Genomic DNA, 56,332 nt, shown 5'->3' on the forward strand with positions numbered 1-56,332 from the left:
ACGACTAAGATCCATATGGCCGTCCGCGGCTTGGGCTGTCCGGTCCGTTTCTTCCTGACGGCAGGCCAAGCCGGCGATGCCCCACAAGCCCAGCCCCTCGTCGAGGGTCTTGCAGCCGAGTTCGTCATGGCGGATGCGGCCTACGATTCCGACGCGTTCAGAACCGCCATCGCCGCAAAGGGCGCACAGGCCGTCATTCCAAATAATCCTTCGCGGACCAAGAAATATCCGCTCAACAAGCCCCTTTACGCCGAGCGTCACCTCGTCGAATGCTGTTTCTCAAAATTGAAGCAGTTCAGGCGTGTCGCCACGCGCTACGAAAAGACCGCGCGAAACTACTTCGCCGTTGTCACCATTGCCGCTACTCTGCTCTGGATAAGGTAACTGTCCACACGACCTAGCGCATGTCGACCACCATTTCTCGGGAATCCTGCCATGACCGACGCCATCCGGCCGCTGATCGCCGGCAATTGGAAAATGAACGGCCTGAAAGCCTCCATCGGCGAATTCGACGCCATGCTGGCGGGGGCCGGCGCGCTGGCCGGCAAGGCCGATCTCCTGGTCTGCCCGCCGGCGACCTTGATTGCCGCTTTCGCCGACAAGGCCCGTGGCTCGAAGGTCGTGGTCGGGGCCCAGGATTGCCATCCCAAGGCCTCCGGAGCCCATACCGGGGACATCTCGGCGGAAATGCTGGCGGATGCCGGCGCCAGCGCCATCATCGTCGGCCATTCCGAGCGCCGCGCCGACCATGGCGAGACCGATGCGCTGGTCCGCCAGAAGGCCGAAGCTGCCTGGCGCGCAGGCCTCACCGCGATCGTCTGCATCGGCGAGACCCGCGAGCAGCGCGATGCCGGGCGGGCGCTGGATGTCTGCGGCACCCAGCTCAAGGGCTCGCTGCCGGACGGTTCGACCGCGGCCAATTTGGTGGTCGCCTACGAGCCGGTCTGGGCGATCGGTACCGGGCTGACCCCGACGGTGCAGGATGTCGAGCAAGTTCATAAGTTTATCCGGGGGTTCTTGACGGAACGCTTCAAAGGAGAGGGCGTAAATGTCCGGATTCTCTATGGCGGCTCCGTAAAACCCTCGAATGCGGCCGAGCTATTGGGCGTTGCCAATGTCAACGGCGCGTTGGTCGGCGGTGCCAGCCTGAAGGCAGCCGATTTCCTTGCGACCGCGGCGGGCGCTCCCTAGCTAGATTGCGGCGGTTATTGGGGTGGCGTTGCCGGTCCCGATCGTGTAACACCGCGCAACTTCAGGAAAACCCGCTGATAGCCGTGTGAGCCGCCGGAACCCGGCGCTTCTAGGCTTGCGACGGAAGGTCACAATGCAGACTGTCGTCATCGTCATCCACCTCATGATCGTCGCCGTGATGATCGGGGCCGTGCTGCTGCAGAAATCCGAGGGCGGCGGCCTTGGCATGGGTGGGGGGGCGGGCTTCATGTCGAGCCGCGGCACCGCGAACCTGCTGACGCGGACCACCGCGGTCCTGGCGGTATTGTTCTTTGCGACCAGCCTGTTTCTGTCCTGGCATGCCGGCCTCAGCCGCCAGCCGACCTCTGTCCTCGGCACCGGCGCCCCGGCGCCGACGCAGCAGCCCGCGGGCGGCGCGCCGATCACGCCGCCGACCTCGGGCGGCATCCTGGATTCCCTGAAGAAGGCCGACGAACAGCAGGGCCAGCAGGCCCCCGCCGGCGGCCCGCAGGCGCCGCGCTCGCAATAATGCGGGGTGGCTATGCAGGGTGCAGGACTGGCATCCTCCGTCAGGAATCGCCATTAACGCTCTGACTAAGCAGTAAAATTCACGTCACTCACAGCCCGGCAACAAGTTTGCCGGGAGGACACGAATCATTTTGGCGAATCGCCCTCGTCGAGATAGAGGTTAGGCCCCATGGCGCGGTACATATTCATCACCGGCGGCGTGGTCTCCTCACTCGGCAAGGGTCTGGCTTCAGCGGCACTCGGTGCCCTGCTGCAGGCACGCGGGTACAAGGTCCGCCTCCGCAAGCTCGATCCTTATCTCAACCTCGATCCCGGAACGATGTCGCCGTACCAGCACGGCGAAGTGTTCGTGACCGACGACGGCGCCGAGACCGATCTCGATCTCGGCCATTACGAGCGCTTCACCGGACGGCCGGCGACCAAGGCCGACAACATCACCACCGGGCGCATCTACCAGGACATCATCTCGAAGGAACGGCGCGGCGATTATCTCGGCGCCACCATCCAGGTGGTCCCGCACGTGACCAACGCGATCAAGGAATTCGTGCTCGACGGCAACGACGCCTATGATTTCGTCCTGGTCGAGATCGGCGGCACGGTGGGCGACATTGAGGGGCTGCCGTTCTTCGAGGCGATCCGTCAGCTCAAGAATGAATTGCCGCGCGATCATGCGGTCTACATTCATCTGACGCTTTTGCCGTACATCCCAAGTGCGGGCGAGCTCAAGACAAAGCCGACCCAGCATTCGGTGAAGGAACTACGCTCGATCGGCATCCAGCCGGATATCCTGCTCTGCCGCACCGACCGCGAGATTCCGAAGGAGGAGCGGCGCAAGCTCGGGCTGTTCTGCAACGTGCGCGAAAGTGCCGTGATCGAGGCGCGCGACGTCGACAACATCTATGCCGTGCCCGAGGCCTATCACGCCGCCGGCCTCGACGACGAGGTGCTGGCCGCGTTCGGGATCGCGCCGAAGATTCCACCGGCGCTGCAGAGCTGGCACGTCATCAACGAGCGCGTCCGCAATCCCGAGGGCGCCGTGACGATCGCGATCGTCGGCAAATATACCGGGATGAAGGATGCCTATAAGTCGCTGATCGAGGCGCTCTCCCATGGCGGCATCGCCAACAAGGTGAAGGTCAATCTCGACTGGATCGAGAGTGAGGTGTTCGAGAACGAGGATCCCGCGCCGTTCCTCGAGCACGTCAACGGCATCCTGGTGCCCGGCGGCTTTGGCCAGCGCGGCGCGGAAGGGAAAATCCGGGCGGCGCAATTCGCCCGCGAGCGCGACGTGCCGTATTTCGGCATCTGCTTCGGCATGCAGATGGCGGTGATCGAGGCCGCGCGCAATCTGGTCGGCATCGAGCAGGCCAATTCCACCGAATTCGGCCCGACGCCTGAGCCCTTGGTTGGCCTGATGACGGAATGGCTGCGCGGCAACGAACTGGAGAGGCGGTCGCAGGCTGGCGATCTCGGCGGCACCATGCGGCTCGGCGCGTATCCGGCAGTCCTCAAGCGCGGCAGCCGCGTCTCCGAAGTCTATGGCGGCGCCACCGAAATCTCCGAGCGCCATCGCCACCGCTACGAGGTCAATACCGCCTACAAGGACCGGCTCGAGCAGCACGGCCTGCGCTTCTCGGGTCTGTCACCCGACGGCGTATTGCCGGAGATCGTCGAATACGAGGACCATCCCTGGTTCATCGGTGTGCAATTCCACCCCGAATTGAAGTCGCGCCCGTTCGAGCCGCATCCGCTCTTTGCCTCGTTCATCCAGGCGGCGATGGCGCAATCGCGGCTGGTCTAGGCCGTCATTCCGGGATGCGCCGAAGGCGCAGGCCCGGAATCTATCGGGCCGCAGATTACATGGACAAATGGATTCCGGGCTCGCGCAGCGCGCGCCCCCGAATGACAGGCGTAGGGTGGCATAGTTATGCGCGCGCCGCTGCGGGGCGTGCATGGCCCGATCAAGACAGTCTTCCTGGTAGCGGCTATAACTGCCACGCCAAGCACACAAGAATAGGGAGGACTGCCGAATGATCTATGAGACCCGCATCTATCGCTGCCTGCCGGGCCGGCTGCCGGCACTGCTCAAGCGCTTCGACACCATCACGCTCAAGCTGTGGGAGAAGCACGGTATCAAGCAGGTCGGTTTCTTCACAACGCTGGTCGGCGAATCCAATCAGGAGCTGACCTACATCCTGGCTTGGGAATCGCTTGCCGATCGCGAAAAGAAATGGACGGCGTTCCAGACCGATCCGGAGTGGATTTCGGCGCGGGCCAAGACCGAAGAGGACGGCCAGATCGTCGGCAATATCGTCAACCAGTTGCTGGTGCCGACCACATTCTCCGCGCTGAAGTGAGACTCAGTGCAACCCTGATATTCCCGGGGGCAATACGGGTTGATCCTGGTGTCGCGGATCGGCATGGTCCGCGCGAAACGGAAAGGACACACCCTTGAACGCCAAGATCTCGGCGGCTCCCATCGTCAATGTCGGCCCGGTCAAGTTCGGCAACGATCTGCCGATCTCAATCATCGCCGGGCCGTGCCAGCTCGAGAGCCGGGCGCATGCGCTGGAGGTAGCCAGCGCGCTGAAGGAGATCGCAGGTCGGCTGAACGTTGGGCTGGTCTACAAGACGTCTTTCGACAAGGCCAACCGCACCAGCGCATCCGCCGCGCGCGGCATCGGGCTGGCGCAGGCGCTGCCGATCTTTGCCGAGATCCGGTCCTCGCTCGGCCTGCCTGTCCTGACCGACGTGCACGAGCCCGCGCAATGCGCGGAGGTTGCGCCGGCGGTCGACGTGCTGCAGATTCCGGCCTTCCTCTGCCGGCAGACCGATCTGCTGCTTGCGGCCGCCGCAACCGGAAAGGTCGTCAACGTCAAGAAGGGCCAGTTCCTGGCGCCGTGGGACATGGCCAACGTGGTTGCAAAACTCACTAGCGCCGACAACCCGAACGTGCTGGTGACCGAGCGCGGCGCGTCCTTTGGCTACAACACGCTGGTCTCCGACATGCGCGCGCTGCCGATCCTCGCGCGCACCACCGGCGCGCCTGTTATCTTTGACGCCACCCATTCGGTGCAGCAACCGGGCGGGAAGGGGGCATCCTCGGGCGGCGAGCGCGAATTCGTCCCCGTGCTGGCGCGCGCGGCCGTTGCGGTCGGCGTTGCCGGCGTCTTCATCGAGACCCATCCCGATCCCGATCGCGCCCCATCCGACGGGCCGAACATGGTGCCGCTCCGCGAGTTCGAGGGGCTGGTCAGGACGCTGATGCAATTCGACGCGCTGGCCAAGAAGGCGGCGCGTTGAGCGGGCGGGTGCGAAACGCGTGACCGCAACTGGCCGCCTGCCGCCGGCGCTCAACATCATTGCGATCGCGACCTTTGCCGCGAGTCTTTCGGCGCGTGCGCTCGATCCGGTGCTTCCGCATGTCGCCGACGAGTTCAGCGTCAGCATCGCCACCGCCGCAAGTTTTGCCGCGGTGTTCGCCTTCACCTTCGCCATCGTCCAACCGCTGCTGGGCGCCGCCGCCGACCTGTTCGGCAAGGCGCGGCTGATGATCATCTGTCTCGTGCTGCTCGGGCTCGCCAACATTCTCGGCGCGCTGTCGACATCCTTCTCGATGCTGTTCGCCACTCGCATCCTCGCCGGCATCGGCTCCGGCGGCGTGTTTCCGATCGCGCTCGGCCTGACCAGCGATCTCGTGGCGCCCGACAAGCGGCAGGTCGCAATCGGGCGGACGCTTGCGGGCGCCATGACCGGCAACCTGCTGGGCGCTTCGGCCTCCGGCCTGATCGGCGATTTTCTCGGCTGGCGCGGCGTGCTCGCCGTGCTCGGCGCCCTCGTCGTTCTAGCTTCGCTTGCGGTGCTCGCCGGCTTCCGTGGCGCGAAGCTCGCGCATCCGCCCAAGACGAGCTTTTCCGCTTTGAAGCAGGGCTACCGCACCATCTTCACCAATCCAAACGCGCCCGTCTGCTATTCCGCAGTCTTCATCGAAGGCTGCTGCGTGCTCGGGCTGTTTCCATTCGTGGCGTCGTTCCTGTTCGATCTCGGTGAAACTTCGCTGTCGATCGCGGGCATCGTCATCGCGGGGTTCGCGGTGGGCGGGCTGTTCTACACCATGACCGTATCGCGCTTTCTGCCACGGCTCGGCGTCAAGGGCATGATGATCGCAGGCGCGACGCTGGTCGCCGTCCAGCTAGTGGCCGTCGCGTTCAGTCCCGGCTGGAAGGTGCAGGCGCTGAGCCTGCTGGCGATGGGCTGGGGCTTCTACATGATCCATGGCTGCCTGCAGGTATTCGCCAGCGAGCTGTCGGTGGAGGCGCGCGCGACCGCGATGTCCCTGCATTCGTTCTTTTTCTTCATGGGCCAGACCGTGGGCCCAATCGCCTATGGCTTCGGCCTCGCGCATGCCGGCAAGGTGCCGACCTTGCTCACATCAGCGGCAATCATGATCGCGCTGGGACTGGCCTGCGCCAAATTGCTGAAGCAGAGGATTCCGGCGGACGCCGCGGGGCGCCCTGACGTCGCGGCGTAGAGCATGATGAGATCAGGTCGAATTGCATCGGCGATGGATGCTGCGCTCCCTCTCCCGCAAGCGGCAGAGGGAGTCCGAGCTATTGCGCGGAGACAGTCCCGATTCAGCCCCGCCCGCGGTAGGGCGCGACGCCCTGGTCGGGCACCCACACGCCTTTGGGCAGACGGCCGGTCTGGAAGAATACGTCGATCGGAATGCCGCCGCGCGGATACCAGTAGCCGCCGATGCGGAGCCATTTCGGCTTGATCTCGCTTGCGATCCGCTTGCCGATCATCACCGTGCAGTCCTCGTGGAAGGCGCCGTGATTGCGGAAGCTCGCGGCGTAGAGCTTCAGCGATTTGGACTCGAGCAGCCAGCGGCCCGGCACGTAGTCGATCACCAGATGCGCGAAATCCGGCTGGCCCGTCACCGGGCAGATCGAGGTGAATTCCGGCACGGCGAACCGCACCAGGTAATCGGTGCCTACCTGCGGATTGGGCACGCGGTCGAGCACGGCCTTGTCCGGGGTGTCGGGCCATTTGACGGCACGGCCGAGCTGCAGGGATCTTTGCGCCATGAAATCTGTCCTTCGGGGAGCGCTGACATGGACGCAAGCGAGGTTGTTCGTCAACCGTCAAGGGGAGGGCGCAGGCGCGTCAGATCGCCGACGAGCACCGGCAGGTTTGCGTCCTATGCCGGCGCCGTCGTTTGAATCATGACGAGACGGTCGTTGCCGGATTCGCCGCCCCAGGTCTCGCCCGGCCGGCCGTCGAGCTGCCGCACATTCGCGCCGGGCTTGTCGCTCGGGAACGAGCGAAACGTCTCCGTCACCGGATCGAAGCGCACGATCGCGTTCGCCGAGAAATCGGTGAGCCAGACCTTGTCCTTGTCATCGACATAGACCGCATAGGTGCGCGGATTCTCGCCCGGCAGTTTCCAGGCCTTCCAGGAGCCCTCGGCGGGATCGTGCATCGACACCTGGCCGCTGTTCCATTCGCTGATCCACAGGCGGCTCCGTGAATCCGACCAGATCCGCCGCGCGCCTTGCTTGGGCGTCGGCGGCTCGACTACGCTCGCTCGCCCTGTCGCGAGATCGATCCGGGCGATGTGGCTCCCTGCGAGCGAGGCGTACCAGACATCGCCCTTCGGCGTGACCGTGATGCCGTAGGGGCCGACGCCTCTCGGCGCCTCGAATATCTTCATCTCACCGGATTTGGGATCGAGCCGGCCATAGTAGCCGGACTGACCGGTGAACCAGTAGATTCCGCTTTTATCGAACACGCCGGTATTGAGGTTGGCATAGGCGAATTTTTCGGGCAGCGGAAACAGCCTCACTTTGTGATCGTCGGGGTCGACACGGGCGATCGCATTCTGCCCACCTTCGGTGATCCATGGCGCGCCATCCGGGCCGAGGATGGCCCCGTGAGGTGCGGCGCCCTGTCCGAGATCGATCAGCTTGTAGGCGCCGTTCCGCGGATCGAGTCGGCCGAGCTTCCCATTGCGTTGTCCGCAGAACCAGATCGTGCCGTCAGGGGCGGGCGTGACGTCGCGCGAACCCATTCCGCGGGCTACCGGGAAATATTTCACCGGGAACGCGCCCGCCTGAGGCTCTTGGGCGCGGGCCCCGCGCAACACTGTGGGCGTGGCCAAGATTGCGGCGGCGCTCGAAGCGAGAAACTTGCGACGATTCATTGCGTTACCCCGGCTTTGTGAAACAATGGGTTGAAACGCGAAGATCAGCATAAACCTACCACATTGCCGCGTCAGATGCGTGCCAAAGCGTGAGCGTTCACATTTGCCTGCTTGCCGTGTATGACGCAGCGCATCCGACCAGAACCACACCTGAGGAAGTGCACATCATGACCGCTATCGTCGACATCATCGGCCGCGAAATTCTCGACAGCCGCGGCAATCCCACGGTCGAGGTCGATGTGGTGCTGGAAGACGGTGCGGTGGGCCGCGCCGCGGTGCCGTCGGGCGCCTCCACCGGGGCGCATGAGGCCGTCGAGCTGCGCGACGGCGACAAGGCGCGCTATCTCGGCAAGGGCGTGCAGAAGGCGATCGGCGCCGTCAACGGCGAGATATTCGAGGCGCTCAGCGACCACGCGGTCGAGGACCAGGTCCGGATCGACCAGATCATGATCGAGCTCGACGGCACGCCGAACAAGAGCCGGCTTGGTGCCAACGCCATCCTCGGCGTCTCGCTCGCCTGCGCCAAGGCGGCCGCCGAATCCTTCGACATGCCGCTCTATCGTTATGTCGGCGGCACCTCGGCGCGGACCTTGCCGGTGCCGATGATGAACATCATCAATGGCGGCGTGCATGCCGACAACCCGATCGACTTCCAGGAATTCATGATCCTGCCGGTCGGCGTGGAAACCTTCGCCGACGCGCTGCGCTGCGGCTCGGAAATCTTCCACACGCTGCGCGGCGAATTGAAGAAGGCCGGCCACAACACCAATGTCGGCGACGAGGGCGGCTTCGCGCCGAACCTGCCGACCGCGGACGCTGCGCTCGATTTCATCATGAACGCGATCGGCAAGGCCGGCTACAAGGCCGGCGATGACGTCATGCTCGGGCTCGACTGCGCCTCCACCGAATTCTTCAAGGACGGCAAGTACGTCTATGGCGGCGAGAACAAGACGCGCTCGCGCTCCGAGCAGGCGAAATATCTCGCCGATCTGGTTTCGCGCTATCCGATCGTCACCATCGAGGACGGCATGTCCGAAGACGACATGGAGGGCTGGAAGGAGCTGACCGATCTGATCGGCGGCAAGTGCCAGCTCGTCGGCGACGATCTCTTCGTCACCAATGTGACGCGGCTTGCCGACGGCATCAAGAATGGTCGCGCCAACTCGATCCTGATCAAGGTGAACCAGATCGGCACGCTCACGGAGACGCTTGCCGCGATCGAGATGGCGAACAAGGCCGCGTACACCTCGGTGATGTCGCACCGTTCCGGCGAGACGGAAGACTCCACCATCGCCGATCTCGCGGTCGCTACAAATTGCGGACAGATCAAGACCGGCTCGCTGGCGCGCTCCGACCGGACCGCGAAGTACAATCAGCTCTTGCGCATCGAGCAGCAGCTCGGCAAGCAGGCGAAGTACGCGGGCAGGGCGGCCTTCAAGGCGTTGGCATAACGCTGATCGCGAACGTCGACCTGGTCTCGTAGCCCGGGTGGAGCGGAGCGCAACCCGGGACCGCGGCCTCAACGTTCACCAGCGGCCCCCGGGTTACGCTTGCGCTCCACCCGGCGCAGCGTCGGCCCTTGTTTGTTGCGGCCGGCCCGCCTAACTGAAGGCGGCCGGACAACAGGCAAGGGAGGGGTACGATGGCATCCGACGGCAAGACTGGGCTTCAGCTTCGTTCGTTGATCAAGAAGAGCGGCGAGCTGGAAATTTCGCTTGTAGAGGTGCCAACCCCCGAACCCGGCCCGGACGAGATCGTGGTCCGCGTCGAGGCCACGCCGATCAATCCGTCCGACCTCGGGCTCCTGATCGGCCCTGCCGACCTCTCGACCGCCAAGACTTCCGGTACCAAGGAATTTCCGGTTATCTCCGCCAAAGTGCCGCAAGCGGCGCTTGGCGGGCTTGCGGCGCGGCTCGACCAGTCGATGCCGGTCGGCAACGAAGGCGCCGGCGTCGTCGTGAAGACCGGATCGTCTGACGCGGCGAAGGCGCTGCTCGGCAAGACGGTCGCGCTACTCGGCGGCGCGATGTATGCGCAATATCGGCTGGCGCGGGCGAAGGACGTGCTGGTGCTGCCCGAGGGCACCACGGCTGCGGAAGGCGCCTCCTGCTTCGTCAATCCGCTGACGGCGCTCGGCATGACCGAGACCATGCGGCGCGAGGGCCACAAGGCGCTGGTGCATACCGCGGCCGCCTCCAATCTCGGCCAGATGCTGAACAAGATCTGCCTCAAGGACGGCATTCCCCTGGTCAACATCGTGCGCAACAAGGCGCAGGCCGACATCCTGCACAAGATCGGCGCCAAGTACGTCGTCGATTCCTCCGCGCCGACATTTATCGACGATCTCACCAATGCGCTGGTCGAGACTGGCGCCACCATCGCGTTCGATGCGATCGGCGGCGGCAAGCTCGCCGGCCAGATCCTCAATGCGATGGAAATCGCGATCAGCAAGACCGCCAAGGAATACAGCCGCTACGGCTCGGCCGTGCACAAGCAGGTCTATGTCTATGGCAGCCTCGACACCGGACCGGTCGAATTGCCGCGCGGCTTCGGCATGGCGTGGGGTGTCGGTGGCTGGCTCCTGACCTATTTCCTGCAGAAGCTGCCGCCGGCGGATTTCGCAAGGTTGCGTCAGCGTGTGGTCGACGAACTCAAAACGACCTTTGCAAGCCACTACACGCAGGTGGTGTCGCTGCCGGAAGCGCTGTCGCTTTCCAACATCGCCATCTATGCCAAGCGCGCAACCGGCGAGAAATTCCTGATCAATCCGAATAAGTAGCGTCGTAGCCCGGGTGAAGCGCCAGCGTAACCCGGGACCGTCCTAGACGTTGATGCAGATGCCCCGGGTTGCGCGTTCCGCTCCACCCGGGCTACGGGCGCCACATTTCCGGCCAGGCTCATTTCCGCGAACGCTGTGTTTCCGCAATTGCATGTTCCATGCACTTGCATTCTTTTCGGCGTGGCGGCTTAAGTCCCCCGTCGAACTCCTCGATCAAAGGGAAACCAAATGGCCTACACCGTCGTCACCATCGCAGGCAGCCTGCGCAAGGAGAGCTTCTCGCTGAAGATCGCTCGCGCGCTTGCCAAGCTTGCGCCGTCCTCGCTGAAGCTCGACGTCATCACGCCAGCCGGCATTTCCTTCTTCAACCAAGACCTGGAGGCCAACCCTCCGGCCGACTGGCTGGCGTTCCGGGAGAAGCTGCAGCAGTCGAACGGCATCCTGTTCGTGACGCCGGAATACAATCGCTCGATCCCGGGCGTGCTGAAGAACGCCATTGATGTCGGCTCGCGCCCCTATGGCAAGAGCTCGTTCAACGGCAAGCCGGTCGGCATCGTCAGCAATTCGCCGGGGCCGCTCGGCGGCGTGTTGGCCGCCAAGCACCTGCAGAACATTCTTCCGGGGATTACGGGGGCGATCCTGCAGCAGCCGGAGATCTATCTGAATGCGATCGGCGACGCCTTCGACGCCAATGGCGAGGTCACCAAGGACGCGCTGCGGCAGGTGCTGCAGCAGTATATCGACGCGTTCGCGGCCCACGTTGAAAAGCACAACAAGTGATTTCGTTTTAGGAGTCCATTAACCGCGGCGTCCCAAGCTGCGGCATGGTCTCCCGCACGCGCCTCAAGTCGATCCTGACCGGGCTCGCCCTCTACACGATGGCGGCCCTGATGATCGGCTATTTCGGCGTCAATGCCTATACCGGCAAATACGGCCTGAACGCGCGGCAGGAGCTCGACCAGGAGATCATCGCGCTGACCTCCGAGTTGCAGCGGCTGAAGAAGGAGCGCGCTGAGGGCGAGAAGCGTGTCGCGTTGCTCCGGTCCGAGAGCCTCGACCCCGACATGCTGGATGAGCGCGCCCGCTACCAGCTCGATTACGCCAGCCCGCGCGACCTGGTGCGGATCGGCAGGCCGAACTAGAGCATTTTTCGGTTCTGATTGAATCAGAACCGAAGCTCTAGATTCTTGTTTTGACGCGTTTCTTTACGCGAACCGGCGTCCACCCTCGGATCGAGTCCGAGGGCATGCTTCGCTTGAAAACGCTCTAATTGTCGAGTCGTCCCAACTGCCGTAAGGTGGAAGCGTTTCGAGCGCAGTAGCCCCCGTTGGGGCAAAAAGAACGCATCAAACGCCGGCGAGCCCCGCGATGGCGGTCCAGCTCCTACCGTGACTGACTTTGACGAAGGTCAAGCAAGCCATGGTCCGCAGGCCCTATATTATTGGGTTAAGGGAGGAGTATCAGCGGGATGAAGGAGCTCAAGCTCGCTCATCATGCGGCCCGTGTCGAAGCCGCGATCGAATCCGGCCAGGCCGCGCGATCCGCGCTGGTGGCGTCATGGCGACGGTCTTCCCGATTGCATCAGCTTGATCCCGCCGGCACACGGCCGCCGCAACGGCTGACCGAGGCTGAGTTCCAACAGGCGCGGGAGCGCATCGCGCCGCTATTGCGCGCGGCGCAAGCCAGCATGGATCGGCTGTACCAGGCCGTGGGCGCCGCCGGCTGTTGCGTGCTGCTCGCCAATCACGATGGTATTCCGCTGGAACGGCGCGGGCATGCGGCTGATGATTCCACCTTCGAGGAGTGGGGCTTGTGGACGGGGGCGATCTGGAACGAGGAGCATGAGGGTACCAATGGGATCGGCACCTGCCTGATCGAGCAGCGCGTCCTGACCATTGACCGCGAACAGCATTTCTTCACCCGCAACACGCTGCTGAGCTGCACCGCGGCCCCGATCTATGACGAGCATGCAAGGCTCGTCGGCGTGCTCGATGTGTCCTCGTGCCGCGCCGACCGCACTGATGCCTTTGCCAGCCTGATTGCGCTCGCGGCGGGCGAAGCGGCGCGGCGGATCGAGGCCGAGCTGTTCCGCAACGCCTTTGCGAATGCCCGGATCGTGCTGACCCCGCCGACCGAGGCCAATGGCGGCGGCTTGCTCGCGATCGACAGCGACGACCTCGTGATCGGCGCCACGCGTTCGGCGCGGCTCGCCCTGGGTATCCCGCCCGACCGCGCACTCCGGCCGGTTCCGGCCGCCGACCTGCTCGATGGCCGGGCAGGGCGCTGCGAGCACCTCGGCGACGCGCAGCGTGCGGCCCTGCAGCGGGCGCTGGCGCGGGCACAGGGCAATGTCTCGGCCGCGGCGAAGGCGCTCGGCGTCAGCCGCGCCACCTTGCACCGCAAGCTGAAGCGCTTCGACCTCAAGAGGCATTAAGGCGGAACCGCGCGATTCGGCGCTGGCGGTGGACGCTGTGTGGAACACGGGATGATTGGCCCTGTGGCGCTCGACGGGCTGTGATCAGGTTGATAAGCCCCTCTCCGCAAGGAGAGTTTGAGTCGGGACATGACCGTTGCGATCGAGATGGGGCACACGACAGCCGGCGCCCCGGCTGTTCTGGATCTCGAGGAATTGCTGGCGACCCGCCTCTTGGTGCAGGGCAATTCAGGCTCCGGCAAATCCCATCTGCTGCGTCGGCTGCTCGAACAGAGTGCCGCCTGGGTGCAGCAGGCCATCATCGACCCCGAAGGCGACTTCGTGACGCTGGCCGATCGTTTCGGTCACCTCGTGATCGATGCCGAGGACCATACCGAGCGCGGCCTGCAGGTTGCCGGCGAGCGGGCGCGCATCCATCGCGTCTCCACGGTACTCAATCTGGAGGGACTGGACGCAGAGAACCAGATGCGCCGCGCCGCCGCCTTCCTCGGCGGACTGTTCGACGTCGAGCGCGACCATTGGTACCCGATGCTTGTGGTGGTGGATGAGGCGCAGCTCTTCGCGCCGGCGATCGCCGGGGAAGTGTCGGACGAAGCGCGCAAGCTCTCGCTCGGCGCCATGACCAACCTCATGTGCCGGGGCCGCAAACGTGGGCTTGCGGGGATCATCGCGACCCAGCGACTTGCCAAGCTCGCCAAGAACGTCGCGGCCGAGGCCTCCAATTTCCTCATGGGCCGGACTTTCCTTGATATCGACATGGCGCGTGCCGCCGATCTTCTCGGCATGGAGCGGCGGCAGGCGGAGGCCTTCCGGGACCTGGAGCGCGGACAATTCATGGCGCTGGGTCCGGCACTGTCCCGCCGTCCGCTGGGGCTGCGCATTGGCGCGACGGATACCCACGCGCGCAATGCGACGCCGCGCCTGCTGCCGCTGCCGGAAGCGACGCTGGAAGATGCGCGCGCCGTGATCCTGGCGGCGCCGCCGCCCGAGGCTGGCCGGCCGCAGCGCCGGCCGGCGCCGGATCTTCTCGAGCAACTCAGGGCGGCGAAGTCCGCGGTCCCGGATATCAGCCCCGAGGCGATCGAGCTGCGAATCAGCGACGAGGAGCTGGCCGAGCGGCGCGAGCAGGTGGACCGGATCCTGAGCGCGGTCCTGGCAGAGCCCGATGCGGGCTTCCGCGCCATCGGCGTGCTCTATCAGGAGTTCGTGGTCCGCTGCCGGATCGAGGGTCTCGGTTCGGCCGTGCCGGATCTGAATGACTTCCGCCGCATGCTGACGCGCGCCCGCGCCGGGCTCGGCTCCGATCTGGTCGAGGATGACGCATGGCAGGATGTCTCGCTTCGCGCCTCCATTTTGCCGGAGGATATGCAGGGCGTCTTCATGATGATCGCTCGCGCGGCGAAGGAGGGCTGGCCGTGCCCCAGCGATGCAGCGATCGCGCGCGCCTATGGCTCACACTCGCTCCGCCGCGCCCAGCGTCTGCTGACCTATATCGAGGATCAGGGCCTGATCGTCTGTCAGCTTGACGGTGCAGGTCGGCGGATCGTGACGCTCGTCGAACTGGCCTGGGCGACCGCCCCAGGCGACCCGAATGCCGAGGAGCTGCCGGCGGAGCAAAGCTGCAGCACTGCGTCGCTGTGATGCGACGGTCGGGCAGGGCTTTCTTGTCGGCCCCCTACCTGATAGTGTGAAGTTATGAGGCTCGATTGGCGACTGCCTTTGAAGGCGGGATACGCTGTTGATTGCGGTTGGGCCTAACCGTCGTACCCGGAATCGGCAGTATCGATTGAAACGGTGAAACTCGTTCGCTGCGAGTAACCTATGGGCAACGTCGGGTTTGCGACACGCGTACCGTTATCGCATGATTTCCACCATCCGGGCATGACCTGGATTCCAGGCGGCACATTCCGGATGGGGACAGACAATTGATGAATGGAAGCATCCTTACGCGCTCTCCTTACTGCCTGTCGAACGATGCAAGGTGTAGCGGATTTGATGCCAGTCATGCCTTCGGTCGACCAACTCGGTCGTATCATCGCCACTGTCGCAGCTCCGGCGTTCCTTCTTGGAGCCGTCGCCGCCTTTATCTCTGTGCTCGTTTCCCGGATCAACCGGATCATCGATCGCGCGCAGTTTATTCACGGCATTCCTGACGATGATTCCTCCAAATCATTCCTCAAGGCTGATTTGCCCCGCCTCAAACGGCGGGCCGCGCTTCTGAACAGGGCACTGTTCTGCGCTGTTGTCTCGGGAATTCTCACGGCGCTCATCATCATTGTCGCTTTCGTCAGCGCGATGTTCGATCTGGCGCACGAGTACGGGGTCGCGCTGTTGTTCATCGGCGCGCTCGTCCTGTTTTGCCTGTCTCTGATCGACTTGGCGCGCGAGACGCGAATTTCCCTTCATGACAACGATCTGCGCGGGTAGGCCAAAAGGCATCCTGTCAGCGTCGTTTGCGTAAGCGTAGGCTGCGCGCGTCATCGCGTCACTCAGAGACATATGGCCGCTGTTCCCTTTCGACGCGCAACTTGGCATGCAGTAAAATTGCTGCATGTTGATCTGGGTGGACGACGACCAACTCGACAATGTCTTCAAGGCGCTCGGCGATCCCGTGCGTCGCCGCATCCTTGATCGCTTGGCGAAGCGTCCCGGGCAGTCCTTGTTTGAGATCTGCGCTTCGTTGGTCGCAGAGGATGGCGGAAGCCTGTCGCGACAAACGATCTCGCAGCACCTCGACATGCTGGAGCGGGCTGGGCTGGTCCAGCCGCATTGGAGCGGGCGCACCAAGATGCATAGCTTCGACACTGCGCCTCTGCAGAAAGCAGCCGATGCCTGGCTCAACAAACATCCGAAAAAAGGGAGTGGAACATGAGGATCTATGTCATGAGCGTCTTCGTTGACGATCAGGCCAAAGCCCTGGATTTCTACACGGAGAAGCTGGGCTTCATCGTCAAGCACGACATCCCGCTCGGCGGCGATCATCGCTGGTTGACTGTTGTGTCGAAGGAGGCGCCGGAAGGAACCGAACTCCTGCTTGAGCCGAGTGAGCACCCTGCCGTTAGGCCATACAAATCTGCGCTCGTGAACGATGGGATTCCTGCAGCGTCGTTCAAGGTGGATGATCTCGAAAAGGAATTCGAGCGGTTGCGCCAGCTTGGTGTCGAATTCACGGTACAGCCGATGGATGCTGGCCCCGTCAGAATGGCTGTCTTCGATGATACATGTGGCAATCTCATTCAGCTCGTCGAAATGGTCGACGGAAGGTGAGGGCGGCAACGTCAACGGCGCGGCCTCACATATCGGCTACGGGTCGGAAGCGGCGAAGCCTAGCGCATGTCATACCCGATCTGTCGTCGGCGGCAGGTGTTCGAGCCGGTTCTGGCGACGTCGGGCTCCTTTGACGCGCGTGAAATGAAGGAACCTTCACTACAGCTCCAATGTTACACTCACCCGAGCGCGCGAGACGCATAGCATCAGCCGGTCCTGCCGCTTCGACGTCGGCAACACCTTGTCGCGATGCAGGACAATACCGTCGCGATAGCCACATTCGCAGGAGCCGCAGACGCCCATCTCGCAAGACGACGGCAGCGGGAAATCATGCTCGCGCAGCACATCGAGCAACGACTTGTCCGCAGGCACCAGAATCCGCTGCCCGGTGGACGCCACGGTGGCTTCGAACGGTTCGGGCTTGAAGTTCTCATCCACCGTCATCTGGAAATGTTCGCAGTGAATCTGCTCCTCGGACCATTCCGACAGCGACGACTGCACCGCATCAAGCAGCCGTTGCGGTCCACAGATGTAGACGTGGGTGCCGGGACTGGGCGGACCGATCACCGCCGGATCGAACCGTTCGCCGTGTTTAGAGAACCAGCACTGCAGGTGATTGCCGCAGACCTGCGCCAGTTCAGCGAGCAGCGGCGCCTCCGACGGCGACCTCGCACAATAGTGGAGCGTAAATGCCTTGCCCCACTGCTTCAGGCTGCGCGCCATCGCTAGCAACGGCGTGATGCCGATCCCGCCCGCGATCAGGACATAGCGTTCGCCGTCCGGCGTTAGAGGAAGATTGTTGCGCGGCGCGGAGATGTGGACCTCGCAGCCCTCTCTCAGTGTCTGGTGCGCCCACACCGAGCCGCCACGGCCGTTCGCCTCCCGTTTGATGGCGATCTCGTAGCGCGCGGTGTCGGCCGGATCGCCACACAGGGAGTATTGCCGCACGCGCCCGTCGGGCAGGCGCATATCCACATGGGCACCCGCGCTCCATTCAGGCAGAGCGGGCCGCAGGGGATGAACGAGCGTCAGATGAATAACGTCCGGTGTCGAGAAGCTCAGCTTCTCGACACGCAGCTTCATGATCAAACGTGCTGTCATGGGCTGAGCAACTCGATCTCGTCGCCTGGGCGGATGATGCCGCCGCGCTCGATGCCGCAGTTCAGTCCGGAGCGATTGTAGAGCGGGAGGAAGACCGGCAGACCCAAAAGCTCTTCCAGGTACTTGCACGGAAAGTTCAGCCGCCCGCCGCGCAGGATCACGTCGCCGACGCGAAAGCGCCGCCCGACGAGATGGTTCAGCGGCACGCCCTTCACTGTCAGATTGCGGCGGTGGTCGCGCGGCTCCAGCGCGATCGGCACCTGTTGCAAGGGAGGATCGTTGCGGGAGATAGCATCCAGCGCTTCCTGCTCGATCAGCGTGACCTCGCGCACATCGGGCTTCGGCGAATAGGTGCCGAGACCGCTATAGTAACGGTCGCCGACGATCCCCCGTCCGACCACGCATTCCGCCTCGGCAAGCTCCTCCATCTCGTAGCTGGCGCTTGGCGCGATGTGGATGTGCAGCAGGACGCCGCGCCACTGCGTGGCGCCGCCGTCTTCGGTGACGGCGATCGAACCTGCGGGATGCGCGAACGCCTCGATCATCTTCGGCGGCGGTCGCTCTGGCGAATGCATGTTCACGGCTCATCCTTTCGTGCGTAGCGCAATGGCTTCGACTTCCACCAGCGCATCCTTCGGAAGCCGCGCGACCTCGATGGTCGAGCGCGCCGGAGGCGCATTGCTGAAGAACTCGGCGTAGATCCCGTTCATCACGGCGAAGTCGTCCATGTTCTTCAGGAACACCGTGGTCTTGACGACGCTCTCGAAGGATGCGCCGCCTGCTTCCAGCACCGCGGACAAATTGGCGAGCGACTGGCGTGTCTGCTGTTCGATGCCCTCCGGAATCGTCCCGCTTACAGGATCGATCGGAAGCTGCCCGGACGCAAACACGAGCTGGTCGGTGCGCACGGCCTGCGAGTACGGACCCGCCGCGGGCGCGGCCTTGTCGGTGCTGACGAGGAATTTGGTAGTCATGTGGTCTTCGCTTTCTTTGTCTGACGTTCGAGTCGGGGTCTATCCCGCGAGAAATTCCTCGCGGTTCATGTTGGCTTTGCGTGCGCGCTGATACTCGATGATGCGCGCGGTTTCGCTGGCGACGGCTTCACCCAGCATGCGCTGGATGATGTGCAGTGTGGTGTCGATGCAGAGCGACACGCCTCCGCCCGTCACCACCGCACCGCTGTCGATAATGGGAGCTTCCTGCACGTCGATCTGCGGATACGCGCCGCGCATCCGCCCGAGCGGCGACACTTCCGGCGGCACGACCGCGCGTTTCGTGGTGGCGGCGATGCCGTCGAGCACGCCGCTGGCCGCGAGGATCATGCCGCCCGTGCACACGGAGGCCACCTGCGTCGAGGCATGGACGCGCCTGACATAGTCGAGCGTTGCCTCCGACGCGGCCTGCTGCTCCCACCCCGGACCGCCGGTCACGATGACGACATCGCACACCGGAGCATTGTCGATGCCGAACTGCGCGATGACGTCGAGACCATTGGACAGGCGGATGATGCCCGCCTTCGGTGCGATGGTGCAGATGCGGATGCGAGGAGCGATCCGGCGTGCCATGGACAGCACGCCGAAGGTTGCGAGATCAATCGGCTCGACGCCGTCGTAGATGAAGATGCCAAACAGCATGGAGCTTTTCCGCTTCAGCCGATAGTTTCATCCTTGGTTTCCCGCGCGGCAAAGGCCGCCCACAGCGTCAGGATGGCGATGCCGATCATCATCACCGAGACGCCCGTGGTGCCGCCGAAGTAACCGACCAGCGCCGTAGCGATGATCGGCGAGAATCCGCCGCCGATGGCGGCCGCCGCCTGGAATCCGAACGAAGCGCCGCTGTAGCGAACCCGCGGCCCGAACAGTTCGGGAAAGTAGCTGGATTCCAGTCCGAACATCATGCCGTGCCCGAAATTCATGGCGATGATGATGGCCAGCGTCACCGTGGCGACGCTCTTGGTTTCCAGCATCCAGAACAGGGGAAACGCGAAAGCGATGGTGAACACTGCGCCGAGCATGAAGAACACGCGGCGACCGATCTTGTCCGACAGCCAGCCGAACAGAGGCAGCGTGATCAGCTCGAACAATGCGGCATACATCACCGCATCGAGCATCATCTGCTTGGGCAGCGCCAGTGTCGTTGTGGCGTACACGACCACGAACACCGTGAGCATATAGACCCAGGACACTTCGGACAGCTTCAGGCCGACGGCGATGAGGAATGTCTTGAAGTTTTTGCCGAGAGCCTCGCCGAACGGGTTCTTCGAGAACGAGTCGGTGGCCTTCATCTTCTCGAAGACCGGCGTCTCCGGAACCCGCGAGCGGATGAACGTACCTAGCGCGAGCAGCAGGACGCTGGCCAGGAACGGAATGCGCCAGCCCCACGCCTGGAAGTCGGCCTCGGGAAGCTTCGTCGCCAGCGCAAACACCAGCGTCGCCAGCACCAGGCCGATGGGAAAACCGATCTGCACGAAGCTGCCGTAGAAGCCGCGCTTGTCGGCGGGCGAATGCTCGATGACCATCAGCGAGGCGCCGCCCCACTCGCCGCCAAGGCCGATGCCTTGAATGATGCGCAGCAGGATCAGGAGGATGGGGGCGAGCACACCGATGGAGGCGTAGTTCGGCAGCAATCCGATGCAGAACGTGCTGAGGCCCATGATGAACATCGTGAGCACGAGCATCGACTTGCGTCCCATCCGGTCGCCAAAGTGCCCGAACAGCGCGCCGCCTAGCGGGCGGGCCACAAAGCCGACGGCGTAAGTGCCGAGCGCGGCAAGCGTTCCCGTCAGCGGATCAATGGTCGGAAAGAACGCCTTATTGAACACGAGCGCCGCAGCGGTCGCATAGATCAGGAAGTCATACCACTCAATGATGGTGCCGACGCTGCTCGCAATCACGATCGATCGCATCTTGGAGCCAGCCGTTCGGGTGTCAGATATGGTCGCAGCAATGCTCATTTCCAACTCCTCAAAAAACCCCGGGAACACATTTCCCGTTTATGAGAGGTTTTTCCAAAGTAGTGGATGCAAGCGGTGTGCCGGAATTCTTCCGCCGAAAACGCTGAGCTTTTTCGCAAGCTCGAATGCTTTGATGAATTTGGAAGCTGCTGGCGCTCAAAAAAGCCCGCAAATTCGGCGCTGCATGCGATTGCGGCAAGGCGCCCGCGACCGCGCGCCGACGCCCATCAATTGACCGAAGTGACTGAAAAAGCGGCTCTGGCCGCAGCATCGGTCACGGCGGATCACGTCGCGGTTAGAAGATTAGTTTCCACTTCAGTGGATCACGATCGTACCTTCGCGGTGTCGATCACGAGGAAATACTCGCACGGCGTCTTGCCGAGATTGAGGAATGAATGGTCGGCATCCGCCTGGAAATAAAGGGAATCCCCCTGATTGAGATTGACGCGCTGATCGCCGATCGAGACCCGCATCCGTCCGCGCAGCACGAAGATGTACTCCTCCACGCCCCGACGATGGGCCACGAAGTTTCCGGTGTCCGCTTCCGGCGGTAGCGTGTTGAGCACCCAGTCGATCCCGCGCCCGGGAAGCACGGGAGAAATACACCGCCGCAGGAAGCCGGATTCCTCGTCCCTCAGGATCGGCTGGCGGGCGGCCGGGATATAAACGATTTCGCGTTCGACCGCGGGCGCCATCAGTTGCGAGAACGTGACGCCCAGCGCTTCCGCCAGCTTGGACAGGATCACGGTGGAGGGAACCGTCTCGCAGCGCTCGATCTTGGAGATCATGGAGCGGCTGACACCGGATGCCTCGGCGAGCTGTTCGAGCGAGAAGTTGTTCTTCTTCCGGAAATGACGAATCTCTTCGGCGAGAACCGAAAGCTGAGAACTGTCACTGGGATCTAAAGTGCTCAAACCGGTAATCCTTTTTGATGAGCACTACTCTTACGGATTCAGAGTGGTAAGGGCAATCTGGAGGTTGGATGGGGGCAGTCGCTGTCCTTGTGGTTTATCTGCGCTTCGAGAGAAGTTTCTGGAAGCTCACGCAGCCCTGTCGTCCTCCAGAATGAAACGCGGCGGTCCCTCCGCTGCGAGTGTCGCAAATCTGCGACAGGTCGGTGCCGTGTTCTGATGTCACCCCGCTGACATCCTTGCTTCCGCCCGACATGTTTTTCCTGCCGTCGCGCGGCATGAGCCGGCGATGGTCAGCAATCAAACAATAGCGGGAGTGAAGCATGAACAAGCCTGAATTCCTCACGACATCGACGAACCCGTTCGCGGAGCGGTACGACAATTTCATCGGCGGCAAATGGGTCGCGCCGCGCGCGGGCAAGTATTTCGACAACGCCTCGCCGGTGACCGGCAAGGTGGTCTGCAAGATCGCGCGCTCGGATGCGCAGGACATCGAGCTCGCGCTCGATGCCGCACATGCTGCCAAGGACGCCTGGGGACGCTCCAGCGTCGCGGAGCGGGCCAACATCCTCAACCGGATCGCCGACCGCATGGAGGAGAACCTGGAGCGGCTCGCGATCGCCGAGACCTGGGACAACGGCAAGCCGATCCGCGAGACCCGCGCTGCCGACGTGCCGCTCGCGATCGATCATTTCCGCTACTTCGCCGGCGTCGTGCGCGGGCAGGAGGGGAGCCTCGCCGAGATCGACCACGACACGGTGGCCTATCACTTTCACGAGCCGCTTGGTGTGGTCGGCCAGATCATCCCGTGGAACTTCCCGCTTCTGATGGCGTGCTGGAAGCTGGCGCCTGCGCTGGCCGCCGGCAATTGCGTGGTGTTGAAGCCCGCCGAGCAGACCCCGGCCTCAATCATGGTGTGGATCGAGCTCATTGCCGACCTGCTGCCTGCCGGCGTGCTCAACATCGTCAACGGCTTCGGGTTAGAGGCTGGCAAGCCGCTGGCGTCGAGCCCGCGGATCGCCAAGATCGCCTTCACGGGCGAAACCACGACAGGCCGGCTGATCATGCAGTATGCCAGCCAGAACCTGATCCCGGTCACGCTTGAGCTCGGCGGCAAGTCACCGAACATCTTCTTCAAGGACGTGGCGGCGGAAGATGACGATTTCCTCGACAAGGCGATCGAGGGCTTTGTGATGTTCGCGCTGAACCAGGGCGAGGTCTGCACCTGCCCGAGCCGCGCGTTGGTGCAGGAAGATATCTATGAGCGCTTCATGGAGAAGGCGCTGAAGCGCGTTGCGGCGATCGAGCAGGGCGACCCGCGCAATCCCGCCACCATGATCGGCGCCCAGGCCTCGAACGAGCAGCTCGAGAAGATTCTTTCCTACATCGATATCGGCAACAAGGAAGGGGCCAAGCTCCTGACCGGCGGTGCGCGCGCCATGCTTGGCGGCGATCTCGAAGGCGGCTTCTATGTCCAGCCCACCGTGTTCGAGGGCAACAACCGGATGCGGATCTTCCAGGAGGAGATTTTTGGACCGGTCGTGTCGGTCACGACGTTCAAGACCGATGAGGAGGCGCTCGCCATCGCCAACGACACGCTCTACGGCCTCGGCGCCGGCGTCTGGAGCCGCGATGCCAATCGCTGCTACCGCTTCGGGCGGGCGATCCAGGCCGGCCGCGTCTGGACCAACTGCTACCACGCCTATCCGGCGCACGCGGCGTTCGGCGGCTACAAGCAGTCGGGCATCGGCCGCGAGACCCACAAGATGATGCTCGACCACTACCAGCAGACGAAGAATCTCCTGGTCAGCTACAGCCCCAAGAAGCTCGGCTTCTTCTAATTCCGCGGCGTGATGACGGCGCGAGGTCCGCCCGCGCCGTCATCACGCAATGAAATTCCGAACAAACGCAATCGCTAGCAATATTTTGATTCACGCTGCACTGCGGCATAGCAATTGCTGTGCGACATCACGCAATCCTTCCACGGCCGTTTGAGTTGGGATAGAGAGGGCCAAATCATCCCTCTCATCCGGAAATGCCATGGCCGCACCCAAGAAAAGCGTCACGAAGGACTCAGGGCAGGAGAAGGGGGACGGCTCGCCGCCGGAATTCACCAAGGAGCAGGAACTCAAGGCGCTGCGCGACATGCTGCTGATTCGGCGCTTCGAGGAGAAGGCCGGCCAGCTCTACGGCATGGGCGCGATCGGCGGCTTCTGCCATCTCTATATCGGCCAGGAGGCCGTCGTCGTCGGCATGCAGATGACCCTGAAGAAGGGTGACCAGGTCATAACGGGCTACCGGGACCACGGGCACATGCTGGCCTGCGGCATGGATGCCAAGGGCGTGATGGCCGAGCTGACCGGACGCCGCGGCGGCTATTCCAAGGGCAAGGGCGGCTCCATGCACATGTTCAGCGTGGCCGAGCATTTCTACGGCGGCCACGGCATCGTCGGCGCGCAGGTCTCGCTCGGCACCGGGCTCGCCTTCGCCAACCGTTACCGGGAAAACGATTTCGTGAGCCTGGCCTATTTCGGCGACGGCGCCGCCAACCAGGGCCAGGTCTATGAAAGCTTCAACATGGCCGAGCTGTGGAAGCTGCCGGTAGTCTACATCATCGAGAACAATCGCTATGCCATGGGCACCTCGGTGACGCGGTCCTCGGCGCAGACCGATTTCTCCAAGCGCGGCATCTCCTTCAACATCCCGGGCCGGCAGGTCGACGGCATGGACGTGCGCGCGGTGAAGGCGGCAGGCGAGGAGGCGGTCGCCTGGTGCCGCGCCGGCAAGGGCCCCTATATCCTGGAAATGCAGACCTACCGCTACCGCGGCCACTCGATGTCCGATCCGGCCAAGTACCGAACCCGCGAGGAGGTGGAGAAGGTCCGCCATGACCAAGACCCGATCGAGCAGGTCCGCAACCGTCTGCTCGCCGCCGATGTCAGCGAGCAGGACTTGAAGTCGATCGATGCCGAGGTGCGCGATATCGTCAATGCCGCTGCCGACTTCGCCCAGCACGATCCCGAGCCCGATCCGTCCGAGCTCTACACCGACGTCTACCGCTAAGCGCAGACTGAAAACGAAAGAGTTATCCGGGAGCCGATATGCCCATTCAAGTTCTCATGCCTGCGCTGTCGCCCACGATGGAGAAGGGCAACCTCGCCAAATGGCTGAAAAAGGAAGGCGAGCCGATCAAGTCGGGTGACGTCATCGCCGAGATCGAGACCGACAAAGCCACGATGGAGGTCGAGGCCACCGATGAGGGCACGCTCGGCAAGATCCTGATCCCGGAAGGCACCGCCGACGTCGCCGTCAACACGCCGATCGCGACCATCCTGGCCGACGGCGAAAGCGCCGCCGATCTCGCCAAGGCCGCCAGCCCTGCCAAGCAGGAGAAGGCCGCCGAGTCGGCGCCCCCGGCGCAGGCCAAGGCCGAAGCGCCTGCGCCCAAGGCAGAAGAGAAAGTGCCGGCCGCACCGAAGGCGGTCAGCGAGCCTGAGGCGGAGGTGCCCGCCGGCACCGAGATGATCACCCAGACCATCCGCGAAGCGCTGCGCGACGCCATGGCGGAGGAGATGCGGCGCGATCCTGATGTCTTCCTGATGGGCGAAGAGGTCGCCGAATATCAGGGCGCCTACAAGGTGAGCCAAGGACTGCTGCAGGAGTTCGGCGCGCGGCGCGTGATCGATACGCCGATCACCGAGCATGGCTTTGCCGGCATCGGCATCGGCGCGGCGATGGCGGGCCTGAAGCCGATCGTCGAGTTCATGACCTTCAACTTTGCCATGCAGGCGATGGACCAGCTCATCAACTCCGCCGCCAAGACGCTCTATATGTCCGGCGGCCAGATGGGCTGCTCGATCGTGTTCCGCGGGCCAAACGGCGCCGCCGCCCGCGTCGCTGCGCAGCACAGCCAGGACTATTCGTCCTGGTACTCGCACATTCCGGGCCTCAAGGTGGTCGCGCCGTTCTCGGCCGCCGACTACAAGGGCCTGCTCAAGGCCGCTATCCGCGATCCCAATCCGGTGATCTTCCTCGAGAACGAGGTGCTGTACGGATATTCCGGCGAGGTGCCGAAGCTCGACGACTATATCGTGCCGATCGGCAAGGCGCGGGTCGCGCGGAAGGGCCAGCACGTCACCATCATCTCCTGGTCCAACGGCATGACCTATTCGCTGAGGGCCGCCGACGAGCTCGCCAAGGAAGGCATCGAGGCCGAGGTGGTCGATCTGCGCACGCTGCGTCCGATGGACACCGAGACCATCGTCGCGTCGATCCAGAAGACCGGCCGCGCGGTGACGGTCGAGGAGGGGTGGCAACAGAGCGGCGTCGGCGCCGAGGTCGCCGCCCGCATCATGGAGCATGCTTTCGATTATCTGGATGCGCCGGTTACGCGCGTATCCGGCAAGGACGTGCCGATGCCCTACGCAGCCAATCTGGAGAAGATGGCCTTGCCTTCGGTTGCCGAGGTGGTGGAAGCCGCCAAAGCTGTTTGTTACCGGTGACGCATGACGGGCCCGCAGGAACAGCCGCTACCGCCTGACGTGATGGGTCGCGACGACGCGATCGAGGTGCTGCGCGCCTTTGTCGTCGACGGCGGGCTTTCGATCGCCTTCCAGCGCGCCTTCGAGGAGCCGGATATGTGGGGCCTGATGCTGGTCGACATCGCCCGTCATGCCGCACGCGCCTATGCGCGCGAGAGCGAGTACACCGAGGAAGAGGCGCTCGCTCGCATCATCGACATGTTCCAGGCTGAGGTCGCGCGGCCGACCGATCCGGGCAGCACCACGCCGCGATCGAAACAGGGGCATTGATCGTGACCGTCGAGCAATACCACTACGACTTCATGGCGGAAGCGATCCGCGAGGCGGAGATCGGCATCTCCGAGGGCGGATTGCCGATCGGCGCGGTGCTGACACGCGACAACAAGATCGTCGCGCGCGGCCATAACCGGCGGATGCAGGAGAAGAACGTCATCCTGCACGGCGAGATGTCGTGCCTGCGCGACGCCGGCCTGATCTCGTTCCATGATACGGTCATGTACACGACGCTGTCGCCATGCTCGATGTGCGCCGGTGCGATCGGATTGTTCAAGCTGAAGCTGCTCGTCATCGGGGAGTCCGTGACGTTCCCGGGCAGCAAGGACATCCTGACGCAATTCGGTATCCCCTTCATCGATCTCGCCGACACGAGGTCGATCGACATGATGAAGAACTGGCGCTCGGATCCCGCCAACGAGCGCACCTGGCAGGGCGATATCGGCAATTGATGCGTCCTCTGCCCATACCGAACCGCCCAGACGATTCCGGCTGGTTTCCTCCCGCGACGGAAGCCGCCATGCAAAAGTTAGCTTTGTGAGGTCACCATGCCCATCAACATCCTGATGCCCGCGCTGTCGCCAACCATGGAGAAGGGCAATCTGGCCAAATGGCTCAAGAAGGAGGGCGACAAGGTCAAGTCCGGCGACGTGATCGCGGAGATCGAGACCGACAAGGCGACGATGGAAGTCGAGGCGGTCGACGAGGGCACCATCGCCAAGATCCTGGTGCCTGAAGGCACGCAGGACGTTCCGGTCAATGACGTGATCGCGGTGCTGGCCGGCGACGGCGAGGACGTGAAGGCGGCCGCGAGCGGCGCCGGAGCTGCGCCGCCGAAAGCCGCTGAGGCGCCTGCCGCAAAGCCCGCACCGGCGCCAGCGCCGGCTCCCGCCCAACCAGCGCCGGCACCGAAAGCTGCTGCGCCTGCGGCAGCACCGGCACCAGCGCCGCAAGCCGCAGCACCGGCGCCCCGGGGCAACGGTCACGCCCGCATCTTCTCGTCACCGCTGGCACGACGCCTTGCCAAGGAAGCCGGCATCGAGCTCGGGCGCATCAACGGCAGCGGCCCGCACGGCCGCATCGTCGCGCGCGACGTCGAGGAGGCGAGGTCCGGCAAGGGCCTGAAGGCGCCGCCGGCCGCGCCCAGCACGACGCCGTCCATCGCGCCGTCGATGTCGGACCAGCAGATCCTCGCGCTGTTCGAGCCGGGTTCGTATGAGATCGTGCCGCATGACGGCATGCGCCGCACCATCGCGCAGCGCCTCACCGCGTCGATCCAGCAGATCCCGCATTTCTATCTGACGATCGACTGCGACATCGGCAAGCTGCTCGTCGCGCGCGAGGAGATCAACGCCGCCGCGCCGAAGGACGCCGACAAGAAGCCGCTCTACAAGCTCTCGGTCAATGACTTCGTCATCAAGGCGATGGCGGTCGCGCTGCAGAAGATACCGAACTGCAATGTGAGCTGGACCGAAGGCGGCATGGTCAAGCACAAGCATTCCGACCTCGGCGTTGCGGTAGCGATGCCGGGCGGCCTGATCACGCCGATCATCCGGAGAGCGGAGACCAAGACGCTGTCGGTCATCTCCGGCGAGATGAAGGACTTCGCCGCCCGAGCCCGCTCGCGGAAATTGAAGCCGGAGGAATATCAGGGCGGCACCACGGCAGTCTCCAACCTCGGCATGTACGGCATCAACCACTTCACCGCCGTGATCAACCCGCCGCATGCGACGATCCTGGCCGTCGGCGCCAGCGAGGAGCGCCCCGTGGTGCGGAACGGCAAGATCGAGATCGCCAGCATCATGAGCGTGACGCTGTCCTGCGATCATCGCGCCATCGACGGCGCGCTCGGCGCCGAGCTGATCGGCGCCTTCAAGCAGCTCATCGAAAACCCCGTCATGATGATGGTGTGATGCGTGACCTCCAACGCATTGCTCTATGGTCCCTATGTTCTCGCAATAGCGCTGGCGATTGCTGCGCTGATCGTCCGTGCGCGTGATCTGGCATCGACCACCCAGTTCCGGATGATGCTGGGCGGCGCCGGGCTGCTTGCGCTTGGATGGACCGGATTCCTGGTTGCTCTGGCTAGATCGGATTTGTGATGGCTGACACTTCCTTCGACGTTATCATCATCGGCGCTGGCCCCGGCGGCTACGTCACCGCGATTCGCGCCGCGCAGCTCGGCTTCAAGACCGCTGTGGTGGAGAAGGCCTATCTCGGCGGCATCTGCAACAATTGGGGCTGCATCCCGACCAAGGCGCTGCTGCGCTCGGCGGAAGTCTATCATCTGATGCAGCACGCCAAGGATTACGGCCTGTCGGCGGACAACATCTCGTTCGATCCGAAGGCGGTGGTGCAGCGCTCGCGCAACGTGGTGAAGCGGCTCAACGAGGGCGTCGGCTTCCTGTTCCGCAAGAACAAGATCACGACGATCTGGGGCGAAGCGACGATCGATGCGCCAGGCAAGCTGACGGTCAAGAAGTCTTCCGTCGAGGCGCCGAAGGGCGCGCTCGGCGAGGGCACCTACCAGGCAAAACACATCATCATCGCGACCGGCGCGCGGCCGCGCGTACTGCCGGGACTCGAGCCCGACAAGAAGCTGGTCTGGACCTATTTCGAAGCGATGGTCCCCGACAAGATGCCGAAATCACTGCTTGTGATCGGCTCCGGCGCGATCGGCATCGAGTTCGCCTCGTTCTACCGTACCCTCGGCGCGGAGGTGACGGTCGTCGAAGTGCTGCCGCAGATCCTGCCGGTCGAGGATACCGAAATCGCGAAATTCGCGCACAAGGCGTTCGAGAAGCAGGGCATCAAGATATTCACCAACACAAAGGTGACAAAGCTCGACAAGAAGAGCGACAGCGTGGTCGCGACCATCGACGACGGCAAGGGCAAGCCGCAGACCATGGAGTTTGACCGCGTGATCTCCGCCGTCGGCGTGGTCGGCAATGTCGAAGGCATCGGGCTGGAGAAGCTCGGCGTGAAGGCCGAGCGCGGCATCATCGCGATCGATGGCTTCTGCCGGACCAACGTCCCCGGCATCTATGCGATCGGCGACGTCGCTGGTCCCCCGATGCTCGCGCACAAGGCCGAGCATGAAGGCATCGTCTGCGTCGAGGCGATCAAGGGCCTGCATCCGCACCCGATGGACAAGAACATGATCCCGGGCTGCACCTATTGCTATCCGCAGGTGGCGTCCGTCGGCATGACCGAGGCCAAGGCCAAGGAAGCCGGACGCGACATTCGTGTCGGCCGCTTCCCGTTCGTCGGCAACGGCAAGGCGATCGCGCTCGGCGAGGACCAGGGTATGGTCAAGGTGATCTTCGACAAGAAGACCGGCCAGCTCCTCGGCGCGCACATGGTCGGCGCTGAGGTCACCGAGCTGATCCAGGGCTATGTGATCGCGATGAACCTCGAGACGACAGAAGAAGAGCTGATGCACACCATCTTCCCGCATCCGACACTGTCGGAGATGATGAAGGAAGCGGTGCTGGACGCCTACGGGCGCGTCCTCAACATGTAACGAGAGGGACGGCGAACCGTGAAAGACAACGACAATCTCACCATCGAACGCCCGACCTTCGTCACCCATCTCGAATGCGCGATGGAGGGGGATCACTATCCCGCCGACCAGGTGCACAACCTCTCCGAGGCCGGCAAGCCGCTCTTGGTGCGCTATGACCTCGAGGGCGTGAAGAAGGCGCTGAGCAAGGATGCGCTGAAGCAGCGTCCCGCCGACATGTGGCGCTATCGCGAATTGTTGCCGGTGCGCCAATGCAAGGACATCGTCAGCCTCGGCGAGGTGACGACGCCGTTGATCCGGCTGCCGAAACTCGGCGCCAGGCTCGGCGGCGGCGAGATCATCGTCAAGGACGAGGGGCGGCTGCCGACCGGCTCGTTCAAGGCGCGCGGCCTCGTCATGGCGGTGTCGATGGGCAAGGCGCTCGGCATCAAGCACATGGCGATGCCGACCAACGGCAATGCCGGTGCCGCGCTCGCCGCTTACGCCACCGCCTGCGGCATCAAGACCACGATCTTCTGCCCGGCCGACACGCCGGAAGTGAATGTCAGCGAGATCGAGTTGCAGGGCGCGACCGTTTACCGCGTCAACGGCCTGATCGATGATTGCGGCAAGATCGTCGGCGAGGGCAAGGCCAAGGTCGGCTGGTTCGACACGTCGACCTTGAAGGAGCCGTACCGGATCGAGGGCAAGAAGACGATGGGGCTTGAGCTGGCCGAGCAGCTCGGCTGGGACGTGCCGGACGTGATCTTCTATCCGACCGGCGGCGGCACCGGCCTGATCGGCATGTGGAAGGCCTTTGCCGAACTGGAGGCGATCGGCTTCATCGGCAGCAAGCGCCCGCGCATGGTCGCGGTGCAGGCCTCCGGCTGCGCGCCGATGGTGCGTGCTTTTGAAGCAGGCACCGAGCACGCGACGCGCTGGGAAGACGCGCACACCATCGCCTCCGGCATCCGCGTGCCGCAGGCGATCGGAGATTTTTTAATCCTGCGCGCGGTCCGCGAGAGCAAAGGTTTCGCCATTGCGGTCGAAGACGATAAGATTTCTGCTGCGCTGAGCGAAGTTGCGCGCGAGGAGGGGCTGTTGCTGTGCCCCGAGGGCGCGGCCACTTACGCGGCCTACAAGCAGAGCCTCGCCGACGGACGCGTCACTAAAAGCGATCGCGTGATGCTGTTCAATTGCGCTACAGGTCTTAAGTACCCGCTGCCGCCGGTCACGCGCACGCTCGATCGTTTCAAGCCGATCGACTTCGCGCAATTCTAAGCCGGACATTTTCGAATGGAGTAGGCGATGCGAAAGGTAGTCTTGGCGTTCCTTGCGGTGTTGACATGGTGCGGCGCCGCCGTCGCCCAGAACTATCCTTCGCATCCGATCACTATCATCGTGCCGTTCTCCGCCGGCGGGCCGTCGGATGCGATGGCGCGTATCCTCGCCGAGCGGATGAAGGCCTCGCTAGGAGAGACGCTCCTGATCGAGAACGTCACGGGAGCGGGCGGCTCGATCGGCGTCGGCCGCGCAGTACGCTCGCCGGCGGACGGCTACACGATCTCGTTCGGCCATCTCGGCACGCATGTCGCCAACGGCGCCGTCTACAAGCTCGGCTATGACCTCGTCGCCGATCTCGAGCCGGTGGTGCTGTTGCCGAGCAATCCGATGATCATCGTCAGCAAGAACGCGATCCCCGCCAAATCGCTAAGCGAACTCTTGGCCTGGCTGAAGTCGCGACCGTCGCCGCCGACCGCCGGCACTGCGGGCGCCGGCTCCGGCAGCCACATCGCCGGGCTCTATTTCGAGACCGTCTCCGGCATCAAATTGCAATATGTGCCATATCGCGGCACCGCGCCGGCGTTGAACGATCTCGTTGCGGGGCAGATCGACATCATGATCGATCAGACCTCCAACTCGATCAACCAGGTTCGCGCCGGCACCATCCGCGCCTATGCCGTCACCGACGACAGGCGCGTCGACTCTGCGGCCGAGGTCCCAACCACCGATGAAGCCGGTCTGCCCGGCTTCCACATGACGCTGTGGTCCGGCCTTTGGGTGCCCAAGGGCACGCCGAAGGAGATCGTCGCCAAGCTGAACGCCGCGGCCGTCGAGGCGCTGAACGATCCCGCGGCCGTGAAACAGCTCGAAAACCTCGGCCTGCGCATGCCGCCGAAGAATCAGCTCACGCCCGAAGCCCTCGGCGCCTGGCAGAAGGCCGAGATCGCAAAATGGTGGCCGATGATCAAGGACGCCGACGTCAAGGTGGATTGAGGTTGTAGTCGGTAGCCCGGGTGAAGCGAAGCGCAACCCGGGACAGTGCGAGCCGCAAGGGAATCACTGCGCCGCGCCTGCCGGCGCGGTCGCCGCGGCGTTTGTTTCCTGCGTAACCACGCGCTGATCGGTCTTCGTTGCCACCGCCGTGCCGCTGCCAAAACGCGCGCGGTAGACCAGCAAGTTCTCCATCACGCGCTGCACATAATTGCGCGTCTCGGAGATCGGAATGCGCTCGACCCAATCGACCGGATCCACGTTCGGATCGCGTGGGTCGCCATAGGCCTTCACCCAGTCGCGCACGCGGCCGCGGCCGGCGTTGTAGCCGGCGAAGGTCATGATGTGACAACCCTTGTAATCCGCGAGCAGGGCGCTGAGTTCGGCTGCACCCATCTGGGTGTTGTAGACGGGATCGGAAACCATCCGGTCCCAGTCATAGGTCACGCCGAAGCGCTTGGCGGTGTCACGGCCGGCTTCCGGCGTCACCTGCATCAGTCCGACCGCATTGGCCGGCGACTTGTCGCGCTGGTCGAAGGCGCTCTCGGTGCGGGCCACCGAATAGATCACGCTGCGCTCGACCTCGGGCGCGACCTGAGTGTGGTTGGGGATCCCGATGGTTGGGAAGGCATAGCGCTCGAGCGCAAGGCCGCGCCCGAGCGCCGATTTGCCGAGTTGCAGCATGGCGGCCGCGTCGTTGCGACGGGCCGTAAGCTCGCCGAGCGCGTTAAGCGTGGCGACGTCGGTGCTCTGCTCGCCGAGATCGGTGGCGAAATACAGCGCCACGTCGCGTTCGCCAATCTGGTAGAGCATATCGGCGGCCCGTACGCGCTCGTCTGCGGCCGCCATATCGTCGGAGGCAGGGGCCGGCGAGGGCGTCCGCAGCTCGATGGCATCAAGGCCCAGCCTGGCGCGCGCGAGCTGTCCGTAATAGGCGGTCGGGTAGCGCGCGGCGGCCTCAAAGCTGGCGCGCATCGCGTCCTTTTCTCCAAGCGCTTCGGCGGCGCGTCCGCGCCAGTAGTTGGCGCGCGCCAGCACGATCGGATTGGCCGCGCCTTCGTCGATGCGCGCGAAGTGCGTCGCCGCCGTCACGGGATCGTTGAGATAGCGCAAGGCGATCCAGCCGCACGTGGAGTGGAAATCAGCGCGGTAATATTCGTTGGCCGGCAGCGCGGCGGCGGCGACAACCTGGTATGCGGTCTGGAACTTGCCCTGATCGAGCAGCTTGCGGGCCAGCGAGCGCCGCTCGCGCCACCATTGATCGGTGTCCTGCAGCGCCATGGCCTCGGGCGCGGCCGATAGCACCAGGTCCGCCGCGTCATCAACGCGGTTCTCGCCGAGCAGCCACTGCAGGCGGCAAAGCGTGTAGCCGAGATCCTTGCGGGCCTCGGTTGCGACATCATTGAGCTGGTCGAGCGCCTTGCTCGATTTCGCGGCCACCGCGCCGCACGCCTTCACGATCGCAAGCTCGTCGCTGCCGAGCCGTTGTGCCGCACGCTTGGCGCCGGCAAGATCCTTGGCGCCGATCCGCTTGTCCATGCGCGCGCGGTGATCCTCGCGGGTGAGGAGATCACCGAACACCTCGTACGCGTCGCCTTCCAGCCGATCCGACAATTCCTCCGAGCGCCAGGCGTCGCTCACCAGACGCGCAGCACCATCGCGGTCGCCTTCGGTTAGGAGCACACGCGCCAGCGCGAATTTGCCCTTGGAGCTGGTGGGCCGATCGCGGGTGAAGCGATGAACCGTGGCCGCATCGCTGCGCTCCTGCCACAGCCGCCCCTCGGCCTTGCGGCGCAATAGCGCCATGCTCGGCCAATCCGGATTGGCGGCCATGAACGCCGCATACCGGCTGAAATTCGCCGTCGTCTCCGTGTGGCGCAGGATGTACCATTCGACCAGCTTCTGGCCCGCCGGGTCGGTGATCTTGTCTCTCGTGGCGGTCGCCTCTTCCGTCTTCGCCTTGCGCGCCAGATCGATCCCGTCTTTCACCAGCGCGAGATCGCCCGACAGTGCCGGCGTCGGCGCAGCAGCTTCCTTCGCAGATGCATCCTTCGATTGCTTCGACTTGCGGCGCGCATCGGCGTGCTTGCCACGTCCGCGTTTTCCGCCTGCGGCGTCACGCTGGTTGCGCGCCTTCGACGCCTTCGCGTCGCTCGTCTTCTTGATGTGCGCTTGCTTGTGGCTCGAGCGCGCCGTCGCATCCGTCGAGAACAGCGCGAGCACAGCCACCGTGAGGAGACAAGACAGCGAACGTAAGCACTGGTTCATTCCATGGTCCCCCTGCGAACCATTAGACAAACCAAGTCGCAAACCGTGCGGCTTGAGTGACCTAAGGTTATCACAGCGTCGATTCACAACTGTCGCGCTCAGGCCACAGAGCGCAAAAAACGCTGAAGTGAATGGAACTCTAACCGCGGTTGAATTGCGGATTGATCGAGATGGAACTTCGCATCTGCCAATGGTCGCGTTTGTCGTATGATGTTCCCACCGAACAGACGCGAACGGCGCGAACTCAGCCGATAATCTTGGCCAAAGAGAGGTGAAGCGAGGTGTAACCTCGGGCACATCGCCTCGCGAGAACGGGACCTCGCATCCTCTTCGCTATTCGAAATTTCAATTCAATCCGGCCTCGCGTCGTTCGCCCGCTTGACCAGAGACTGATAATCACCGGGCTTGCTGATCTGGAAAGCGGCGGCGGCTGGATAGCGTCACGTCAACCTCTGGTGGCTATGAACAGCCGCTTTCCGAAGCGAGAATCGCAGCGTGAGTCGAGCCGAGCGAAACCCGGCCTTCGCTATGACGGTCTTCCGTGTTGGGTTTTCGCGCGCCCTAAAAACGCCTGCTAAGCGCCCGGAACGCGTCCAAATGGTTGCTAAGGGGCAACGTTTGTTGCGATGAGGCAACAGTTCTCTAAGATTTAACCGTTTAATTGGCCGGGTCTTGCACCCGCCGCTTTTTAGCCACACCCCTGCATGAAATGATGCTTTGTAAGGCTAAAGCCACGGCACTCGCGAAGCGATGGGATGATCACCATTTCCCGGGTCAAGGCAGAGATGGCTAGGGAAACTGGGTTCGCGATGGACGCCAAGACCAAGCTCAAGAACAGACTGCCAAGCCGCCACGTGACCGAGGGTCCCGAGCGCGCCCCGCATCGTTCGTATCTCTATGCCATGGGGCTCACCACCGAGCAGATCCACCAGCCGTTCGTCGGCGTGGCCACCTGCTGGAACGAAGCCGCGCCGTGCAACATCTCGCTGATGCGCCAGGCCCAGGCGGTGAAGAAGGGCGTGGCCTCCGCCGGCGGCACCCCGCGCGAATTCTGCACCATCACCGTCACCGACGGCATCGCCATGGGCCATGACGGCATGCGCTCGTCGCTGCCATCTAGGGAATGCATCGCCGACTCGGTTGAACTGACCGTGCGCGGTCACTCCTACGACGCCTTGGTTGGCCTCGCCGGCTGCGACAAGTCGTTGCCGGGTATGATGATGGCGATGGTCCGCCTCAACGTGCCCTCGATCTTCATCTATGGCGGCTCGATCCTTCCAGGCAATTTCCGCGGCCAGCAGGTCACCGTCCAGGACATGTTCGAAGCCGTCGGCAAGCACTCGGTCGGCGCCATGTCGGATGCCGATCTCGACGAGATCGAGCGTGTGGCCTGTCCGTCGGCCGGTGCCTGCGGCGCCCAGTTTACCGCCAACACCATGGCGACCGTGTCGGAAGCGATCGGGCTCGCACTCCCGTATTCTGCCGGGGCGCCGGCGCCTTACGAGATCCGCGACGCGTTCTGCGCCGCCGCCGGCGAGAAGATCATGGAGCTGGTCGCCAAGAACATCCGGCCGCGCGACATCATCACCCGTAAATCCCTGGAGAATGCTGCGGCCGTGGTCGCGGCCTCTGGTGGCTCGACCAATGCCGGCCTGCATCTGCCGGCGATCGCCAATGAATGCGGCATCAAGTTCGATCTGTTCGACGTGGCGGAAATCTTCAAAAAGACTCCGTACGTCGCGGATTTGAAGCCGGGCGGCCGTTATGTTGCCAAAGACATGTTTGAAGCTGGCGGCATTCCGCTGCTGATGAAGACGCTGCTCGATAACGGTTACCTCCACGGCGATTGCCTGACCGTGACGGGCCGAACGATCGCCGAAAACCTCAAAAGCGTGAAATGGAATCCGCATCAGGACGTGGTTCGTCCGGCGGACAAGCCGATCACCGTCACCGGCGGTGTCGTCGGCTTGAAGGGTAATCTTGCGCCGGAAGGAGCGATCGTGAAGGTCGCGGGCATGTCGAACTTGAAGTTTACCGGGCCTGCCCGTTGCTTCGACCGCGAGGAGGACGCCTTCGAGGCGGTCCAGAAGCGGACCTATAAGGAAGGCGAGGTCATCGTCATCCGCTATGAGGGGCCGAAGGGCGGTCCCGGCATGCGGGAAATGCTGGCAACGACGGCAGCGCTGACCGGGCAGGGCATGGGCGGCAAGATCGCGCTGATCACCGACGGCCGGTTCTCGGGCGCCACAAGAGGCTTCTGCATCGGTCATGTCGGACCGGAAGCCGCCATCGGCGGACCGATCGCGCTGTTGCAGGACGGCGACATCATCGAGATCGACGCGGTGGCCGGGACCCTTAACGTAAAGTTGAGCAACGCCGAACTCGCCGAACGCAAGACCAAATGGTCCCCTCGCGCGACTAACCACACATCTGGTGCGCTGTGGAAGTATGCCCAGCAGGTCGGGCCTGCGGTGGATGGCGCGGTCACCCATCCAGGTGGCGCGCACGAGAAACAGTGTTATGCGGACATTTGAGCGTACGATTATTGCGTTGATTTTAGGGGCCATTCCGGTGGCAGGCCCCGGATTCGCGTTCGACGGCGCCCCGGTCAATCCATCGGACGCCACGCTGCCGATGGTTTCCCCTCAGCCCAGCGCTGGGGGCGGATTGAAGCGGATCGCGGTTCCGCCGCCCACCGCGAATGCCGCCAATTCCACGAGTTCCTTCTCGTCGCTGCAATTTGCCGCAGAGGGCGGCCATCCCGTCGCCCAGTGGAAGCTCGGGCGGATGTACGCCGAGGGCGACGGTGTCGCCCAAGATGACCTGCGCGCCTTCGAATATTTCAGCCGCATCGCCAATGCGCATGCCGAAGATAGTCCCTCGGCGCCGCAGGCGACGATCGTGGCCCAGGCCTTCGTGGCGCTGGGGCGGTACTACCTCAACGGCATCCCGAACTCGAAGATCAAGGCGGACACCGACCGGGCGCGGGAGATGTTCTCTTATGCCGCCTCCTATTTCGGCAATGCCGACGCCCAGTATGACCTCGCCCGGCTCTATCTGAAGACGCCGGCCGCCTCGCGGGAAGATTTCCGCTATGGCGCGCGCTGGCTCGGGCTTGCCGCCCAGAAGGGCCAGCACCAGGCCCAAGCGCTGCTCGGACAGATGCTGTTCAACGGCGACCGGCTGCCGCCGCAGCGGGCCCGCGGCCTGATGTGGCTGACGCTCGCCCGCGACAGCGCCGCTCCCGACGAGATGTGGATCAAGGAAAGCTATAACCGCGCGTTCGCCAAGGCCTCCGACGACGACCGCGCGATGGCGCTGCAGATGCTCGAGCACTGGGTGCAGGGCCGCCGCGACTAGCCAAGATTGGGTCGCCTGCATCCTCGACTGGAGGCCGCACTTCCTCGTCCGTTAGCGGGAAGGGCGAAGCCGCCGTTTTTACGCAGCCTCGAAATCGAGATCGGCCCACACCGGCACGTGGTCTGACGGTTTTTCCCAGGCGCGGACGTAGCTGTCGACCCCGACATGGGTCAGCCGGTCGCTGGCCTGGGGCGACATCAATAGGTGGTCGATCCGCAGGCCCCAGTTCTTCTGCCAGGCCCCGGCCTGGTAATCCCAGAACGTGTACTGGCCGGGCGCGTCGGTGACGGCGCGCAGCGCATCGGTCAGGCCGAGACCGAGCAGGGACTGGAACGCTTCGCGGGTGGTCGGACGGAATAGCGCGTCTTCCACCCAGGCCGGCGGGTTGTAGACGTCCGAGGCTGCCGGGATCACGTTGAAGTCGCCGGCAAGGATCAGCGGCTCTTCCGCTTTAAGTCGCTCCCGCGAGTACTCAAGAAGTCGCGACATCCATTTGAGCTTGTAGGGATATTTGTCGCTGTTCGCCGGGTTGCCATTGGGCAGATAGAGGCAGGCGATCCTGAGCACGCCATGCTTGTGCGTGACCACCCCTTCGAAGAAGCGGGCGTGCGCGTCTTCGTCATCGCCGGCGAGGCCCGACTTGGTCTCGTCGAACGGCAGCTTGGAGAGCAAGGCGACGCCGTTGAAGGTCTTCTGCCCATGCGTGACGACGTTGTAGCCGAGCGATTCGATCTCCAGCCGCGGAAACGCTTCGTCGGTGCATTTGATTTCCTGCAGGCAGACGATGTCAGGGGAGCACTCCTTCAGCCAGGTGAGGAGAAGCTCGAGCCGCTGCCGGATCGAATTGACGTTCCACGTCGCGATGCGAAGTCCCATTCGAAGTCCTCTATTTTTACGAGACCAAGCGTTTCCGCATCTCGATGTGCGGGATGCCGGCCTCCTCGAATTCCTCGCCGACCCGCTCGAACCCGACGCGCGCGTAGAACGGCTCGGCGTGCGTTTGCGCGTTAAGGATCAGTTCGGGATAGCCGAGTTCGACCGCCTTGGCCATCAGCGCGTCCAGCACTCGGGCGCCCATGCCCGTGCCGCGCGCCGCCTTGAGCACGGCCATGCGGCCGATATGGCCGTCGGGCAGCAGCCGGCCCGTGGCCACGGGTGTGCCGTCCTCGGCAAACGCCAGCGCGTGCCAGCTCGGCGCGTCCATATCGTCCCACTCCAGTGCCTCCGGCACGCCTTGCTCTTCGACAAAGACGCCGTAGCGGATGGCACGGGCGCGTTCGCGCACTTCTTCCCAGGTGCAGACAAGGACGGAGGCGGACATGAGGCAGCGATACGGAAAGCTCATTGAAGAGGTGAAATGATACGGCCCGTTTGCCGCCAGCCGTGTCGCGGTCGCCATTCTGGCACATTGTCGAATCGCGACGGGGCGTTGGCGCGTGCCGTATCACCTAATAGTCGCAATTTCGGCCGTTGGCATACCATCAGCCGCTCGGCTGTGATAACCGTTTAAGAATTAATGGCGCAAAATGCGCTGTCGAGGGGCAGGCAGGGGCAGGATTGGGTCGTCACGGCCGTTGTGGGCCGGCGGACGAGCAAAAGGCATGAAGAAACGTAATTTGATTCTCGTTGCAGGCGTCATCGGCATCGCTGCCGTGGCCGCCTACGCCACCCGCTCTTCGTGGCTCGCCGGTGGCGGCGCAAACGCGCAGGCGCCGCAGCGGCCGCGCGCGGTTTCGGTCGAACTCGCCAAGGCGGAGCGTCGGTCGGTGCCCGTCGATGTCGACGCCATCGGAACCGTGACGCCGATTGCCAGCGTGGCGCTGAAGTCACGGCTCGAGACCACGATCATTGGCGTGCATTTCGAGGACGGCGCCAAGGTCAATGAGGGGGACCTGCTGTTCACGCTCGACGCGCGGCAAATCGACGCCCAGATCGAGCAGGCGGAGGGCGTGCTGGCCAGGGACCAGGCCCAGCTCGAGGGCGCGCAGCGCGATCTGCGCCGCTACAACGATCTCGTCGCCAAGGGCGCGACCACCCAGGTCAATGTCGACAATGCCAAGACCCAGTCCGACATCCTGATCGGAACCATCAAGGCCGACCAGTCGGCACTGGAAAATTTGCGGGTCCAGAAAAGCTACACTGTCATCCGCGCGCCGTTCGCGGGCCGCATCAGCGCCGCCAATGTGAAGATCGGCAATTTCGTGCGCCCCGCCGACACCCAGCCGCTCGCCACCATCAACCAGATGGCGCCGGTCTACGTCACTTTCGCGATCCCGCAGCGCGTGCTGGTCGACCTCCGCGACGCGATGGCGAAAGGCGATTCCAAGGTGATCGCGACCGTTCCCGGGCACAAGCGCTCGGAAGATGGCAAGGTCGCGATGGTCGAGAACACCGTGGACTCGACCACGGGCATGGTGACCGTCCGCGGCATCATGGACAATGGAAACGAGACCCTGTGGCCGGGCATTCTGGTGCAGACCGAGCTGATCATCCGTAACGAGGATGCCGTGGTGGTTCCGACAGTCGCGGTCCAGCGCAGCCAGAACGGCAACTATGTCTTCGCCGTGAAGGACGGCGTGGCCAAGGTCATGCCGGTCAAGGTCGACCGCACCTTCGGCGGTTTCTCTGTCATCGCCGAGGGGCTCTCCGGCGGCGAAGATGTCGTCGTCGACGGCCAGCTTCTGTTGTCGGACGGCACGCGGGCCGAGCCGCGCGCCCGCAAGGCCGGGGCGTGAGCGATGTCACTGCCCGAACTTTGCATCCGGCGACCGGTGATGACGACGCTGATCACCGCGGCGATCATCGCCTTTGGCATTTTCGGCTTCCGCCTGTTGCCGGTCTCGGCGTTGCCGAAAGTGGATTTCCCGACCATTGCCGTGACCGCGACGCTGCCGGGCGCGAGCGCCGACACCATGGCGGCCTCCGTCGCCGGCATCATCGAGCGGCAGCTCTCGACGATCGCGGGCATTTCCTCGATGTCCTCGAACTCCTCTCAGGGCACGAGCGTCATCACCATCCAGTTCGATCTGAACCGCAACATCGACGCCGCGGCGCTCGACGTGCAGACCGCGCTGACGATCGCGCAGCGCCGGTTGCCGATCGAGATGACGACACCACCCAGCTTCCGCAAGGTGAACCCGGCGGACTTCCCGGTTCTCTTCATCTCGCTGAATTCGGCGACACTGCCACTCTCGACCGTCAACGAGTATGGCGACATCACTATCGGCCAGGCACTGTCGCAGCTTCCGGGCATCGCCCAGGTCCTGATCTATGGCGCGCAGAAATTCGCGATCCGGGTCCAGGCCGATCCTGTCGCCGCGGCGGCGCGCGGGGTGTCGCTCGAGGACATCAGGTCCGCGGTGTCGCGCGCCAATTCCTCGACCCCGGTCGGAACGCTGAACGGGCCGAAGCAGGACGTCGCGCTACAGGCCTCCGGCCAGATGGACAAGGCGGCTGACTACCGCCAGATCTATGTCGCCTGGCGCAACGGTTCGCCGGTCAGACTCGACGAGATCGCAAAGGTCTATGACAGCGTCGAGAATGACAAGGTCGCGACCTGGCTGAACGATGAGCGCGCGATCGTGCTCGCGATCCAGAAGCAGCCCGACGCCAATACGGTCGCGGTGGTCGATTCCGTGCTGGCGAAGCTGCCGGCACTGCGGGCCTCGATCCCGCCTTCCGTGACCATGCAGGTGATGATGGACCGCTCGGTCTCGATCCGGCAGGCGGTCAGCGACGTCGAGGAAACCCTGCTGATCGCGATCGGGCTGGTCATCCTGGTGATCTTCCTGTTCCTGCGGTCGCTGTGGGCCACCTTCATTCCGGCGCTCGCGGTCCCGATCTCGCTGCTCGGCACCTTCGCGGCGATGTATGCGCTGGACTACTCCGTCAACAACATGACGCTGCTGGCGCTGACATTATCGGTCGGCTTTGTGGTCGACGACGCCATCGTCATGTTGGAAAACATCGTCCGCCACATCGAGCGCGGCATGCGGCCGTTCGAGGCGGCACTGAAGGGCGCACGCGAGATCGGCTTTACCATCATCTCGATCACCTTCTCGCTGATCGCCGTGTTCATCCCGGTGCTCCTGATGGGCGGCATCGTCGGCCGCGTATTCCGCGAATTCGCGGTGACGATATCGATCGCGATCATCGTGTCCGGCTTCGTCTCGCTGACCTTGACGCCGATGCTGTGCGCGCGCGTGCTGCGGGCTCATGACGAGACCAAGCGCCCGAATGTCGTGCTGCGGGCGTTCGAGGCGATGTTCGATGCCTTGCTGCGGGCCTACGAATGGGCGCTCGACTGGGTGCTGGCGAAAAAGGCGCTGATGCTCGCCGTCACCCTGGCGACGCTCGCGGGCACCTTCTATCTCTACATGATCGTGCCGAAGGGTTTCTTCCCGCAGGAGGACACCGGCTTCCTGATCGGCGTGACCGAGGCCGCAACGGACACCTCGTTCGAAGCGATGAAGGTGCGCCAGCAGGCGCTAGTCGACGTGCTTCGGACTGACCCTGCGGTCGATTACGTCAACTCGACCGTCGGTTCCGGCGGGCCCAACCCGACCGCGAATTACGGCCGCCTGTTCATCGCGCTGAAGCCGCAGAAGGAACGCGACAACGCCAGCGTCGTGATCGGGCGGCTGCGCCAGAAGGCCCGCGCCATCCCGGGCATGCAGGCGTTCTTCCAGAGCGTCCAAAATCTCAACATCGGCGGCCGCGTCTCCAAGAGCCAGTATCAATATGTGCTGCAGAGCGGCGATACCGAGTCGCTGTACCGGATCGCGCCCGACATGCGCGACAAGATCGAGAAGATCCCGGGCCTGCTCGACGTCACCACCGATCTCTACATCAAGAACCCGCAGATGACGGTCGACATCGACCGCGAGAAGGCCGCGGTCTACGGCGTCACCGTCGATCAGGTGCGCAACCAGCTCTACAACGCCTACGGCGCGCGCCAGGTCGGCACCATCTACATGCCCTCCAATGACTACCAGATCATCCTGGAGGTGCAGCCGGAGTTCCGGGTCGATCCGTCCAATCTGTCCAAGCTCTACATGAAGACCGGGAGCGGCCAGACCATTCCGCTGGATGCGGTCGCAAGGCTGGTGCCATCGGTCGGGCCGTTGCAGATCAACCACCAGGGCCAGCAGCCGGCGGTGACGATCTCGTTCAACCTCGCGCCCGGCACTTCGCTGGGCTATGCGGTCGACCAGATCACGGCGCTGGAGCAGAGCTCGAACCTGCCGGCCACGATCGCCACCGGCTTCTCCGGCACTGCGCAGGTGTTCCAGGATTCGCTCCGAGGGCAGGGCGTCCTGATCCTCGCCGCGGTGTTCGCGGCTTTCGTGATCCTCGGCATTCTCTACGAGAGCTTCATCCATCCGATCACGATCATCTCCGGCCTGCCGTCGGCCGGCATCGGCGCGATCCTCACTCTGATGCTGTTCAACATGGAGCTGTCGGTGATCGCGATGATCGGCATCGTGATGCTGGTCGGCATCGTCAAGAAGAACGCGATCATGATGGTCGACTTCGCGCTCGAGCGTCGTCGCGTCGGCTTGAGCGCCGAACACGCGATCCGCGAAGCCGCGCTCTTGCGCTTCCGCCCGATCATGATGACGACGTTTGCCGCGATCTTCGGCACGCTGCCGATCGCACTCGGCGCGGGCGCCGGCGCCGAACTGCGCCAGCCGCTCGGCGTGGCCGTGGTCGGCGGACTCTGCGTCTCGCAACTGCTGACGCTGTTCATCACACCGGTGATCTATATCTATCTCGACCGCATCGACCGTCGGCTGCGCCGCAAGCTCGAGCCGCAGGAGGAAGGTGGCGAGGATCGGCCGCACGTGGTGGCGGCGGAGTGACGATGCACGCAGGCGCTGTTTGCGACCTGCTTACAGACGAAAATCAGATCGAGAAGCTGGTGCCGCAGCCGCAGGAGGCGGTGGCGTTCGGATTGACCACGCGGAACGATGCGCCGATCAGATCGTCGACAAAATCGACCTCGGACCCCGCCAGGAACGGCGCGGACGCCGAATCGACCAGCACCACCGCCTCTTCACGGGAGATCACGAGATCGTCTTCCGCCTTGGCGCGGTCGACGTCGAACTTGTACTGGAAGCCGGAGCAGCCGCCGCCTTCGACCGAAATGCGCAGCATCGCACCGTCACCCTCGCTCTTGAGGATTTGACCGATCCGATGGGCGGCCCGCTCGGTGATGGTGACGGAATCAGTCATGGCAAGCTCCGAAGCCTTGTTTGAGCATGATCTTTGCGGACCATGTTCGCAACGTCATACCCATTTCATTTGGTATCCCGCGCTCACCATAGTTAAGTGCGGAAGGAAGCGGAATCAAATGGATAAGGACTAAAAAACCGTGTCGGTCGGAATGGCTGCCCCCCGCGCGCCCTATGCCTGCGACCCCGATCGCAGCCGCGGGCGGCTGTTCGCGGAGGCCCCGAGCAAGACCCGCAGCGCCTTCCGCCGGGATTGCGACCGCGTGATCCATTCCACCGCGTTCCGGCGGCTGAAGTACAAGACCCAGGTCTTCGTGTTCCACGAGGGCGACCACTACCGTACGCGGCTGACCCATTCGCTGGAAGTCGCGCAGATCGCCCGTGCGCTCGCCCGCCAACTCGGGCTGGACGAGGACCTGACGGAAACCTTGGCGCTGGCGCACGACCTCGGACACCCGCCGTTCGGCCATGCCGGCGAGCGGGCATTGGACAGGTGCCTGAAACCCCATGGCGGCTTCGATCACAATGCGCAGACGCTGCGCGTGGTTACCGCGCTGGAGCACCGCTATCCGGAATTCGATGGGCTCAATCTGACCTGGGAATCGCTCGAGGGCATCGTCAAGCACAACGGCCCGCTGACCGAGCGCGATGGTGCGCCGGCCGGACGCTACCGCGAGACAGGCGGCATCCCCATCGGTATTTCCGAGTACAACAAGACCTACGATCTGGAGCTATGGAGCTTTGCCTCGCTCGAAGCCCAGGTCGCGGCCTTCGCCGACGACATCGCCTACGATGCCCACGACATCGATGACGGCCTGCGTGCGGGGCTGTTCAAGGTCGACGAGCTCAAGGTGATGCCGTTGACCGCCGAGATCATCGCGGAAATCGACCGGCACTATCCGGCTCTCGACGAAGTCCGGCGTGGCGCGGAACTGGTGCGTGAATTGATCTCGCATTTCATCAGCGCGGTCTTCGCGGAGGCGAGCCGGCGCCTGGACGCCGCGCAGCCGCAATCCGCCCAAGATGTGCGGCGTCATAACGGGCCGCTGATCGCGTTTCCTCCGGCCATTGCCCAGGAAGAGGCAGAGATCAAGGCGTTCCTCTGGCAGCGAATGTACCGCCACCAGCGGGTGATGCGGGTGATGGACGAGGCCGAACAGATCGTGTTCGACCTGTTCGCGCGCTACCGGCAATCCCCGGACGACCTGCCGCCCGAGTGGGTGGAGGGCAGGGAGGCGGAGACCGAGGCGGAACGCGCCAGGCGGATCGGTAATTTCATTGCCGGGATGACCGACCGCTACGCCCTGATCGAGCATAACAGGCTTTTTGACTCGACCCCGGATTTGCGTTAGGCGGCGCCCATGGCCGACAAACCTGCTTCTCCGCACCTTTTTGCCGATGTGCTCGCGCGCGTGCACGCGATCTGTGCCGCGCTCGCGGCTGAGGACCGGCCCGAAGGCATCGATTTCTCGCGCGTTGTGGTCGAGCCGCCGCGCGAGGCCAGCCATGGCGACATGGCGACCAACGCCGCAATGGTGCTCGCCAAGGAAGCCAAGGCCAAGCCGCGCGATCTCGCCGAGAAGATCGCAGCCAAATTGCGCGCCGACGAGCTTGTGGCGTCCGTCGAGGTCGCCGGCCCCGGCTTCATCAACCTGACCCTCAAGCCAAACGTCTGGACTGATGCCCTGCGCGCCGTGCTGCGCGAGGGCGCCGGCTACGGGCAAAGCGCGATCGGGGCCGAAGAAAAGGTCAATGTCGAGTACGTCTCGGCCAACCCCACCGGACCGATGCATGTCGGCCATTGCCGTGGCGCGGTGTTCGGCGACGCGCTTTGCAGCCTGCTGCAGTTCGCAGGGTTCGACGTCACGCGTGAATATTACATCAATGACGCCGGTGCTCAGGTCGACGTGCTCGCACGCTCGGCCTATCTGCGCTACCGCGAGGCGCTCGGCGAGGACATCGGCGCGATCCCGGAAGGGCTTTATCCTGGCGACTATTTGAAGCCGGTCGGGCAGGCGCTTGCCAAGGAATACGGCGACAAGCTGCTTTCGATGCGCGAGGCCGCCTGGCTGCCGGTCGTGCGCGACAAGGCGATCGCGATGATGATGGCCGAGATCAAGGACGATCTCGCCGCGCTCAACATCAAGCATGACGTGTTCTTCTCCGAGCGCTCGCTGATCGACACCGGCAACAACAAGGTCGCCGAGACCATCGATTTCCTGCGCGACAAAGGCGACATCTACGAGGGGCGTCTGCCGCCGCCGAAAGGCAAGCCGGTCGAGGACTACGAGGACCGCGAGCAGACGCTGTTTCGCGCCACCGCCTATGGCGACGATGTCGACCGGCCGCTGATCAAGTCGGACGGCTCCTACACCTATTTCGCGTCCGACATCGCCAATCATCGCAACAAGTTCGAGCGCGGCTTTCACAATCTGATCGATGTGTTCGGCGCCGATCATGGTGGCTACGTCAAGCGCATGCAGGCGGCGGTGAAGGCCGTGAGCGCGGGCAAGGCGGAACTCGACGTGAAGATCGTGCAGCTCGTCCGGCTGCTGCGTGACGGCGAGCCGGTGAAGATGTCGAAGCGCGCCGGCGAGTTCGTCACGCTGCGCGAAGTCGTCGACGAGGTCGGCTCGGACGCGGTGCGTTTCATGATGCTGTTCCGCAAGAACGATGCGGTGCTCGATTTCGATCTCGCCAAGGTGATCGAGCAGACCAAGGACAATGCCGTGTTCTACGTCCAGTACGGACACGCTCGCGGCCACTCGGTTTTCCGTAACGCGCGGCAGGAGGTATTACCCGACCTCCCGGACGAGGACGGCGCGCGGCGGGACTATCTTGCAGGGGCGGCGCTGGAGCGGCTGTCCGATCCGGCGGAACTCAGCCTTCTCAAGCAGTTGGCGCTCTATCCGCGCATGATCGAGGCAGCGGCCGTCGCACATGAGCCGCACCGGATCGCTTTTTATCTGTACGATCTGGCCAGCGAGTTCCACGCGCTGTGGAACAAAGGGGGCGATCTGCCCTATTTACGCTTCATTATGAATAATGATGCAGAGATCACAAGGGCGCGACTGGCAATGGTTCAGGGCGTCGTCTCGGTTCTGGCATCGGGTCTAGCTGTTCTAGGCGTCCACGCCCCAACCGAGATGCGGTAGCAGCAGGGGCGAAGCCTCTCGCGATGGGGATCGTGGGGGTACTTGGCAGGACCAACTCGTTCGCACCAGGAAGTTGCAGGCGACTTGGCGCTGTCCCGAAGGGGATGCAAGATCACGATGGCTGATCGATATCAAAACCGAACTTTTCCCGCCGACCTCGACTATGATCGCGGCAGCAATGCCGCGGGTCGGGCCGAAAGCGACCCGTTGGCCGAACTGGCGCGGCTGATCGGGCAGGCCGATCCGTTTGCCGCCAATCCGCCCAAGCCGCAGCCGGCGCCGCATCCTCTGCAGCCAGCGTCGCGTCCGCTGCAGTCGCGGGCCAATGTTCGCCCGCAGACCTATCAGCCGCAGGCTGACGATGAGGAGGTGGACCTGCCGGCCAGCCCACCGCCCTGGATGCAGCGCGCTCGCCATGAGGTCGCGCCACCGCAGCAATATGCTGCGCCGTCGCAGGACTATGCTGGGCCGTCGGAGGACTACGAAGAGCCGGATCTTCACCCGAGCGCCGTGCACCCGCTGCACCGCTACACCGCGCAGCACGCCGCGGCGCCCGTGCCGACGCCGGAATATCGCACGCCGGTGCCGGAATATCGCGAGGAGTTGCCGCTCGATGAGCCCGCGCAGCAGCTTGATCCGTCGCGCTACGACGATGCACTCTATGGCCAGATCGAAGCCGGCGGGCAGGATTTTCAGCGCGAAGCGGCGTATCCCGACGACCCCTACGCATATCAGAACGACGCTTACGAGGACGAGGAGCCTCCGCCGCGCAAGCGCTCCAGCGGACTGATGACGGTAGGAGCCGTGCTCGCGCTCGCGGTGGTGGGCACGGGCGCAGCCTTTGCCTACCGGACCTATGTCGGCTCGCCCCGCAGTGGCGAACCGCCGATCATCAAGGCCGACAACAGTCCGACCAAGATCATGTCGCAGCCTGACGGTGCCGGCAAGGCGCCAGACCGCATCGCGTCCGGCGACGGCACGGAAAAGCTCATCTCGCGCGAGGAGACGCCGGTCGACGTCACCTCCAATACCGGTCCCCGCGTGGTGTTTCCGCCGTTGAACCAAAATGCCAACCCGCCGCCGGTGGCGAGCGTCGCTCCGTCGGCAGCTTCGCCGATGACCACGAGCGGCACGCTGCCAAACAATGAGCCGCGACGGATCCGGACGCTTTCGGTCAAGGGCGACGCGACAGATGCCGGCGTACCGGGATCGGCCCCGCCTCCGCCGGCCAAGCCCGCGCCTGTCACGCGGACGGCGTCTGCGAACCCGTCACACGGCAATCCGGCCTCCGCCAATGCGAGCGCCAACACGCCGATGTCGCTGGCGCCCGGCGCACCTCAGCCCGATCCGGCGCCGACCCGGGTCGCTTCGACGAATCCGACGGCCACCGTAAGCAGCGGAGGGTACGTCGTTCAGGTCTCCTCGCAACGAAACGAGGCGGATGCGCAGGCCTCCTACAAGGCGCTGCAGGGCAAGTATCCAAGCGTGCTCGGCTCGCAGTCGCTGGTCGTGAAGCGCGTCGATCTCGGCGAGAAGGGTGTGTACTACCGGGCGTTTGCCGGTCCGTTCAGCTCCCTGGATCAGGCGACGCAGGTTTGCAGCAGCCTGAAGGCCGCCGGCGGGCCGCAGTGCCTCATCCAAAGGAATTAAGTGCGGTTTCCTTGACGCTCAGGATACATGCGGCCTAATCGGCCGCATGGTAAACCGAGCATTCATCACCGGCGTATCCGGGTTTGAGCTGACCGATGCCGAGCGCGAGTTCATTCGCGCCGAGCGGCCATGGGGCTTCATCCTATTCAAACGGAACGTCGAAACTCCCGATCAAGTATCTGCACTTGTTCGTGAATGCCGCTCCGTCGCAGGTCGAGCCGACGCGCCGGTCCTGATCGACCAGGAAGGCGGCCGAGTGCAGCGGCTTGGACCGCCCCATTGGCCCGTTTATCCCGCTGGAGCGGCGTTTGGAGCGCTGTACGATCGCGATTCGCAGCTCGGGCTTGCCGCGGCGCGGCTCAGCGCGAGCCTGATTGCCGCCGATTTGGGCGCTCTCGGGATCACCGTCGACTGCCTGCCGCTGGCGGATGTGCCGGTTGAGGGCGCCGACGCCGTGATCGGCAACCGCGCCTATGGAACTGATCCGGCCAAGGTGGCCGCCATCGCCCGCGCCGTTACCGACGGACTGGAGCAGGGTGGTATTTTACCGGTACTGAAACATATACCGGGTCATGGACGGGCCACGGCGGACACCCATTTCCGGCTGCCGACCGTTGATACGGTGAGGTCCGAGCTGGAACGGACCGACTTTGCGGCGTTCCGGCCGCTTGCGGACCTGCCGATGGCGATGACTGCACATGTTGTGTTTAGCGCGCTGGATCCCGCCCAACCGGCGACGACTTCTGCGACAATCATCCAACAGGTGATTCGCGACGGTATCGGGTTCCAGGGTTTGTTAATGAGTGATGACGTGTCGATGAACGCGCTCTCGGGATCGATCGCAGAGCGGACCCGGGCGATCATCAGCGCAGGCTGCGACATGGTCCTGCACTGCAACGGCAAGCTCGACGAGATGCGCGAAGTTGCGCGCGAGGCGCCGGAACTGACCGGCGAGGCGCTCGAGCGCGCCAAGCGCGCGCTGGCAGCACGGAAACCGCCGCTTCCGTTCGACCGGCTGGCGGCACGGGCCGAACTGGATGGCTTGATAGGACAAGTAGGTACGGCATGACCGCAGAAATTCTGTCGTTTGAGACCGGCCGGCCGGCTGAAGTCAGCGAGGACGAGCCGGCCCTGGTGGTCGACGTCGGTGGCTATGAGGGCCCGCTCGACCTCCTGCTGACGCTCGCGCGGCAACAAAAGGTCGACCTGGCCAAGATCTCGATCCTGGCGCTCGCCGACCAGTACCTGCAGTTCATCGAGGCGGCGCGGAAGATCCGGCTGGAGCTTGCCGCCGATTATCTGGTCATGGCGGCCTGGCTCGCCTACCTGAAATCACGACTGCTGTTGCCGGAGCCGCCGGCGGCGGAAGGGCCGAGCGCCGAGGAGATGGCGACCGCGCTCGCCAACCGGCTGCGGCGGCTTGAGGCGATTCGGGAAGCGGCGAACCGGCTGATGAACCGGCCGCAGTTCCAGCGCGATATCTTCCCGCGCGGCAATCCGGAGTCGATCGCCGAGATCAAGCATCCCAAGTTCACAGCGACGCTCTACGACCTGCTCACGGCCTACGCCACGCAGCGCCAGCAGCGGGTATTGGCCAGCGTACATCTGGCCAAGCGCACGGTGTGGTCGCTCTCCGAAGCGCGTGCCTCGCTGGAACGGCTGGTTGGTGCGGCCGATAGCGAGAACTGGAGCTGCCTCGACGAGTACCTGATGAACTACGTCGTCGAACCGTCGCAGCGGGCGACCGTGTTCGCGTCGAGTTTCGCTGCCGCGCTGGAATTGGTGCGGGAAGGCGAGATGGAACTGAACCAGAGCCGAGCGTTTGCGCCGCTCTATTTTCGGAAGCGTTTGCCGCAAGTGCCCGGTGCCACCGCGCCGGACCTTACGGCCGAGTAAGTGGAAGAAGGAGACCGAGCCATGGCAAGCCTGGCGGAAAAGCGCATGGAAGATGCCGAGGAGCACGTCACCGATCCGCAGGCGCGGCCCGAGGAATTGCGGGTTCTGGAAGCCCTGCTGTTTGCCTCCGCCGAGCCGATCGACCAGGCCACCCTAGCCAAGCGCATGCCCGAGGGCGTCGACGTCAAGGCTGCGCTGGCGCAACTGCAGGCGGAATACGCCCCGCGCGGGGTCAATCTGGTGCGCGTTGCCAACAAATGGACCTTCCGCACTGCAGGCGATCTCGCCTGGCTGATGACGCGCGAGACCACAGAGACGAAAAAACTGTCGCGCGCGGCGATCGAGGTGCTGGCGATCGTCGCCTATCACCAGCCGGTGACCCGCGCCGAGATCGAGGAGATCCGCGGCGTGGTCACCTCCAAGGGCACGCTCGACGTGCTCCTGGAAACCGGTTGGATCCGCCCCCGCGGGCGCCGCAAGACGCCGGGACGGCCGCTCACCTTCGGCACGACGGAAGCGTTCCTCTCGCAGTTCAGCCTGGAGGCGCTCGGCGACCTGCCGGGTCTCGACGAACTGAAGGGAACCGGTCTCTTGGATTCGCGCCTGCCCTCCGGCTTCAATGTTCCGACGCCATCGGACGATCCGACGCTTCGTGAGGACGAGGATCCGCTCGAGCCCGGCGACAATCTGGAACTGTTCCTGGCGCCGGTTGCCGAGCCCGAGGAGGGCAGTGGCAAGGATTCGGACTCAGAGGGCGCCGCCAAGGATTCGCATTCAGAGGGCGGAGGCGCTGCAGAGGATGATGGCAAGGATTCAGCCTAACCTCCGCAGCCGGAACGCCGTAGGTTAACGGTAGCAATATTGCGTAGCCGCGACAGCGATTTGCCGCGGCTTGAGTCCTTGTTTTTGACGCCCCGCGGGCCTACTTTCCGCTCGAAGCTTAGGCCGGTGCGCCGGTCGTCTTTGGAGGGTTTGCAGGATGGGTTCGCTTAGCATTTGGCACTGGATCGTGGTGATCGCAGTGGTCCTGCTGCTGTTTGGTCGCGGCAAGATTTCCGACCTGATGGGCGATGTCGCGCAGGGGATCAAGGCCTTCAAGAAGGGCATGCAGGACGATGACAAGACTGCAGAAAAGCCCGCCGAGCCGGTGAAGACCATCGATCACAACGCGGCGCCGTCGGCAGCGCGGTCGGACGTCGGCAGCAAGGCCGTCTAAGTTAGACGTCCCGTTGAGAAAAACCGCGCGCGCCCCCAAATCCTGTTAGAAGGGCGGGGGGCCATTTGCGCGTGAGCGGAATCTTTCATGTTCGATATCGGGTGGAGTGAACTGCTCGTCATCGCGGTCGTCGCGCTGATCGCCATCGGCCCGAAAGAGCTCCCCGGCGTGCTGCGGATGGTGGGCCAGTGGATGGGCAAGGCGCGCCGGATGGCCGCCGAATTCCAGGGCCAGTTCCAGGAGGCCATGCGCGAGGCCGAGATGGCCGATCTCAAGAAGAGCTTCGACGAAGTCAAGGAAGCCGCCACGGGCTTTACCAGCAATAACGTCATGACGTCGCTGCAGAAGGACGTCAACGACGCCATGCAGATCGGCGACATCGAGAAGCCCCCGGAGGTCAGGCCTGCAGATGCGCCGGCCGCTCTGCCGCCGGCATCGGAAAGTGATACGCCGGTCATTCCAACGACGCCGGCAGCGCCCACGCCGGAGACCTTTGTCGAAGCCGAGGCGCACGCGGCGGCAAACGAGCCGCGCGCGATCGTCAAAGAAGCTGAGCCGGCAGCGCCGCAGGACACGCCTGAGGTGCCCGACATGCAAAAGAGCGCGAAAGCGTCATGAGCGCCGAAGACATCGAAGCCAGCAAGGCGCCGTTGATGGACCACTTGATCGAGCTGCGCTCGCGGCTGATCAAGGCGCTGCTCGGATTCGGCGTGGCGTTCCTCTTCTGCTTCTTCTTCGCCAAGCAGATCTACAACGTGTTGGTGTGGCCGTTCGTCTGGGTCGCGGGGCCGGATAATTCGAAATTCATCTATACCGCGCTGCTGGAATATTTCGTCACCCAGCTCAAGCTTGCGCTGTTCGGCGCCGGCTTCATCTCATTCCCGATCGTCGCGACCCAGATCTACAAGTTCGTGGCGCCCGGCCTTTATCGGCACGAGCGCAACGCGTTCCTGCCGTATCTGATCGCCACTCCCGTGTTCTTCGTGGCTGGCGCGATGCTGGTCTATTTCGTGGTGTTGCCGATGCTGGTGCGGTTCTCGCTCGGCATGCAGCAGATGGGCGGCGCGGAGACGGCGCAGATCCAGCTCCTGCCGAAGGTCGGCGAGTATCTGTCGCTGATGATGTCGCTGATCTTCGCCTTCGGCATCGCGTTCCAGCTTCCGGTGATCCTGACGCTGCTCGGCCGTATCGGCATCGTGACGTCGAAGATGCTGCGCGAGAAGCGGCGCTATTTCATCGTCATCGCTTTCATCATTGCCGCGGTCCTGACCCCGCCGGACGTGCTGAGCCAGGCCTCGCTCGCGATCCCATTGCTGGCGCTCTATGAGGGCGCGATCATCGCCGTGCGCATGGTGGAAAAGAAGGCAGCCGCCTCCCAAGCCTCGACCGGCGGCACACCCAACGCCGCCAATCCGGCGGAGTAGGGCGTTATTCGTCATGCCCGGGCTTGTCCCGGGCATCCACGTCTTTTACAGACCGTGCAATCGAGGCGTGGATGGCCGGGACAAGCCCGGCCATGACGTAGGAATGTGGTCATGCACGACATCAAAGCGATCCGCGACAACCCCGAAGCTTTCGACGCCGCAATGAGCCGGCGCGGCTTTGCGCCCCTGTCGCCGTCGCTGCTGGCAATCGACGAGAGGCGCCGCGCGGCAATTCTGTCGTCCGAGCAGGCGCAGGCGCGGCGCAATGCGGCGTCCAAGGAGATCGGCGAAGCCAAGAAAGCCAAGGACGAGGCGCGCGCGGCGAAGCTGATGGCTGAAGTCGCCGACCTCAAGACCTCGCTGCCGGAGCTCGAGGCCGCCGCAAAAGTTGCCGATGAGGAGCTGAACACGCAACTCGCCGCGCTTCCGAACCTGCCGGCACAGGATGTGCCTGATGGCGTCGACGAGCACGGCAACGTGCAGCATCACGTGTTCGGCGCACCGCGGCAGTACGGCTTCGCGCCGAAGCCGCATGACGATCTCGGCGGCGCTCTCGGCTACATGGATTTCGAGGCGGCCGCGAAATTGTCGGGCGCACGCTTCGTCGTGCTGAAGAAGGGATTGGCGCGGTTGGAGCGGGCGATCGGGCAATTCATGCTCGACCTGCACACCAATGAGCACGGCTACACCGAAATCAATCCGCCGCTGCTGGTGCGCAATGAGGTGATGTTCGGCACCGGGCAATTGCCGAAATTTGAAGACGATCAGTTCTGGGCGATCAAGGGCGAACTGCTGACGGCCGGTGTAGAGCGGCTGAAGAGCGAACGTCTCGGATTGATCCCGACCGCCGAGGTCTCGCTGACCAATTTGGTGCGCGAATCCATCGTCGACGAAAAAGAGTTGCCGATGCGGCTGACCGCGCTCACGCCCTGCTTCCGCGCCGAAGCGGGCGCCGCCGGCCGCGACACGCGCGGCATGATCCGCCAGCACCAGTTCACGAAGGTCGAGCTGGTCTCGATCACGACGCCGGAGACCAGCCGCGACGAACATGAGCGCATGCTGGCCTGCGCCGAGGAAGTGCTGCGTCAGCTCGATCTGCATTATCGCGTGATGACGCTGTGCGCCGGCGATATGGGCTTTTCCGCGCAGAAGACCTACGACATCGAAGTCTGGATGCCGGGACAATTTTCAGGTCAGGGCGATGGTGGCGCCTATCGTGAAATCTCGAGCTGTTCGGTCTGCGGCGATTTCCAGGCCCGGCGAATGGATGCGCGCTATCGCGCCGGCGATGGCAAGCCGCGCTTCGTGCATACGCTGAACGGCTCCGGCACCGCGGTCGGCCGAGCGCTGATCGCCGTGATGGAAAACTATCAGCAGCAGGACGGCTCGATTGCCGTTCCCGACGTGCTGCAGCCCTATATGGGCGGCTTGAAAGTGATCGAGCACGACAAGTGAAGTGAATCTGCAAGATGGCGCTGCATCGCGACATCTACTGGATCGGACGGCAATGGGCCGTCACCGGTTTCGGGATGCAGCTCATCGATCAAAGGCACGAGGGAAAGTTCGATATCGAGATCGCGAGGCTCTGGGACGAGGGGCTCGCGGGCGATCTGGGCGCGCAGAAATGGTTCGATCCGGTCGATTTCGGCAAAGGGCTTTGGGTCGCGCGGCAGCGCCACACGAAACCGCCGGCACCCGCTCAGGTCGACGTGGCGCCCGACGCGTCGGTCGCCGGGAAAGCGGAGGTTGCAACGGCTGGTGCCGTTGAGCCGCCACCGCGGAAAACCACTGGATCTCAGCTTCGGATCGCCGGCAGCGCCAAATTCCTGCGTCCCTGGCGAGTCCGGATGAAGCAGTAACAACCCGCAAGTCACCGGGTTTGCCTCTGCGGCGTTTGCCGGTTAAGACCTTTGGCAAGACAGGCGATCGAACAGGGCATTTTGACGGATGCGAATTCTCTGCACCAATGATGACGGCATCCACGCGCCCGGGTTGAAGGTCGTCGAGCAGATCGCGCGCGCTTTGTCCGACGATGTCTGGGTCGTGGCGCCCGAGCTCGACCAGTCCGGCGTATCGCATTCCCTGTCGCTGAACGATCCCTTGCGGCTGCGCGAGATCGGCCCGCGGCACTTCGCCGTCAGGGGTACGCCGACGGACTGCGTGATCATGGGCGCACGCCATATCCTCGGGGCCAAACTGCCGGATCTCGTGCTGTCGGGCGTCAACAAGGGCCGCAACGTCGCCGAGGACGTGGTCTATTCCGGCACCATCGCCGGCGCACTCGAGGGCACCATTCTGGGCCTGCCGTCGTTCGCGCTGTCGCAGGAATTCAGCATCGAGACGCGTGAAAAGCCGCTCTGGGACACCGCGCTGCAATTCGGCCCCGACATCGTGCGCAGGGTGATGGATGCCGGCATCCCCAAGAACACGGTGATCAATGTCAATTTTCCGGCCTGCCTGCCTGACGACGTCAAGGGCATCCGAGTCACCCGGCAGGGTAAGCGCAATCTCGGTTTCCTGAAGATCGACGAGCGCCGCGACGGCCGCGGCAATCCATATTTCTGGATCGGCTTTGAGCGCACGGCGATGATGGATACGCCCGCGGAAGGCACCGATCTCGCGGCGCTCAGGGCGCACTACGTGTCGGTGACACCGCTGCGGCTTGACCGCACCGATGAAGCGTTTTCGGAAACGCTGACGTCGACGTTGAAATAGGGTTCGTAGCTTCGTTGCCCGGATGAAGCGAAGCGCAATCCGGGCTACGGATTCGATGCTAAACCGGCGCGCTCTTCAGCGTGCTGTCGATCAGTTGGGCGAGCGTTTCAAGCTGGAATGGCTTCTGCAGCGCGGGCCGATCGCGATATTCCTCCGGCAGGCCTGACGAGCCATAGCCGGTCGCGAAAATGAAGGGGCGGTTGCGCGCGTTGATCAATTCGGCGACGGGCGTGATTACCTTGCCGTTGACATTAACGTCGAGGATCGCGAGGTCGAACTCAGTCGATTGCGCGAGCTTGACCGCTTCTGAAATTTCCCCGGCCTCGGCCGCAACGCTGTGACCCAGCTCTTCCAGCATGTCGGCGACCATCATCCGGATCATGACCTCGTCCTCGACGAGAAACACAGAACAGCCCTCAGGCCGTGCGGTAGTCATGTCGGAATCCTTGCCTGTCCCTG

General features: G+C 63.8%; 55 protein-coding genes. 42 read left to right on the top strand and 13 right to left on the bottom strand.

Annotation, left to right across the window (positions count from 1 at the left end):
- The 7 genes from ACZIRK_RS28775 to ACZIRK_RS28805 all read left to right on the top strand — a co-directional run.
- Nucleotides 1–384: IS5 family transposase (locus tag ACZIRK_RS28775; RefSeq protein ID WP_474418662.1), on the top strand; the 384-nt coding region annotated here is incomplete at its 5' end.
- 51 nt (nt 385–435) lie between these two features.
- The gene (gene tpiA, locus ACZIRK_RS28780; RefSeq protein ID WP_130231962.1) at nt 436–1,191 is read left to right on the top strand and encodes a triose-phosphate isomerase; all 756 of its coding nucleotides are present in this window, start codon (nt 436–438) and stop codon (nt 1,189–1,191) included.
- Nucleotides 1,192–1,324: 133 nt separating this feature from the next.
- Nucleotides 1,325–1,720 carry a preprotein translocase subunit SecG gene (gene secG / locus ACZIRK_RS28785; protein WP_028167524.1) on the top strand — a complete coding sequence of 132 codons (396 nt, stop codon included), beginning with the start codon at nt 1,325–1,327 and terminating at the stop codon, nt 1,718–1,720.
- Between the two features lie 168 nt (nt 1,721–1,888).
- Nucleotides 1,889–3,520 (top strand): CTP synthase, encoded by a 1,632-nt coding sequence (locus ACZIRK_RS28790; protein ID WP_130230370.1) that lies wholly within the window; start codon nt 1,889–1,891, stop codon nt 3,518–3,520.
- Nucleotides 3,521–3,749: 229 nt separating this feature from the next.
- Nucleotides 3,750–4,076, top strand: a complete 327-nt coding sequence (locus tag ACZIRK_RS28795; RefSeq protein ID WP_130230368.1) for an NIPSNAP family protein — start codon at nt 3,750–3,752, stop codon at nt 4,074–4,076.
- A 94-nt stretch (nt 4,077–4,170) separates the two neighbouring features.
- Nucleotides 4,171–5,022 (top strand): 3-deoxy-8-phosphooctulonate synthase, encoded by an 852-nt coding sequence (gene kdsA, locus ACZIRK_RS28800; protein ID WP_130230366.1) that lies wholly within the window; start codon nt 4,171–4,173, stop codon nt 5,020–5,022.
- A 19-nt stretch (nt 5,023–5,041) separates the two neighbouring features.
- Nucleotides 5,042–6,250, top strand: a complete 1,209-nt coding sequence (locus ACZIRK_RS28805; protein ID WP_130230364.1) for an MFS transporter — start codon at nt 5,042–5,044, stop codon at nt 6,248–6,250.
- A 103-nt stretch (nt 6,251–6,353) separates the two neighbouring features.
- On the opposite strand, the gene queF is transcribed toward ACZIRK_RS28805, so the two are convergent.
- Together queF and ACZIRK_RS28815 are read right to left on the bottom strand one after the other, a co-directional pair.
- Entirely contained in the window at nt 6,354–6,806 is a 453-nt protein-coding gene (gene queF / locus ACZIRK_RS28810) for a preQ(1) synthase (protein ID WP_130230362.1), read from the bottom strand.
- A 113-nt stretch (nt 6,807–6,919) separates the two neighbouring features.
- On the bottom strand, nt 6,920–7,921 hold the full coding sequence (locus tag ACZIRK_RS28815; RefSeq protein ID WP_130230360.1) for a Vgb family protein: 1,002 nt from the start codon (nt 7,919–7,921) through the stop codon (nt 6,920–6,922).
- A 167-nt stretch (nt 7,922–8,088) separates the two neighbouring features.
- On the opposite strand from ACZIRK_RS28815, the gene eno reads away from it, so the two are divergent.
- From eno to ACZIRK_RS28860, 9 genes are all read left to right on the top strand, one after another.
- Nucleotides 8,089–9,372 (top strand): phosphopyruvate hydratase, encoded by a 1,284-nt coding sequence (gene eno / locus ACZIRK_RS28820; protein WP_130230358.1) that lies wholly within the window; start codon nt 8,089–8,091, stop codon nt 9,370–9,372.
- Between the two features lie 191 nt (nt 9,373–9,563).
- Entirely contained in the window at nt 9,564–10,700 is a 1,137-nt protein-coding gene (locus ACZIRK_RS28825; RefSeq protein WP_130230356.1) for a zinc-binding dehydrogenase, read from the top strand.
- Between the two features lie 228 nt (nt 10,701–10,928).
- Nucleotides 10,929–11,480, top strand: a complete 552-nt coding sequence (locus ACZIRK_RS28830; RefSeq protein ID WP_130230354.1) for an NADPH-dependent FMN reductase — start codon at nt 10,929–10,931, stop codon at nt 11,478–11,480.
- A 44-nt stretch (nt 11,481–11,524) separates the two neighbouring features.
- Entirely contained in the window at nt 11,525–11,842 is a 318-nt protein-coding gene (locus tag ACZIRK_RS28835) for an FtsB family cell division protein (RefSeq protein ID WP_130230352.1), read from the top strand.
- A gap of 326 nt (nt 11,843–12,168) precedes the next feature.
- Entirely contained in the window at nt 12,169–13,134 is a 966-nt protein-coding gene (locus tag ACZIRK_RS28840) for a GAF domain-containing protein (protein ID WP_474418663.1), read from the top strand.
- Between the two features lie 129 nt (nt 13,135–13,263).
- Nucleotides 13,264–14,775, top strand: a complete 1,512-nt coding sequence (locus ACZIRK_RS28845) for a helicase HerA domain-containing protein (protein WP_474418664.1) — start codon at nt 13,264–13,266, stop codon at nt 14,773–14,775.
- Between the two features lie 363 nt (nt 14,776–15,138).
- The gene (locus ACZIRK_RS28850; protein WP_245475074.1) at nt 15,139–15,561 is read left to right on the top strand and encodes a DUF2721 domain-containing protein; all 423 of its coding nucleotides are present in this window, start codon (nt 15,139–15,141) and stop codon (nt 15,559–15,561) included.
- A 124-nt stretch (nt 15,562–15,685) separates the two neighbouring features.
- Entirely contained in the window at nt 15,686–16,006 is a 321-nt protein-coding gene (locus ACZIRK_RS28855; protein ID WP_130229889.1) for an ArsR/SmtB family transcription factor, read from the top strand.
- A gap of 11 nt (nt 16,007–16,017) precedes the next feature.
- Nucleotides 16,018–16,401, top strand: a complete 384-nt coding sequence (locus ACZIRK_RS28860) for a VOC family protein (RefSeq protein WP_283813329.1) — start codon at nt 16,018–16,020, stop codon at nt 16,399–16,401.
- 159 nt (nt 16,402–16,560) lie between these two features.
- On the opposite strand, the gene ACZIRK_RS28865 is transcribed toward ACZIRK_RS28860, so the two are convergent.
- From ACZIRK_RS28865 to ACZIRK_RS28890, 6 genes are all read right to left on the bottom strand, one after another.
- Nucleotides 16,561–17,502: a PDR/VanB family oxidoreductase gene (locus tag ACZIRK_RS28865; RefSeq protein WP_474418665.1), complete on the bottom strand. Its 942-nt coding sequence runs from the start codon at nt 17,500–17,502 to the stop codon at nt 16,561–16,563.
- The gene (locus ACZIRK_RS28870; protein WP_130229892.1) at nt 17,499–18,077 is read right to left on the bottom strand and encodes an MOSC domain-containing protein; all 579 of its coding nucleotides are present in this window, start codon (nt 18,075–18,077) and stop codon (nt 17,499–17,501) included. Before ACZIRK_RS28870 ends, ACZIRK_RS28865 begins: the two co-directional genes overlap by 4 nt.
- Before the next feature lie 9 nt (nt 18,078–18,086).
- Nucleotides 18,087–18,476: a RidA family protein gene (locus ACZIRK_RS28875; RefSeq protein WP_130229886.1), complete on the bottom strand. Its 390-nt coding sequence runs from the start codon at nt 18,474–18,476 to the stop codon at nt 18,087–18,089.
- Nucleotides 18,477–18,515: 39 nt separating this feature from the next.
- Nucleotides 18,516–19,136: a DJ-1/PfpI family protein gene (locus ACZIRK_RS28880; protein ID WP_130229885.1), complete on the bottom strand. Its 621-nt coding sequence runs from the start codon at nt 19,134–19,136 to the stop codon at nt 18,516–18,518.
- A gap of 14 nt (nt 19,137–19,150) precedes the next feature.
- Nucleotides 19,151–20,455 carry an MFS transporter gene (locus ACZIRK_RS28885; protein WP_130229884.1) on the bottom strand — a complete coding sequence of 435 codons (1,305 nt, stop codon included), beginning with the start codon at nt 20,453–20,455 and terminating at the stop codon, nt 19,151–19,153.
- Between the two features lie 323 nt (nt 20,456–20,778).
- Complete coding sequence (locus ACZIRK_RS28890) at nt 20,779–21,369, bottom strand: helix-turn-helix domain-containing protein (RefSeq protein WP_245475073.1); 591 nt, start codon at nt 21,367–21,369, stop codon at nt 20,779–20,781.
- 320 nt (nt 21,370–21,689) lie between these two features.
- Between ACZIRK_RS28890 and adh the strand changes: the two genes are divergently transcribed.
- From adh to ACZIRK_RS28940, 10 genes are all read left to right on the top strand, one after another.
- Nucleotides 21,690–23,207, top strand: a complete 1,518-nt coding sequence (gene adh / locus ACZIRK_RS28895) for an aldehyde dehydrogenase (protein WP_130229882.1) — start codon at nt 21,690–21,692, stop codon at nt 23,205–23,207.
- A gap of 199 nt (nt 23,208–23,406) precedes the next feature.
- Entirely contained in the window at nt 23,407–24,429 is a 1,023-nt protein-coding gene (pdhA, locus tag ACZIRK_RS28900; protein ID WP_028167546.1) for a pyruvate dehydrogenase (acetyl-transferring) E1 component subunit alpha, read from the top strand.
- A gap of 38 nt (nt 24,430–24,467) precedes the next feature.
- Nucleotides 24,468–25,868 carry a pyruvate dehydrogenase complex E1 component subunit beta gene (locus ACZIRK_RS28905; RefSeq protein ID WP_474418666.1) on the top strand — a complete coding sequence of 467 codons (1,401 nt, stop codon included), beginning with the start codon at nt 24,468–24,470 and terminating at the stop codon, nt 25,866–25,868.
- A 3-nt stretch (nt 25,869–25,871) separates the two neighbouring features.
- Nucleotides 25,872–26,177 (top strand): DUF5076 domain-containing protein, encoded by a 306-nt coding sequence (locus tag ACZIRK_RS28910; protein ID WP_028167548.1) that lies wholly within the window; start codon nt 25,872–25,874, stop codon nt 26,175–26,177.
- Between the two features lie 2 nt (nt 26,178–26,179).
- Nucleotides 26,180–26,632, top strand: a complete 453-nt coding sequence (locus tag ACZIRK_RS28915; protein ID WP_028167549.1) for a nucleoside deaminase — start codon at nt 26,180–26,182, stop codon at nt 26,630–26,632.
- A 96-nt stretch (nt 26,633–26,728) separates the two neighbouring features.
- Nucleotides 26,729–28,093, top strand: a complete 1,365-nt coding sequence (locus ACZIRK_RS28920) for a pyruvate dehydrogenase complex dihydrolipoamide acetyltransferase (protein ID WP_474418667.1) — start codon at nt 26,729–26,731, stop codon at nt 28,091–28,093.
- A gap of 3 nt (nt 28,094–28,096) precedes the next feature.
- Nucleotides 28,097–28,282: a hypothetical protein gene (locus tag ACZIRK_RS28925; protein ID WP_130226390.1), complete on the top strand. Its 186-nt coding sequence runs from the start codon at nt 28,097–28,099 to the stop codon at nt 28,280–28,282.
- The gene (lpdA, locus tag ACZIRK_RS28930; protein WP_130226389.1) at nt 28,282–29,703 is read left to right on the top strand and encodes a dihydrolipoyl dehydrogenase; all 1,422 of its coding nucleotides are present in this window, start codon (nt 28,282–28,284) and stop codon (nt 29,701–29,703) included. The genes ACZIRK_RS28925 and lpdA overlap by 1 nt, the downstream gene beginning before the upstream one ends.
- 18 nt (nt 29,704–29,721) lie before the next feature.
- Nucleotides 29,722–30,963 (top strand): threonine synthase, encoded by a 1,242-nt coding sequence (locus ACZIRK_RS28935; protein WP_474418668.1) that lies wholly within the window; start codon nt 29,722–29,724, stop codon nt 30,961–30,963.
- Between the two features lie 27 nt (nt 30,964–30,990).
- Nucleotides 30,991–31,959 carry a tripartite tricarboxylate transporter substrate binding protein BugD gene (locus ACZIRK_RS28940; protein ID WP_130226388.1) on the top strand — a complete coding sequence of 323 codons (969 nt, stop codon included), beginning with the start codon at nt 30,991–30,993 and terminating at the stop codon, nt 31,957–31,959.
- 63 nt (nt 31,960–32,022) lie between these two features.
- Here the strand turns inward: ACZIRK_RS28940 and ACZIRK_RS28945 are convergent, their stop codons facing one another.
- On the bottom strand, nt 32,023–34,224 hold the full coding sequence (locus ACZIRK_RS28945; RefSeq protein WP_130226387.1) for a lytic transglycosylase domain-containing protein: 2,202 nt from the start codon (nt 34,222–34,224) through the stop codon (nt 32,023–32,025).
- Between the two features lie 809 nt (nt 34,225–35,033).
- On the opposite strand from ACZIRK_RS28945, the gene ilvD reads away from it, so the two are divergent.
- A complete protein-coding gene (ilvD, locus tag ACZIRK_RS28950) occupies nt 35,034–36,758 on the top strand; it encodes a dihydroxy-acid dehydratase (protein ID WP_474418680.1) in 1,725 nt (574 codons plus the stop codon).
- On the top strand, nt 36,745–37,584 hold the full coding sequence (locus ACZIRK_RS28955) for a tetratricopeptide repeat protein (RefSeq protein ID WP_474418669.1): 840 nt from the start codon (nt 36,745–36,747) through the stop codon (nt 37,582–37,584). The genes ilvD and ACZIRK_RS28955 overlap by 14 nt, the downstream gene beginning before the upstream one ends.
- A gap of 78 nt (nt 37,585–37,662) precedes the next feature.
- On the opposite strand, the gene xth is transcribed toward ACZIRK_RS28955, so the two are convergent.
- On the bottom strand, nt 37,663–38,460 hold the full coding sequence (xth, locus tag ACZIRK_RS28960; protein ID WP_474418670.1) for an exodeoxyribonuclease III: 798 nt from the start codon (nt 38,458–38,460) through the stop codon (nt 37,663–37,665).
- A gap of 16 nt (nt 38,461–38,476) precedes the next feature.
- Entirely contained in the window at nt 38,477–38,983 is a 507-nt protein-coding gene (locus ACZIRK_RS28965; RefSeq protein WP_474418671.1) for a GNAT family N-acetyltransferase, read from the bottom strand.
- Nucleotides 38,984–39,185: 202 nt separating this feature from the next.
- On the opposite strand from ACZIRK_RS28965, the gene ACZIRK_RS28970 reads away from it, so the two are divergent.
- Both ACZIRK_RS28970 and ACZIRK_RS28975 read left to right on the top strand, forming a co-directional pair.
- Nucleotides 39,186–40,319, top strand: coding sequence for an efflux RND transporter periplasmic adaptor subunit (locus ACZIRK_RS28970; RefSeq protein ID WP_130226385.1), 1,134 nt, complete (start codon nt 39,186–39,188; stop codon nt 40,317–40,319).
- Nucleotides 40,320–40,322: 3 nt separating this feature from the next.
- Nucleotides 40,323–43,445: an efflux RND transporter permease subunit gene (locus ACZIRK_RS28975; protein WP_130226384.1), complete on the top strand. Its 3,123-nt coding sequence runs from the start codon at nt 40,323–40,325 to the stop codon at nt 43,443–43,445.
- A gap of 43 nt (nt 43,446–43,488) precedes the next feature.
- On the opposite strand, the gene erpA is transcribed toward ACZIRK_RS28975, so the two are convergent.
- Nucleotides 43,489–43,818 (bottom strand): iron-sulfur cluster insertion protein ErpA, encoded by a 330-nt coding sequence (gene erpA, locus ACZIRK_RS28980; protein ID WP_130226383.1) that lies wholly within the window; start codon nt 43,816–43,818, stop codon nt 43,489–43,491.
- A gap of 139 nt (nt 43,819–43,957) precedes the next feature.
- On the opposite strand from erpA, the gene ACZIRK_RS28985 reads away from it, so the two are divergent.
- From ACZIRK_RS28985 to surE, 12 genes are all read left to right on the top strand, one after another.
- The gene (locus tag ACZIRK_RS28985; RefSeq protein WP_130226382.1) at nt 43,958–45,169 is read left to right on the top strand and encodes a deoxyguanosinetriphosphate triphosphohydrolase; all 1,212 of its coding nucleotides are present in this window, start codon (nt 43,958–43,960) and stop codon (nt 45,167–45,169) included.
- Nucleotides 45,170–45,178: 9 nt separating this feature from the next.
- Nucleotides 45,179–46,972: an arginine--tRNA ligase gene (gene argS / locus ACZIRK_RS28990; RefSeq protein WP_474418672.1), complete on the top strand. Its 1,794-nt coding sequence runs from the start codon at nt 45,179–45,181 to the stop codon at nt 46,970–46,972.
- 117 nt (nt 46,973–47,089) lie between these two features.
- Nucleotides 47,090–48,622, top strand: coding sequence for an SPOR domain-containing protein (locus ACZIRK_RS28995; RefSeq protein WP_130226380.1), 1,533 nt, complete (start codon nt 47,090–47,092; stop codon nt 48,620–48,622).
- A 46-nt stretch (nt 48,623–48,668) separates the two neighbouring features.
- A complete protein-coding gene (nagZ, locus tag ACZIRK_RS29000; RefSeq protein WP_130226379.1) occupies nt 48,669–49,691 on the top strand; it encodes a beta-N-acetylhexosaminidase in 1,023 nt (340 codons plus the stop codon).
- Complete coding sequence (locus ACZIRK_RS29005; RefSeq protein WP_455997429.1) at nt 49,688–50,518, top strand: segregation and condensation protein A; 831 nt, start codon at nt 49,688–49,690, stop codon at nt 50,516–50,518. The genes nagZ and ACZIRK_RS29005 overlap by 4 nt, the downstream gene beginning before the upstream one ends.
- Before the next feature lie 21 nt (nt 50,519–50,539).
- A complete protein-coding gene (gene scpB / locus ACZIRK_RS29010) occupies nt 50,540–51,340 on the top strand; it encodes an SMC-Scp complex subunit ScpB (protein WP_474418673.1) in 801 nt (266 codons plus the stop codon).
- A gap of 157 nt (nt 51,341–51,497) precedes the next feature.
- Complete coding sequence (locus ACZIRK_RS29015; RefSeq protein ID WP_028165598.1) at nt 51,498–51,734, top strand: twin-arginine translocase TatA/TatE family subunit; 237 nt, start codon at nt 51,498–51,500, stop codon at nt 51,732–51,734.
- Between the two features lie 87 nt (nt 51,735–51,821).
- The gene (tatB, locus tag ACZIRK_RS29020) at nt 51,822–52,352 is read left to right on the top strand and encodes a Sec-independent protein translocase protein TatB (RefSeq protein ID WP_130226377.1); all 531 of its coding nucleotides are present in this window, start codon (nt 51,822–51,824) and stop codon (nt 52,350–52,352) included.
- On the top strand, nt 52,349–53,158 hold the full coding sequence (gene tatC, locus ACZIRK_RS29025) for a twin-arginine translocase subunit TatC (RefSeq protein WP_028165596.1): 810 nt from the start codon (nt 52,349–52,351) through the stop codon (nt 53,156–53,158). Before tatB ends, tatC begins: the two co-directional genes overlap by 4 nt.
- A gap of 111 nt (nt 53,159–53,269) precedes the next feature.
- On the top strand, nt 53,270–54,613 hold the full coding sequence (gene serS, locus ACZIRK_RS29030) for a serine--tRNA ligase (protein ID WP_130226376.1): 1,344 nt from the start codon (nt 53,270–53,272) through the stop codon (nt 54,611–54,613).
- A gap of 14 nt (nt 54,614–54,627) precedes the next feature.
- Nucleotides 54,628–55,017, top strand: coding sequence for a hypothetical protein (locus ACZIRK_RS29035; protein WP_130226375.1), 390 nt, complete (start codon nt 54,628–54,630; stop codon nt 55,015–55,017).
- Between the two features lie 88 nt (nt 55,018–55,105).
- On the top strand, nt 55,106–55,873 hold the full coding sequence (gene surE, locus ACZIRK_RS29040; RefSeq protein ID WP_130226374.1) for a 5'/3'-nucleotidase SurE: 768 nt from the start codon (nt 55,106–55,108) through the stop codon (nt 55,871–55,873).
- 58 nt (nt 55,874–55,931) lie between these two features.
- On the opposite strand, the gene ACZIRK_RS29045 is transcribed toward surE, so the two are convergent.
- The gene (locus ACZIRK_RS29045) at nt 55,932–56,309 is read right to left on the bottom strand and encodes a response regulator (protein WP_028165592.1); all 378 of its coding nucleotides are present in this window, start codon (nt 56,307–56,309) and stop codon (nt 55,932–55,934) included.
- Between the last annotated feature and the right edge of the window lie 23 nt (nt 56,310–56,332).

It is taken from the genome of Bradyrhizobium sp. Leo114 (genome assembly GCF_055229415.2).

Excerpts from the sequence above, each read along its gene's own strand:
- ACZIRK_RS28845 (WP_474418664.1), top strand. The coding sequence starts at position 13,264 with ATGACCGTTGCGATCGAGATGGGGCACACGACAGCCGGCGCCCCGGCT.
- ACZIRK_RS29005 (WP_455997429.1), top strand. The coding sequence starts at position 49,688 with ATGACCGCAGAAATTCTGTCGTTTGAGACCGGCCGGCCGGCTGAAGTC.
- ACZIRK_RS28970 (WP_130226385.1), top strand. The coding sequence starts at position 39,186 with ATGAAGAAACGTAATTTGATTCTCGTTGCAGGCGTCATCGGCATCGCT.
- ACZIRK_RS28815 (WP_130230360.1), bottom strand. The coding sequence starts at position 7,921 with ATGAATCGTCGCAAGTTTCTCGCTTCGAGCGCCGCCGCAATCTTGGCC.
- serS (WP_130226376.1), top strand. The coding sequence starts at position 53,270 with ATGCACGACATCAAAGCGATCCGCGACAACCCCGAAGCTTTCGACGCC.
- ACZIRK_RS28945 (WP_130226387.1), bottom strand. The coding sequence starts at position 34,224 with ATGAACCAGTGCTTACGTTCGCTGTCTTGTCTCCTCACGGTGGCTGTG.
- ACZIRK_RS28830 (WP_130230354.1), top strand. The coding sequence starts at position 10,929 with ATGGCCTACACCGTCGTCACCATCGCAGGCAGCCTGCGCAAGGAGAGC.
- nagZ (WP_130226379.1), top strand. The coding sequence starts at position 48,669 with ATGGTAAACCGAGCATTCATCACCGGCGTATCCGGGTTTGAGCTGACC.
- lpdA (WP_130226389.1), top strand. The coding sequence starts at position 28,282 with ATGGCTGACACTTCCTTCGACGTTATCATCATCGGCGCTGGCCCCGGC.
- ACZIRK_RS28965 (WP_474418671.1), bottom strand. The coding sequence starts at position 38,983 with ATGGCGACCGCGACACGGCTGGCGGCAAACGGGCCGTATCATTTCACC.
- ACZIRK_RS28880 (WP_130229885.1), bottom strand. The coding sequence starts at position 19,136 with ATGCTGTTTGGCATCTTCATCTACGACGGCGTCGAGCCGATTGATCTC.
- ACZIRK_RS28955 (WP_474418669.1), top strand. The coding sequence starts at position 36,745 with ATGCGGACATTTGAGCGTACGATTATTGCGTTGATTTTAGGGGCCATT.
- scpB (WP_474418673.1), top strand. The coding sequence starts at position 50,540 with ATGGCAAGCCTGGCGGAAAAGCGCATGGAAGATGCCGAGGAGCACGTC.
- pdhA (WP_028167546.1), top strand. The coding sequence starts at position 23,407 with ATGGCCGCACCCAAGAAAAGCGTCACGAAGGACTCAGGGCAGGAGAAG.
- ACZIRK_RS29015 (WP_028165598.1), top strand. The coding sequence starts at position 51,498 with ATGGGTTCGCTTAGCATTTGGCACTGGATCGTGGTGATCGCAGTGGTC.
- ACZIRK_RS28865 (WP_474418665.1), bottom strand. The coding sequence starts at position 17,502 with ATGACAGCACGTTTGATCATGAAGCTGCGTGTCGAGAAGCTGAGCTTC.
- surE (WP_130226374.1), top strand. The coding sequence starts at position 55,106 with ATGCGAATTCTCTGCACCAATGATGACGGCATCCACGCGCCCGGGTTG.
- ACZIRK_RS28840 (WP_474418663.1), top strand. The coding sequence starts at position 12,169 with ATGAAGGAGCTCAAGCTCGCTCATCATGCGGCCCGTGTCGAAGCCGCG.
- ACZIRK_RS28975 (WP_130226384.1), top strand. The coding sequence starts at position 40,323 with ATGTCACTGCCCGAACTTTGCATCCGGCGACCGGTGATGACGACGCTG.
- ACZIRK_RS28870 (WP_130229892.1), bottom strand. The coding sequence starts at position 18,077 with ATGCATTCGCCAGAGCGACCGCCGCCGAAGATGATCGAGGCGTTCGCG.
- adh (WP_130229882.1), top strand. The coding sequence starts at position 21,690 with ATGAACAAGCCTGAATTCCTCACGACATCGACGAACCCGTTCGCGGAG.
- ACZIRK_RS28795 (WP_130230368.1), top strand. The coding sequence starts at position 3,750 with ATGATCTATGAGACCCGCATCTATCGCTGCCTGCCGGGCCGGCTGCCG.
- ACZIRK_RS28825 (WP_130230356.1), top strand. The coding sequence starts at position 9,564 with ATGGCATCCGACGGCAAGACTGGGCTTCAGCTTCGTTCGTTGATCAAG.
- ACZIRK_RS28860 (WP_283813329.1), top strand. The coding sequence starts at position 16,018 with ATGAGCGTCTTCGTTGACGATCAGGCCAAAGCCCTGGATTTCTACACG.
- ACZIRK_RS28875 (WP_130229886.1), bottom strand. The coding sequence starts at position 18,476 with ATGACTACCAAATTCCTCGTCAGCACCGACAAGGCCGCGCCCGCGGCG.
- queF (WP_130230362.1), bottom strand. The coding sequence starts at position 6,806 with ATGGCGCAAAGATCCCTGCAGCTCGGCCGTGCCGTCAAATGGCCCGAC.
- ACZIRK_RS28940 (WP_130226388.1), top strand. The coding sequence starts at position 30,991 with ATGCGAAAGGTAGTCTTGGCGTTCCTTGCGGTGTTGACATGGTGCGGC.
- tatB (WP_130226377.1), top strand. The coding sequence starts at position 51,822 with ATGTTCGATATCGGGTGGAGTGAACTGCTCGTCATCGCGGTCGTCGCG.
- ACZIRK_RS28910 (WP_028167548.1), top strand. The coding sequence starts at position 25,872 with ATGACGGGCCCGCAGGAACAGCCGCTACCGCCTGACGTGATGGGTCGC.
- ACZIRK_RS28995 (WP_130226380.1), top strand. The coding sequence starts at position 47,090 with ATGGCTGATCGATATCAAAACCGAACTTTTCCCGCCGACCTCGACTAT.
- xth (WP_474418670.1), bottom strand. The coding sequence starts at position 38,460 with ATGGGACTTCGCATCGCGACGTGGAACGTCAATTCGATCCGGCAGCGG.
- ACZIRK_RS28790 (WP_130230370.1), top strand. The coding sequence starts at position 1,889 with ATGGCGCGGTACATATTCATCACCGGCGGCGTGGTCTCCTCACTCGGC.
- eno (WP_130230358.1), top strand. The coding sequence starts at position 8,089 with ATGACCGCTATCGTCGACATCATCGGCCGCGAAATTCTCGACAGCCGC.
- ACZIRK_RS29045 (WP_028165592.1), bottom strand. The coding sequence starts at position 56,309 with ATGACTACCGCACGGCCTGAGGGCTGTTCTGTGTTTCTCGTCGAGGAC.
- ACZIRK_RS28850 (WP_245475074.1), top strand. The coding sequence starts at position 15,139 with ATGCCTTCGGTCGACCAACTCGGTCGTATCATCGCCACTGTCGCAGCT.
- argS (WP_474418672.1), top strand. The coding sequence starts at position 45,179 with ATGGCCGACAAACCTGCTTCTCCGCACCTTTTTGCCGATGTGCTCGCG.
- ACZIRK_RS28885 (WP_130229884.1), bottom strand. The coding sequence starts at position 20,455 with ATGAGCATTGCTGCGACCATATCTGACACCCGAACGGCTGGCTCCAAG.
- ACZIRK_RS28835 (WP_130230352.1), top strand. The coding sequence starts at position 11,525 with ATGGTCTCCCGCACGCGCCTCAAGTCGATCCTGACCGGGCTCGCCCTC.
- ACZIRK_RS28905 (WP_474418666.1), top strand. The coding sequence starts at position 24,468 with ATGCCCATTCAAGTTCTCATGCCTGCGCTGTCGCCCACGATGGAGAAG.
- erpA (WP_130226383.1), bottom strand. The coding sequence starts at position 43,818 with ATGACTGATTCCGTCACCATCACCGAGCGGGCCGCCCATCGGATCGGT.
- secG (WP_028167524.1), top strand. The coding sequence starts at position 1,325 with ATGCAGACTGTCGTCATCGTCATCCACCTCATGATCGTCGCCGTGATG.
- tpiA (WP_130231962.1), top strand. The coding sequence starts at position 436 with ATGACCGACGCCATCCGGCCGCTGATCGCCGGCAATTGGAAAATGAAC.
- ilvD (WP_474418680.1), top strand. The coding sequence starts at position 35,034 with ATGGACGCCAAGACCAAGCTCAAGAACAGACTGCCAAGCCGCCACGTG.
- tatC (WP_028165596.1), top strand. The coding sequence starts at position 52,349 with ATGAGCGCCGAAGACATCGAAGCCAGCAAGGCGCCGTTGATGGACCAC.
- ACZIRK_RS28855 (WP_130229889.1), top strand. The coding sequence starts at position 15,686 with ATGTTGATCTGGGTGGACGACGACCAACTCGACAATGTCTTCAAGGCG.
- ACZIRK_RS28920 (WP_474418667.1), top strand. The coding sequence starts at position 26,729 with ATGCCCATCAACATCCTGATGCCCGCGCTGTCGCCAACCATGGAGAAG.
- ACZIRK_RS29035 (WP_130226375.1), top strand. The coding sequence starts at position 54,628 with ATGGCGCTGCATCGCGACATCTACTGGATCGGACGGCAATGGGCCGTC.